This is a genomic window from Caulobacter sp. P4_E5 (assembly GCF_056401555.1).
The window spans coordinates 1-54,480 of the sequence record NZ_JBFUJD010000015.1 but is presented as its reverse complement, the minus strand read 5'-3'; the positions used below and the strand labels follow the sequence as shown (position 1 = coordinate 54,480).

General features: G+C 70.7%; 54 protein-coding genes and 11 pseudogenes (1 of these 65 only partly in view). 18 read left to right on the top strand and 47 right to left on the bottom strand.

The features are described 5' to 3' along the window. The 4 genes and pseudogenes from AC1DSO_RS07180 to AC1DSO_RS07165 all read left to right on the top strand — a co-directional run. Positions 1-808: the 3' portion of a dipeptidase gene (locus tag AC1DSO_RS07180; RefSeq protein ID WP_477068188.1), read on the top strand. The gene continues 428 nt to the left of window position 1, outside the view; only the last 808 of its 1,236 coding nucleotides appear in the window; the start codon falls outside the window, past its left edge; its stop codon occupies positions 806-808. Between the two features lie 28 nt (positions 809-836). After that, a pseudogene (locus AC1DSO_RS07175) lies at positions 837-917 on the top strand (hypothetical protein); the annotation flags it as partial. Positions 918-1,035: 118 nt separating this feature from the next. After that, positions 1,036-1,692, top strand: coding sequence for a lysozyme inhibitor LprI family protein (locus AC1DSO_RS07170; protein ID WP_477068187.1), 657 nt, complete (start codon positions 1,036-1,038; stop codon positions 1,690-1,692). Between the two features lie 3 nt (positions 1,693-1,695). Next, positions 1,696-2,394 (top strand): lysozyme inhibitor LprI family protein, encoded by a 699-nt coding sequence (locus tag AC1DSO_RS07165; protein WP_477068186.1) that lies wholly within the window; start codon positions 1,696-1,698, stop codon positions 2,392-2,394. Here the strand turns inward: AC1DSO_RS07165 and msrQ are convergent. From msrQ to AC1DSO_RS07125, 8 genes and pseudogenes are all read right to left on the bottom strand, one after another. Further along, the gene (gene msrQ, locus AC1DSO_RS07160; protein WP_477068185.1) at positions 2,391-3,017 is read right to left on the bottom strand and encodes a protein-methionine-sulfoxide reductase heme-binding subunit MsrQ; all 627 of its coding nucleotides are present in this window, start codon (positions 3,015-3,017) and stop codon (positions 2,391-2,393) included. The genes AC1DSO_RS07165 and msrQ overlap by 4 nt on opposite strands. Before the next feature lie 133 nt (positions 3,018-3,150). Beyond that, entirely contained in the window at positions 3,151-4,071 is a 921-nt protein-coding gene (gene msrP, locus AC1DSO_RS07155) for a protein-methionine-sulfoxide reductase catalytic subunit MsrP (RefSeq protein WP_477068184.1), read from the bottom strand. 67 nt (positions 4,072-4,138) lie between these two features. Continuing rightward, positions 4,139-4,786, bottom strand: coding sequence for a periplasmic heavy metal sensor (locus tag AC1DSO_RS07150; RefSeq protein WP_477068183.1), 648 nt, complete (start codon positions 4,784-4,786; stop codon positions 4,139-4,141). Then, on the bottom strand, positions 4,783-5,232 hold the full coding sequence (locus tag AC1DSO_RS07145; protein ID WP_477068182.1) for a hypothetical protein: 450 nt from the start codon (positions 5,230-5,232) through the stop codon (positions 4,783-4,785). The genes AC1DSO_RS07150 and AC1DSO_RS07145 overlap by 4 nt, the downstream gene beginning before the upstream one ends. 16 nt (positions 5,233-5,248) lie before the next feature. Then, a complete protein-coding gene (locus AC1DSO_RS07140) occupies positions 5,249-5,806 on the bottom strand; it encodes an RNA polymerase sigma factor (RefSeq protein ID WP_477068181.1) in 558 nt (185 codons plus the stop codon). Between the two features lie 26 nt (positions 5,807-5,832). Continuing rightward, positions 5,833-6,279: an EF-hand domain-containing protein gene (locus AC1DSO_RS07135; protein ID WP_477068213.1), complete on the bottom strand. Its 447-nt coding sequence runs from the start codon at positions 6,277-6,279 to the stop codon at positions 5,833-5,835. A gap of 99 nt (positions 6,280-6,378) precedes the next feature. Continuing rightward, positions 6,379-6,491, bottom strand: a pseudogene (locus tag AC1DSO_RS07130) (hypothetical protein); the annotation flags it as partial. A 33-nt stretch (positions 6,492-6,524) separates the two neighbouring features. Further along, complete coding sequence (locus AC1DSO_RS07125) at positions 6,525-9,425, bottom strand: bifunctional [glutamine synthetase] adenylyltransferase/[glutamine synthetase]-adenylyl-L-tyrosine phosphorylase (protein WP_477068180.1); 2,901 nt, start codon at positions 9,423-9,425, stop codon at positions 6,525-6,527. A gap of 108 nt (positions 9,426-9,533) precedes the next feature. Between AC1DSO_RS07125 and AC1DSO_RS07120 the strand changes: the two genes are divergently transcribed. Further along, the gene (locus AC1DSO_RS07120) at positions 9,534-10,424 is read left to right on the top strand and encodes a M56 family metallopeptidase (RefSeq protein ID WP_477068179.1); all 891 of its coding nucleotides are present in this window, start codon (positions 9,534-9,536) and stop codon (positions 10,422-10,424) included. Between the two features lie 127 nt (positions 10,425-10,551). On the opposite strand, the gene uczS is transcribed toward AC1DSO_RS07120, so the two are convergent. The 8 genes and pseudogenes from uczS to AC1DSO_RS07080 all read right to left on the bottom strand — a co-directional run bounded on the left by uczS (position 10,552) and on the right by AC1DSO_RS07080 (position 17,746). Then, positions 10,552-11,958, bottom strand: a complete 1,407-nt coding sequence (uczS, locus tag AC1DSO_RS07115) for a two-component system sensor histidine kinase UczS (protein WP_477068178.1) — start codon at positions 11,956-11,958, stop codon at positions 10,552-10,554. 6 nt (positions 11,959-11,964) lie between these two features. Next, the gene (locus tag AC1DSO_RS07110; RefSeq protein ID WP_477068177.1) at positions 11,965-12,279 is read right to left on the bottom strand and encodes a type II toxin-antitoxin system RelE/ParE family toxin; all 315 of its coding nucleotides are present in this window, start codon (positions 12,277-12,279) and stop codon (positions 11,965-11,967) included. Next, on the bottom strand, positions 12,279-12,506 hold the full coding sequence (locus tag AC1DSO_RS07105; RefSeq protein ID WP_477068176.1) for a hypothetical protein: 228 nt from the start codon (positions 12,504-12,506) through the stop codon (positions 12,279-12,281). The genes AC1DSO_RS07110 and AC1DSO_RS07105 overlap by 1 nt, the downstream gene beginning before the upstream one ends. Positions 12,507-12,538: 32 nt before the next feature. Continuing rightward, positions 12,539-13,210 (bottom strand): two-component system response regulator UczR, encoded by a 672-nt coding sequence (gene uczR / locus AC1DSO_RS07100; protein WP_477068175.1) that lies wholly within the window; start codon positions 13,208-13,210, stop codon positions 12,539-12,541. A 200-nt stretch (positions 13,211-13,410) separates the two neighbouring features. After that, positions 13,411-14,997 (bottom strand): Do family serine endopeptidase, encoded by a 1,587-nt coding sequence (locus tag AC1DSO_RS07095; RefSeq protein ID WP_477068174.1) that lies wholly within the window; start codon positions 14,995-14,997, stop codon positions 13,411-13,413. 176 nt (positions 14,998-15,173) lie between these two features. Then, on the bottom strand, positions 15,174-15,578 hold the full coding sequence (locus tag AC1DSO_RS07090) for a cytochrome c-type biogenesis protein (protein ID WP_477068212.1): 405 nt from the start codon (positions 15,576-15,578) through the stop codon (positions 15,174-15,176). 57 nt (positions 15,579-15,635) lie between these two features. Beyond that, positions 15,636-15,758: pseudogene (locus AC1DSO_RS07085) on the bottom strand (hypothetical protein); the annotation flags it as partial. 5 nt (positions 15,759-15,763) lie between these two features. After that, positions 15,764-17,746, bottom strand: coding sequence for a heme lyase CcmF/NrfE family subunit (locus AC1DSO_RS07080; protein WP_477068173.1), 1,983 nt, complete (start codon positions 17,744-17,746; stop codon positions 15,764-15,766). A gap of 3 nt (positions 17,747-17,749) precedes the next feature. On the opposite strand from AC1DSO_RS07080, the pseudogene AC1DSO_RS07075 reads away from it, so the two are divergent. Further along, positions 17,750-17,887 (top strand): annotated as a pseudogene (locus AC1DSO_RS07075) (hypothetical protein); the annotation flags it as partial. A gap of 13 nt (positions 17,888-17,900) precedes the next feature. Here AC1DSO_RS07075 and ccmE read toward each other — a convergent pair. Both ccmE and ccmI read right to left on the bottom strand, forming a co-directional pair. Further along, positions 17,901-18,389 carry a cytochrome c maturation protein CcmE gene (gene ccmE, locus AC1DSO_RS07070; RefSeq protein WP_477068172.1) on the bottom strand — a complete coding sequence of 163 codons (489 nt, stop codon included), beginning with the start codon at positions 18,387-18,389 and terminating at the stop codon, positions 17,901-17,903. After that, positions 18,386-19,492 carry a c-type cytochrome biogenesis protein CcmI gene (gene ccmI, locus AC1DSO_RS07065; protein ID WP_477068171.1) on the bottom strand — a complete coding sequence of 369 codons (1,107 nt, stop codon included), beginning with the start codon at positions 19,490-19,492 and terminating at the stop codon, positions 18,386-18,388. The genes ccmE and ccmI overlap by 4 nt, the downstream gene beginning before the upstream one ends. Before the next feature lie 101 nt (positions 19,493-19,593). Between ccmI and AC1DSO_RS07060 the strand changes: the two genes are divergently transcribed. Together AC1DSO_RS07060 and AC1DSO_RS07055 are read left to right on the top strand one after the other, a co-directional pair. Further along, positions 19,594-20,286 (top strand): alpha/beta fold hydrolase, encoded by a 693-nt coding sequence (locus AC1DSO_RS07060; protein WP_477068170.1) that lies wholly within the window; start codon positions 19,594-19,596, stop codon positions 20,284-20,286. A 326-nt stretch (positions 20,287-20,612) separates the two neighbouring features. Further along, positions 20,613-21,509 carry an alpha/beta hydrolase family protein gene (locus AC1DSO_RS07055; RefSeq protein WP_477068169.1) on the top strand — a complete coding sequence of 299 codons (897 nt, stop codon included), beginning with the start codon at positions 20,613-20,615 and terminating at the stop codon, positions 21,507-21,509. A gap of 184 nt (positions 21,510-21,693) precedes the next feature. Here the strand turns inward: AC1DSO_RS07055 and AC1DSO_RS07050 are convergent, their stop codons facing one another. From AC1DSO_RS07050 to AC1DSO_RS07010, 9 genes and pseudogenes are all read right to left on the bottom strand, one after another. Beyond that, positions 21,694-23,025, bottom strand: a complete 1,332-nt coding sequence (locus AC1DSO_RS07050) for a hypothetical protein (protein ID WP_477068168.1) — start codon at positions 23,023-23,025, stop codon at positions 21,694-21,696. Positions 23,026-23,225: 200 nt separating this feature from the next. Beyond that, on the bottom strand, positions 23,226-24,617 hold the full coding sequence (locus tag AC1DSO_RS07045; protein WP_477068167.1) for a sensor histidine kinase: 1,392 nt from the start codon (positions 24,615-24,617) through the stop codon (positions 23,226-23,228). Positions 24,618-24,621: 4 nt separating this feature from the next. After that, entirely contained in the window at positions 24,622-25,299 is a 678-nt protein-coding gene (locus tag AC1DSO_RS07040) for a response regulator transcription factor (RefSeq protein WP_477068166.1), read from the bottom strand. A 16-nt stretch (positions 25,300-25,315) separates the two neighbouring features. Beyond that, positions 25,316-25,636, bottom strand: a complete 321-nt coding sequence (locus AC1DSO_RS07035) for a PepSY domain-containing protein (protein ID WP_056046973.1) — start codon at positions 25,634-25,636, stop codon at positions 25,316-25,318. Between the two features lie 183 nt (positions 25,637-25,819). After that, positions 25,820-28,402, bottom strand: a complete 2,583-nt coding sequence (locus AC1DSO_RS07030; RefSeq protein ID WP_477068165.1) for a TonB-dependent receptor — start codon at positions 28,400-28,402, stop codon at positions 25,820-25,822. Between the two features lie 112 nt (positions 28,403-28,514). Next, positions 28,515-28,598: pseudogene (locus AC1DSO_RS07025) on the bottom strand (hypothetical protein); the annotation flags it as partial. A 6-nt stretch (positions 28,599-28,604) separates the two neighbouring features. Next, positions 28,605-29,537 (bottom strand): DnaJ C-terminal domain-containing protein, encoded by a 933-nt coding sequence (locus AC1DSO_RS07020; RefSeq protein ID WP_477068164.1) that lies wholly within the window; start codon positions 29,535-29,537, stop codon positions 28,605-28,607. Between the two features lie 91 nt (positions 29,538-29,628). Beyond that, a complete protein-coding gene (locus AC1DSO_RS07015) occupies positions 29,629-33,345 on the bottom strand; it encodes a baseplate multidomain protein megatron (RefSeq protein WP_477068163.1) in 3,717 nt (1,238 codons plus the stop codon). 12 nt (positions 33,346-33,357) lie between these two features. Beyond that, positions 33,358-33,753: pseudogene (locus AC1DSO_RS07010) on the bottom strand (NlpC/P60 family protein); the annotation flags it as partial. Between the two features lie 3 nt (positions 33,754-33,756). Here AC1DSO_RS07010 and AC1DSO_RS07005 point away from each other — a divergent pair. Next, a pseudogene (locus AC1DSO_RS07005) lies at positions 33,757-33,822 on the top strand (hypothetical protein); the annotation flags it as partial. A gap of 77 nt (positions 33,823-33,899) precedes the next feature. Here the strand turns inward: AC1DSO_RS07005 and AC1DSO_RS07000 are convergent. Both AC1DSO_RS07000 and AC1DSO_RS06995 read right to left on the bottom strand, forming a co-directional pair. Next, positions 33,900-34,532 carry a baseplate hub domain-containing protein gene (locus AC1DSO_RS07000; RefSeq protein ID WP_477068162.1) on the bottom strand — a complete coding sequence of 211 codons (633 nt, stop codon included), beginning with the start codon at positions 34,530-34,532 and terminating at the stop codon, positions 33,900-33,902. Then, positions 34,532-35,164, bottom strand: coding sequence for a phage distal tail protein, Rcc01695 family (locus AC1DSO_RS06995; RefSeq protein WP_477068161.1), 633 nt, complete (start codon positions 35,162-35,164; stop codon positions 34,532-34,534). The genes AC1DSO_RS07000 and AC1DSO_RS06995 overlap by 1 nt, the downstream gene beginning before the upstream one ends. Positions 35,165-35,313: 149 nt before the next feature. On the opposite strand from AC1DSO_RS06995, the gene AC1DSO_RS06990 reads away from it, so the two are divergent. Continuing rightward, positions 35,314-35,778, top strand: coding sequence for a DUF805 domain-containing protein (locus AC1DSO_RS06990; protein WP_477068160.1), 465 nt, complete (start codon positions 35,314-35,316; stop codon positions 35,776-35,778). A gap of 147 nt (positions 35,779-35,925) precedes the next feature. Here the strand turns inward: AC1DSO_RS06990 and AC1DSO_RS06985 are convergent, their stop codons facing one another. The 11 genes and pseudogenes from AC1DSO_RS06985 to AC1DSO_RS06935 form a co-directional block, all read right to left on the bottom strand. Continuing rightward, positions 35,926-36,444 carry a phage tail tape measure protein gene (locus tag AC1DSO_RS06985; RefSeq protein ID WP_477068159.1) on the bottom strand — a complete coding sequence of 173 codons (519 nt, stop codon included), beginning with the start codon at positions 36,442-36,444 and terminating at the stop codon, positions 35,926-35,928. Beyond that, positions 36,441-36,617, bottom strand: coding sequence for a phage tail assembly chaperone (locus tag AC1DSO_RS06980; protein WP_477068158.1), 177 nt, complete (start codon positions 36,615-36,617; stop codon positions 36,441-36,443). Before AC1DSO_RS06980 ends, AC1DSO_RS06985 begins: the two co-directional genes overlap by 4 nt. Further along, on the bottom strand, positions 36,614-36,898 hold the full coding sequence (locus tag AC1DSO_RS06975) for a GTA-gp10 family protein (RefSeq protein WP_477068157.1): 285 nt from the start codon (positions 36,896-36,898) through the stop codon (positions 36,614-36,616). Before AC1DSO_RS06975 ends, AC1DSO_RS06980 begins: the two co-directional genes overlap by 4 nt. A gap of 141 nt (positions 36,899-37,039) precedes the next feature. After that, the gene (locus AC1DSO_RS06970; protein ID WP_047407406.1) at positions 37,040-37,450 is read right to left on the bottom strand and encodes a phage major tail protein, TP901-1 family; all 411 of its coding nucleotides are present in this window, start codon (positions 37,448-37,450) and stop codon (positions 37,040-37,042) included. 15 nt (positions 37,451-37,465) lie between these two features. Then, positions 37,466-37,864 (bottom strand): DUF3168 domain-containing protein, encoded by a 399-nt coding sequence (locus AC1DSO_RS06965; RefSeq protein ID WP_477068156.1) that lies wholly within the window; start codon positions 37,862-37,864, stop codon positions 37,466-37,468. Then, positions 37,861-38,130 carry a head-tail connector protein gene (locus AC1DSO_RS06960; protein WP_477068155.1) on the bottom strand — a complete coding sequence of 90 codons (270 nt, stop codon included), beginning with the start codon at positions 38,128-38,130 and terminating at the stop codon, positions 37,861-37,863. Before AC1DSO_RS06960 ends, AC1DSO_RS06965 begins: the two co-directional genes overlap by 4 nt. A gap of 20 nt (positions 38,131-38,150) precedes the next feature. Next, positions 38,151-38,238: pseudogene (locus AC1DSO_RS06955) on the bottom strand (hypothetical protein); the annotation flags it as partial. A gap of 44 nt (positions 38,239-38,282) precedes the next feature. Then, entirely contained in the window at positions 38,283-39,506 is a 1,224-nt protein-coding gene (locus AC1DSO_RS06950) for a phage major capsid protein (RefSeq protein WP_477068154.1), read from the bottom strand. 145 nt (positions 39,507-39,651) lie between these two features. After that, entirely contained in the window at positions 39,652-40,056 is a 405-nt protein-coding gene (locus tag AC1DSO_RS06945) for an HK97 family phage prohead protease (RefSeq protein ID WP_477068153.1), read from the bottom strand. Next, positions 40,049-40,297 (bottom strand): hypothetical protein, encoded by a 249-nt coding sequence (locus tag AC1DSO_RS06940; protein WP_477068152.1) that lies wholly within the window; start codon positions 40,295-40,297, stop codon positions 40,049-40,051. Before AC1DSO_RS06940 ends, AC1DSO_RS06945 begins: the two co-directional genes overlap by 8 nt. A gap of 139 nt (positions 40,298-40,436) precedes the next feature. Further along, a pseudogene (locus AC1DSO_RS06935) lies at positions 40,437-41,744 on the bottom strand (phage portal protein). Here AC1DSO_RS06935 and AC1DSO_RS06930 point away from each other — a divergent pair. Continuing rightward, on the top strand, positions 41,716-42,183 hold the full coding sequence (locus tag AC1DSO_RS06930) for an endonuclease domain-containing protein (protein ID WP_477068151.1): 468 nt from the start codon (positions 41,716-41,718) through the stop codon (positions 42,181-42,183). The pseudogene AC1DSO_RS06935 and the gene AC1DSO_RS06930 overlap by 29 nt on opposite strands. On the opposite strand, the gene AC1DSO_RS06925 is transcribed toward AC1DSO_RS06930, so the two are convergent. Next, positions 42,180-43,463, bottom strand: coding sequence for a DNA-packaging protein (locus AC1DSO_RS06925; protein ID WP_477068150.1), 1,284 nt, complete (start codon positions 43,461-43,463; stop codon positions 42,180-42,182). The genes AC1DSO_RS06930 and AC1DSO_RS06925 overlap by 4 nt on opposite strands. Positions 43,464-43,473: 10 nt before the next feature. Between AC1DSO_RS06925 and AC1DSO_RS06920 the strand changes: the two genes are divergently transcribed. Beyond that, positions 43,474-43,845 carry a hypothetical protein gene (locus tag AC1DSO_RS06920; RefSeq protein WP_477068149.1) on the top strand — a complete coding sequence of 124 codons (372 nt, stop codon included), beginning with the start codon at positions 43,474-43,476 and terminating at the stop codon, positions 43,843-43,845. 121 nt (positions 43,846-43,966) lie between these two features. Continuing rightward, positions 43,967-44,725, top strand: coding sequence for an SDR family NAD(P)-dependent oxidoreductase (locus AC1DSO_RS06915; protein WP_477068148.1), 759 nt, complete (start codon positions 43,967-43,969; stop codon positions 44,723-44,725). A 10-nt stretch (positions 44,726-44,735) separates the two neighbouring features. Here AC1DSO_RS06915 and AC1DSO_RS06910 read toward each other — a convergent pair. Both AC1DSO_RS06910 and AC1DSO_RS06905 read right to left on the bottom strand, forming a co-directional pair. Continuing rightward, positions 44,736-44,824, bottom strand: a pseudogene (locus tag AC1DSO_RS06910) (hypothetical protein); the annotation flags it as partial. Between the two features lie 7 nt (positions 44,825-44,831). Then, complete coding sequence (locus AC1DSO_RS06905) at positions 44,832-45,731, bottom strand: oxygenase MpaB family protein (protein WP_477068147.1); 900 nt, start codon at positions 45,729-45,731, stop codon at positions 44,832-44,834. An 86-nt stretch (positions 45,732-45,817) separates the two neighbouring features. Here AC1DSO_RS06905 and AC1DSO_RS06900 point away from each other — a divergent pair, with 86 nt between their 5' ends. The 3 genes from AC1DSO_RS06900 (at position 45,818) to AC1DSO_RS06890 (ending at position 48,434) form a co-directional block, all read left to right on the top strand. Continuing rightward, complete coding sequence (locus tag AC1DSO_RS06900; RefSeq protein WP_477068211.1) at positions 45,818-47,434, top strand: aldehyde dehydrogenase (NADP(+)); 1,617 nt, start codon at positions 45,818-45,820, stop codon at positions 47,432-47,434. Between the two features lie 200 nt (positions 47,435-47,634). After that, positions 47,635-47,979, top strand: coding sequence for an ArsR/SmtB family transcription factor (locus AC1DSO_RS06895; protein WP_477068146.1), 345 nt, complete (start codon positions 47,635-47,637; stop codon positions 47,977-47,979). After that, positions 47,976-48,434 (top strand): SRPBCC family protein, encoded by a 459-nt coding sequence (locus tag AC1DSO_RS06890; protein ID WP_477068145.1) that lies wholly within the window; start codon positions 47,976-47,978, stop codon positions 48,432-48,434. Before AC1DSO_RS06895 ends, AC1DSO_RS06890 begins: the two co-directional genes overlap by 4 nt. Positions 48,435-48,707: 273 nt before the next feature. Here the strand turns inward: AC1DSO_RS06890 and AC1DSO_RS06885 are convergent, their stop codons facing one another. Beyond that, positions 48,708-49,124, bottom strand: coding sequence for a c-type cytochrome (locus tag AC1DSO_RS06885; protein ID WP_477068144.1), 417 nt, complete (start codon positions 49,122-49,124; stop codon positions 48,708-48,710). Positions 49,125-49,126: 2 nt separating this feature from the next. Beyond that, positions 49,127-50,722 carry a flavin monoamine oxidase family protein gene (locus AC1DSO_RS06880; protein ID WP_477068143.1) on the bottom strand — a complete coding sequence of 532 codons (1,596 nt, stop codon included), beginning with the start codon at positions 50,720-50,722 and terminating at the stop codon, positions 49,127-49,129. 152 nt (positions 50,723-50,874) lie between these two features. Between AC1DSO_RS06880 and AC1DSO_RS06875 the strand changes: the two are divergent. Beyond that, positions 50,875-51,022: pseudogene (locus tag AC1DSO_RS06875) on the top strand (hypothetical protein). A 25-nt stretch (positions 51,023-51,047) separates the two neighbouring features. Here the strand turns inward: AC1DSO_RS06875 and AC1DSO_RS06870 are convergent. Both AC1DSO_RS06870 and rutR read right to left on the bottom strand, forming a co-directional pair. Beyond that, on the bottom strand, positions 51,048-52,679 hold the full coding sequence (locus AC1DSO_RS06870; protein ID WP_477068142.1) for a sensor histidine kinase: 1,632 nt from the start codon (positions 52,677-52,679) through the stop codon (positions 51,048-51,050). A gap of 252 nt (positions 52,680-52,931) precedes the next feature. Then, positions 52,932-53,699 (bottom strand): HTH-type transcriptional regulator RutR, encoded by a 768-nt coding sequence (gene rutR / locus AC1DSO_RS06865; protein ID WP_477068141.1) that lies wholly within the window; start codon positions 53,697-53,699, stop codon positions 52,932-52,934. Positions 53,700-53,810: 111 nt separating this feature from the next. Between rutR and rutB the strand changes: the two genes are divergently transcribed. Continuing rightward, positions 53,811-54,480, top strand: a 670-nt coding sequence (rutB, locus tag AC1DSO_RS06860) for a pyrimidine utilization protein B (protein WP_477068140.1), incomplete at its 3' end; no start/stop codon positions are given.

Here is a 54,480-nt window from a genome sequence, read left to right as displayed (position 1 = left end):
CAACAAGGCTGGCAAGAGCTTCGTCTTCCAGAGCATCGAGAACTCCTGGCCGATCGGCGAGGACCTGACCTTGCTGCGGACCTTCTACCAGACCGGCGTGCGGATGGCCGGGCCGGTCCACTTCCGCAACAACCAGTTCGCCGACAGCTCGACCGACAAGCCGATCTGGCATGGCTATTCCCCGCTGGGCCTACGCTGGCTGGCCGAGGCCAACCGCCTGGGCATACTGGTGGACGTCAGCCACGCCAGCGACGACGTCGTCGACCAGTCGGTGCAGCTGTCCAAGGCTCCGATCGTCGCCTCGCACTCGGGCGCCCGGGCGATCTTCGACCATCCGCGCAACCTGAATGACGGCCTGATCAAGAAGATCGCCGACAGCGGCGGCGCGATCTGCATCAACTCGGTCTATCTGATCAACGGCGCGGCCAGCCCCGAACGCAAGGCGGCGATGGAGGCCCTGGGCCGTCCGCCCGAGGAGGGAACCGAGGCCGAGGTGAAGGCCTGGATGCTGAAGAAGGCCGCGGTCGACAAGCAGTATCCGCCGGTCCGGGCTAACTTCGACATCTTCATGGCCAGCATGCTGCACACCCTGAAGATCGCCGGGCCCAAGGGCGTCTGCGTGGGCGCCGACTGGGACGGTGGCGGCGGCGTCGAGGGCTTCGAGGACGTGGCCGACCTGCCCAAGATCACCGCCCGCCTGAAGGCCGAAGGCTACAGCGACGCCGACATCCAGGCCATCTGGAGCGGCAACGTGTTGCGCCTGGTGGCCGGGGCCCAGGCCTACGCCAAGAGCGTGGCCAAGCCGTAATCGTCAAAGACCGAACACCTAGACCATCGTGTCATCCCGGAAGCCTCGCGGAGGCTGTCCGGGACCCAGGGGCCAAGCGCATTGCGGCCGCCCCTGGGTCCCGGCCCTCCGCGCTACGCGCTACGGCCGGGATGACACATGAGGGGTTTCCGATGAGCGCCCTCCCGCATCTACCCGATAACGCCGTTCTCGGTTAGCTTCCCAAGCGTTGCCTGGGAGGTCTCGGTATGGGTCGCTTCACGCTCGTGCTCGCCGCGCTGTTCGCCTTGGCCAGTCTGGCGCCCGGCGCCCAGGCCGCCAGCTTCGACTGCGCCAAGGCCGGTACGGCCACCGAAAAGGCCATCTGCCGTGATCCGGCGCTGTCGAAGCAGGACGAGGCGGTGGCCGCCGCCTTCAAGGCCGCGCTCACCCTGTGGCCGACCGGGAACTGGCCGACCTATATCCGCACCRAGCAGCGCAACTGGCTGAAGGACCGCAACGGCATCTGCAAGGGCGACGTCGCCTGCCTGAAGCGCGACTACGAGTTGCGCCTGGGCTACCTGACACGGCCGAGCCTGAAGTGGACGGGCCGCTATGTCGCCGGCAATTGCCCCAAGGACGGCATCTTCTTCGACGTCTCGCCCCGCTATCCCGACGACGGGCTCTCGATCGACATCTATTATTGCCCCGACCCGAAGGGGAACATGCTGCAACAGGTCAGCGGCAAGCCCGACGCGGCGGGGCGGCTGGATTACAAGGAGGTGAGCGGCTGCACGCTCACCCTGATCTTCACTCAGGACACCGTCACCGTGCCCAGGGGCGGGACCGGCGCCTGCAAGCCCCTGTTCGACGAGCGGGTTTTTCGGCGCGATCCCGCCCGCTCCCCCTTCCTGATCGAGGACTAGCCGATGGCCCGCCTCGCCGCCGCCCTGCTGGGCCTGATGGTCCTCGTCTTCACATCCTCCTTGGCGGCCAGTCCGGCCGCCGCCGCCAGCTTCGACTGCGGCAAGGCCCGGACCAAGGTCGAGAAGCTGATCTGCGCCGATCCCCAGCTGTCGCGCCAGGACAGCGAACTGGCCGTCGCCTATGGCGAGGCGCTGAAGGTCTGGGACGGCAAGATCGCGGCCTATGTGAAGCTGACCCAGCGCGGCTGGGTCGGCAGCCGGGCCCTGTTGCCGCCGGACAAGGGCATGGGCGGCATCCTCTGCACCGACGACGAGACCCGCCTGCCGTGCCTGCGCCAGATTCACACCGACCGCATCGCGGTGCTGAAGAACCCCGGCTTCCGGCTGAGCGGCGTCTACGTGCGCGGCCAGGACTTCCTGCGGATCAACGGCGCGCCGACCGGCCTGAACTTCGCCTACGCCCTGGCCAACGCCGCGGCGACCCAGGGCTTCTCCGACGACACCAAGCCGATCCGGATCGCTCCGGGCCAGACGGCCGTGGCCTTCCCCCTGACGGGCGAGGGACCCGACGCCTGCCGGCTGGACGCGGTCTTCACCGCCGACGCCGTGGTCCTGACCCAGAAGGGTCCGTGCTCRGGGGCCAAGCTCACCGGGCGCTGGACGCGAGACCAGACCCGCGATCCCGAGGCGGAGCTCTTCTAGCGGGCGGTTCGGCGACTCCACGCCTCCCACACCCGCCACCCCATCAGCGCCAGGAACACCGCGCCGTAGATCAGCGGCGGCCGATGGTCGGCCTTGACCAGCAGGTAGTAGTGCACGACCCCCAGCGGGACGATCACATAGATCAGCCGGTGCAGCCGGCTCCACGCCGCCCGGCCCATCCGGATCACCCAGCCGTTGGTCGAGGTCACCGCCAGCGGGATCAGCAGGGTGAAGCCCAGCATCCCCAGGGTGATGAAGGGCCGCTTGAGGATGTCCTTCCACAGCTGGTTCCAGTCGAAGAACAGGTCGACGCCGATATAGCTGCACAGGTGCAGCACGATGTAACTGAAGGCGAACAAGCCGATGGTCCGCCGGAAGCGCACCAGTCTTGGCCTCTTCAGGATCCGGGCCGCAGGGGTGATCGCCAGGCCGACCAGCAGCAGCCGCAGCCCCCAGACGCCCAGTTCGCGGATCAGTTTCTCGATCGGATTGGCGCCCAGGTCGCCGTTGAACCCCTTCCAGGCCACCCAGACGAGCGGCGCGAAACAGGCCAGCCAGACGAGGGCGTAGATCAGGTTGTCGCGGAGCTTGGAGGGGCGTTTGCGGGGTGGGCTCACGACCAAGCTCCCGTGTCATCCCGGCCGTAGCGCGCAGCGCGCAGAGCCGGGACCCAGGGGCCACCGCACCGCGCTTGGCCCCTGGGTCCCGGATAGCCTCTGCGAGGCTTCCGGGATGACACCCTAAAAATGTCGTGCATCAATAGAACCGCTTCAGGTCCATGCCCCGGTACAGATCGGCCACGTACTCCCCATACCCGTTGAACGGCAACGTCTCCCGCCGCCGGAACTCGCCGATGCGGCGCTCGGTGGCCTGGGACCAGCGGGGGTGGTCGACGGCCGGATTGACGTTGGAATAGAAGCCGTATTCGCGCGGGGCCAGCTTGTTCCAGGCGGTGACCGGCTGGGTCTCGACCAGGCTGATGCGGACGATCGACTTGATCCCCTTGAAGCCGTACTTCCACGGAACGACCAGCCGCAGCGGCGCGCCGTTCTGGTTGGGCAGGACGTCGCCATACAGACCCACCGCCATCAGGGTCAGCGGGTGCATGGCCTCGTCGATCCGCAGGCCTTCGCGATAGGGCCAGTCCAGCGTGTTCCAGCCCTGGCCCGGCATTTCCGACGGCCGCATCACCGTCTCGAAGGCGACGAACTTGGCCTTCGACGTCGGCTTGACCGAGGCGATCAGGTCCTTCAGCGAAAAGCCCACCCACGGGATCACCATCGACCAGCCCTCGACGCAGCGCATCCGGTAGATGCGCTCCTCCAGCTTGTTCTTGCCGATCAGGTCCTCGATCCCGACCGTGCGCGGCGCCTCGCAGGCCCCGTCGATGCGCACGGTCCAGGGGCGTGGCTTGAACCTGTCGGACTTCTCGGCCGGATCGCCCTTGTCGACGCCGAATTCGTAGAAGTTGTTGTAGGTGGTGATGTCGTCCTTCGGGGTCGGCTTCTCGGTGGTCGAGAAGCCCTTGGTGAAGGCCAGCCCCGCCTGGGCCTGCCCCGCCGCCGCGCCGGCCAGCCCCACGCCCGCCAGCCCCGCCATCAGCGTTCGGCGCTTCATGTAGAGGCCGTGGTCGGTGACGTCGTTGTCGGTCAGGTCGGCGGCGTGGCGGATCAGCATGGGGACGCTCCGAAGGGGTACGTCACAGATACGTCGGCGCGCGCCGTTTGGTTACGGCCGCGCGCGATTATTCCGCGCCCTGACGCGAGTTTTGACGCAAGCCCTGGCGCGGGGCGTAGATCCGCGTCAGGCCCTGCGCCAGCACCGCCCGTTCCTGCGGCGACAGGGTCGCGGCATAGGCGGCCAGGGCGGCCTCGACATTGGCCCGCGCCTGGATGTCCAGCGTGCGGGCCGCGGTCAGGCGCTTGCCGACCTCGGCCGGGTCGAAGTTCGGATTGGTCAGGGCCGTCAGCGCCGCCTGGCGCTCGGCGCGGGCTTGGCGGCYGATCGGCTGGTTCTTCTGGTTGGCGGCGCGCAACGCCAGCCGCAGAGCCTTGCGGCTCTGGGGCGAGAGCTGGTCGCCGGCGGTCCACAGCGGCGGCCGGGCCAGGCGCTCGCCGTCTTGCGGCGGCGACGGTGCTGGGGATTGGGCTGGGGATTGGGCCGGACGGACGGCGGGCGCGGGACGCGACGGCGTGGCCGGATCGGCGGCGGGCGGCGGGGCCTGCCAGACCTGCGGGACATAGACCGGCGCGGCGGCGGGCTGCGGCGTCGGCGCGGCCGGCGGCGGACTGGACAGCCGCACATAGGCGACTCCGGCCACGCCGCCGATCAGGAACACGTTGAGGGCCGCCGAGACGATCAGGCCGACCAGCAGCGGGCGAGGCAGGCTCATAGCGCGGCGGGCTCCTCGAGGGCGTCCTGCAGATCGTTGGAGACGTCGACGGCGGTCTCGATCTTGCCGTTCGCCATTTGGGCGGTCGCGACCGGCGCGGCCACGGGCAGCGCCTGGCCGCCGACGGCGACCCCGGCCAGCACCCCGGCGAAGGCGGCGGCCGACAGGCCCAGGGCCGCGCCCAGGCCGGCGATCCAGCGGCCGGCGGTGTTCGGCGCTGGCGGCGCGGCGGCGATCAGCCGGCCCAGCAGGGCGGCGTCGACGCTCTGGGCCGGCGCCAGGTCGAGCAGGCGGTCCAGGTGCGCGGCGGCGTCCAGCACGGCCGAAAGGCGCTCGGGCTGAGCCGCCAGCAGGGCGCGCGCGGCCTCGCGCTCGGCCTCCGGCCAGCGCGCGATCTCGCCGCCATAGGTTTCGGTCAGGGTCTCGAACCTATCGAGCGACATCATGACCACGCCTCCTTGCTCATCCCGCCCCCCGCAGATCGGCCAGCGACGCCTTCAGCGCCCGACGCCCACGCGCCAGCAAGCTCTCCAGCGCCTCGACGCTGATCTCCATCAGTCCGGCGGCCTCGATATTGCCCAGCCCCTGGTGGTGACACAGCACGATCGCCTCGCGCTGACGAGCCGGCAGGGCCGCCAGCGCCGCCTCGACGCGCCGCGACAGGTCCGCGCCCAGCAGGCCGGCGTCGGGGGCCGGCCCGGTGTCCACCTGTTCGGGCGGCGTGTCGGTCGCGATCTCCCGGCGGCGGCGCAGGCGGTCGTAGCAGAGGTTCAGCGCCACGCGGTGCAGCCAGGTGTCGAACCGCGCCCCGCCCGGCTTCCAGGCCCGCGCCTGCTTCCAGGCGCGCAGGAAGGTCTCCTGGGCCACGTCCTCGGCCTCGCCGGGATCGTTCAGCATGCGCCGAGACAGGGCGAGGATGCGCGGCAGGCGTCGGTCCAGCAGCGTGCGGACGGCGGACGGGTCGCCCCGTCCCACCCCCGCCAGCAAGGCCTCGTCGGGATCGTTCCCGTCGGACGCCAACCGTCAACCTACCGCGCACGTCGCCATCAGACCCCGACCTTGGCCTTGCCCTTCTTGGCCTGCAACTCCTCGAGCGTCAGGATGCCATCGTTGTTCGCATCCATCCGCTTGTAGCGCCAGGCCAGCACCTTGTTGGCCTCGGCCCGCGACAGCGAGCCGTCCTTGTCGGCGTCGAAGCGCGAGAACAGCTTCTGGCCGCGCTTGCCGGCCTTGGTCGCCTGGGCGTCGACCTTGGCGTTGCCTTCGCGGAAGGCGGCGAACTCCTCGGGCGTGATCTTGCCGTCCTTGTTGGTGTCCAGCCGCGCGAACAGCTTGTCGCCGTTGGCGGCCTGGAACTGCTCCAGGGTCATGCCGGAGGGGGCTTGAGCTGAAGAGGATTGGCCCGAAGCGGAAGAGCCCGAGGCGGTTTGCGCCAGGGCCGGGCCCGCCAGAACCAGCACGACGCCCGCGGCGATCAGGGTGCGTATGATCATCAGTGTGAGGTCTCCAAAGGATGGATGGCTCGTCCCATTGATGATTGAACGCGCGGATGCGGGGATTCCGTCGTGGACCACTGGAGATATCTGCACTCCAAAACCGGTGTCATCCCGGAAGCCTCGCAGAGGCTGTCCGGGACCCAGGGGCCGGCGCAGTGCGGTCGCCCCTGGGTCCGGCTCTCCGCTTCGCTACGGCCGGGATGACACATGGAGAACGGGGCTGGGGAACGTGAAAAGAACCCCTACCCCGGCGCCTTGACGATCGCTTCGTAGGCCGCGCGCGCCTCGGCCTTGGCCTTGGCCAGCTTGGGCTTCAGCGTCCGGAATTGGCCGACATGTCCGGCCTTGGCCATCAGCGCCTTGAAGGCCTTGGGCTCGGCCTCGACGTCGTGACCGTCCTCCAGGGCGACCTTGATCAGCTGCGAGAGGTCCTGCTCCAGCCGCCAGGCGGCTTCCAGTCGGGCCAGCGCCCCGTCGTCGGCCAAGCCCGCCGCGCGCAGGGCGAAGAGGGCCTCGCCGGTGTTCTGGGCCAGCGGGCCGCCGGCGGCCGCGTGGGCCAGCTGCAGGAACTGGGCGGCGAATTCGATGTCCACCAGGCCGCCGGGATCCAGCTTCAGGTCCCAGTCGCCCTTGCCCGGCCGCTCACGCTCCATCAGTTCGCGCATCTCGACCACGTCGGCAGCGGTCTTGGCCCAGTCGCGCGGGCGGCGCAGGGCGGCCTCGATCGCCCCCTCGGCGCGGGCCTGGAACGCCGGCGAGCTGGCCCAGACCACCCGTGCGCGGGTCAAGGCCAGCAGCTCCCAGGTCTCGGCCTCACGCTCGTAATAGTCCTCGAACGCCGCGAAGCTGACCGCCACCGGCCCCTTGGCGCCAGACGGCCGCAGCTTCATGTCGACGGCGTACAGCGTCCCTTCGCCGGTCGGCGTCGACAGAGCCGAGATCAGGCGCTGGGTGAATCGGGCGTAGAACACGTCGGCGCTCCACTCCTTCACGGCGGACATGCCGCCGGGTTCGTCCGACGCGTAGAGCGTCATCAAGTCCAGATCCGACTTGGCGGTCATCTCGCGCGAGCCGGCCTTGCCCAGGGCCACCACCGCCACCTGGCCGGGGAAGGCGCCGCCCAGCCGCTCGGTCTCGGCCAGGGCCGCCGGGGCCAGGCCGCCGATGATCAGGTCGGCCAGCTCGGCGAAGGCCCGGCCGATGTCGCGGGCGTCGGCGCTGCCGCTCATCACCCGCACCCCGATCCTGAAGCTCTGGTCGCGGAACAGCCGCCGGGCGGCGTTCATCGCGCCCTCGAAGTCCTCGGGGTCCCAAGGCGCGACGGCGGGCGTCTCGATCGGGCCGAAGAAGGCCGGGTCCAGCAGGGCGTCCAGCGCCGTCGGCCGCCGGGCCAGGGTGGTGGCCAGGCGCGGGGCGAAGGCCATGACCTCGACGATCAGCTCGAACAGCCGCGGCTGGGCCAGGAACAGCGACTGGATCTGCACGCCCGACGACAGGCCGGCGAAGAAGTCGGCGAAGCGGTTGAAGGCCGGGTCCGGCGCCCCCGTGGCGTTGGCCGCGTCCAGCAGGCGCGGGGCCAGGCGGGTGAACAGCTCGCGGCCCCGCTCGGTGCGGGTGGCGGCGATGTGGCCGTGGTGCCAGCCGCGGATGGTGGCGGCCACCCGCTCCGGCGACGAAAAGCCCATCCGTTTCAGGGTGGCCAGGGTCTCCGGATCGTCCTCGACCCCGGTGAAGACCAGGCTGCCGAACCGCGACGACAGTTCCTCCTCGCCGGCGAACAGGCGGCCGTAGCGCAGGTTGACGCCCTTGAGGATCTTGCCGACGACGGCGTCGAAGCCGCGCAGGTTGTCGTGCCCCCACAGGGCGGCGACCTTCTTGCGCTCGGCGTCGGACTCCGGGAGCTTGTGGGTCTGGTCGTCGGCGATCATCTGGGCGCGATGCTCCAGCGCCCGCAGGTCCTTGTAGGCCCCCGTCAGCCAGGCGGCGTCCTCCGGGGTGACGTGGCCGGCTTCGGCCAGGGCGGCCAGGGCGTCCAGGGTGCGCGGGCTGCGCAGATCAGGTTGGCGGCCGCCCAGGATCAGCTGCTGGGTCTGGACGAAGAACTCGATCTCACGGATGCCGCCCCGCCCCAGCTTCAGGTCCGCGCCCTTGGCGGTCAGGCGGTCGTCGACCTTGTAGGTGTGGATCTGGCGCTTGATCGAATGGATGTCGGCGATGGCCGCGAAGTCCAGGTTCCGCCGCCAGATGAACGGCTGCAAGCCCTCGAGGAAGGCCGCGCCCTCGGCCAGATCGCCGGCCGCGATCCGCGCCTTGATGTGGGCCGCCCGCTCCCAGTTCTGGCCGACGCTCTCGTAGTAGTCCATGGCCGCATCGACCGGCATGGCCGGCGGGGTCGAGGAGGGGTCGGGCCGCAGGCGCAGGTCGATGCGGAAGACATAGCCGTCGCCGGTCCGCTCCTGCAGCACCCGGCCCAGGTGGTTGGCGATCCGCACCGCCACGGCCTGGGGTTCGTGTCCCTCGGCGACCGGCAACTTGTCGGGCGCGTAGAAGATCGAGAAGTCGATGTCGCTGGAATAGTTCAGCTCGAAGGCGCCGTGCTTGCCCATGGCGATGCAGAACAGACCTGGCGCGGGGCCGGTCTCGCCATCCCCCACGTGACGCAGGGCGCCGCGATCGACCTCCTGGCGGGCGGCCTGGGCCAGGGCGGCGCGCAAGGCGGCGTCGGCAAAGCGGGTCAGCGCGCCGGTCACCTGGTCCAGATCCCAGACGCCGCCAAGGTCGCACAGGGCGGTCAGCAGGTGCAGATCGGCCTTCAGCTCGCGCAGGAGCCGGCGGGCGGTCTCGAAGTCCGGCTCGGCGGCCACGGCCTCGGCGGCGGCCAGAACCTGCACCAGGGCCTGGTCGGGATCGCCCTCCAGGATCCTGGGCAAGCGTCGGCCGTCGCGTCGCGCCAGGCCGGCCAGATAGGGCGAGGCGGCGAAGACCGGGGCTAGCGCCGCCCAGGCCGCGTCGACGCCGCCCATGGCCTCGCCCGCCCGCTTGGCGATCGCCTCATGGGCCCGCTCGGCCGCCTTGGCGTCCAGGACGGGGCCGCAYGGGGCGAGGCGGGGGCCGAGAGAGGGGCCGGAGAGCGGTCGAGTCATGCCGGCACGGTGGCCCGACTGGCGCCGGGGGACAAGACTCGCGCTTGACGTGGGAATTTACAGTTGTAACCATGCCATCCGAGGAAACGGCAGGAACCGCATCCGACGATGATCGAGCTCTTCGCCCTCGCCCTGATCCGGGCCCAGATCGCCGCCGCCGCCGCGGTGCTGCTGGTGGTGTTGTTGCGGCCGTCGGCGCGCCAGCTGTTCGGCCCGCGCCGCGCCTATGGCCTGTGGGCCATCGTGCCAGCCGCCGCGGCCGCCGCCTTCTTCCCCAGCCTGGCCGAGACCATGGACATCGGCTCGCCAGCCCAGCCGTTGGGCGTCTGGGCGTCCAAGCTCGTTTTGCTGTGGCTGGTCGGCTGCGCGATCGCCACGGCGGTCCTGGCCCTGCGCGAGCATCTGTTCCGCCGCCGCGTCCGCCAGGGCGTGGCCGGTCCCGCCGTCATGGGCGCCCTGTGGCCCCGCATCGTGCTGCCGTCCGACTTCGCCGAGCGCTTCGACGAACGCGAGCGGTCGATGATCCAGCTGCACGAGCGCACCCACATCAATCGCGGCGACCCGATCGCCAACCTGGTCATCGCCGCCATGGGGGTGCTGGGTTGGTGCAACCCGATGATCGCCCTGGCCTCGCACCTGGTCCGCATCGACCAGGAGCTGGCCTGCGACGCCACCGTCGTGGCCTTGCGCAGCGATATCCGCGCCGACTACGCCAAGGCCCTGATGAAAGCCCAGCTGAGCGTCTCGGTGTCGCCCCTGGCCTGCGGCTGGGCCACCCATCCGCTGATCCTGCGCGTCTCGCTGCTGAACCGCCGCGAGCCCAGTCTGGCTCGCGACATCACCGGCTTTCTGACCATGACCTTCCTGGCCGTGGCGACGATGGCGCTGGTCTGGAGCATCGCTCCGCGCGGCCCCGACGCCAACGATCTGCGCCCTGGCCTGGCCGCGCAGATGGACCCCTATACGGGCGCGATCGTCTGGGTGCAGGCGGACCGGTAAGCCGATCCTTCTTCCCCCTCCGGGGGAGGAGAGCCGAAGGCCCGAAGGGGGCGAGTATCGGACCCCCCACCTCACTTGCCCCCACCTGACCGCTGCGCGGTCGTCCGCCCCCGGGAAGGAGACACCCCTACTCCACCCGCGGCAGCACCAGCGCCACCCGCAGGCCCGGGCCCATGCCGTTGAATTCGCCGGGCCCCTCGGCCAGCTCCAGCCGGCCGCCGTGCGAGACGGCGACGGCCTGGACCAGCGACAGGCCAAGGCCCGCGCCGGGCTCGCTGCGGCTGTTCTCCAGCCGCACGAAGCGCTGGACGACGCGGGGGCGGTCGGCCTCTGGCACGCCCGGGCCGGTGTCGGTGACCGAGAACTCCAGCTCGCCGGACGAGGTGCGACGGGCCCGCAGCATGATGGCCCCGCCCTCGGGCGTGTACTTGATGGCGTTGTCGAGGATGTTGGCCAGGGCCTGGGCCAGGAACTCGCGATTGCCCTTGATCGGCAGGGCCGGAACGATCTCGGCCTTGAAGTCCAGGCCCTTGTCCTCGCACGACAGCTCGTAGAGCTCGGCCATGTCGGTGGCCAGTTCCGAGGCGTCGAACGTGCGCTGGTCCGGGGCCGAGCCGGCTGCCTGCAGGCGGGCGATGGCCAGCACCGCATTGAAGGTCTTCAGCACCCCGTCGGCGTCCATCAGCGCCGTCTCCAGCGCGGCCACCGGATCGCCCTTGCCGTTCTCCGCGTCGATCAGGGCCACCTCCATGCGCGCGCGCAGGCGGGTCAGGGGCGAGCGCAGGTCGTGGGCGATGGCGTCGCCGGCGTGGCGCAGGCCGCCCATCAGCCGCTCGATCCGGTCGAGCATGTCGTTCAGGCCCTCGGCCAGCTCGTCGTACTCGTCGCGCGTGCCACGCACCCGGGCCCGGGCGTGCAGATCGCCGGCCCGCACGTCGTTGACCACGTCGACCAGCCCCTGCATCGAGCGGCTGACATTGCGGCTGATCAAGATCCCGCCGGCCAAGCCCAGCAGGATGACCAGCGCCCCGGCGCCCCAAAGGGCCCGGACGATCTTGCGGACATAGGCTTCGGAGGCGTCGACGTCGGCCCCGACGAACAGGATCTCGCCATGCTCCAGCCGCTGCTGCACGCCCTTGGCGGCCGCCTTGACCTCGGCCCCGTCCAGGTCGGTCTCGGTGACCTTGAAGCTGGCCCATTCGGGGCCGTCGCCCTCGAAATTGGCGACCGGCGACTCTTCGATCGAGCCGGAAATGCGCTTGCCGCTGCGATCGGCCAGGAAATACAGGAACGGCCGCTCGCCCGTCGCCCGCTCGACGATGGTCTGGTTCAGGGCGTCGACGCCGCCCTGGCGGTAGGTGGCCTCCAGGCTCTCGAACTCGCGGCTGATCTCGGCCTGGGCGCGGCGGTTCACCTCGCCGGCCGTGGCTACGTAGATATAGCCCAGGAAGGCGCTGGCGGCCGCCGCGAACAGGGCCAGAAACAGCAGGGTCAGCCGGAACGGCGTGGTGCGGAGAAGGCGCGGCAGACGCATGGGGCTCTAGGATTTCTTGCCAAGCAGCGCCGATACATCTTGGCGGCTGTCGAGGATACGGAGAACGAGGATGCCGGCGCCATCGGGTAGAGGCCGGTAGATGATGATCCAAGGTCGGACGCTGAAACCGCGGAGGATCCCTGGCGCATCGGAGCGCGACGGACCCAGCAGAGGCCTTCTGGCCAATCGCTCGGCCGCCTTGTCCAAGCGCCTCAGAATGGCTTCAGCGGGCTGGTGGCCCCCATCCTGCGCGACCCAGGCGTAGACGCGCCGGAAGTCACGTTTCGCGGCCGCGGATTTAACGACCGTCGGCGCGCCCATCAGCCCTTCTGGTTCTTCTCGAACTCGGCGCGAGCGTCGGCTAGCATTTCCTCAAAATTCCAAGGCGTAGGCGGCTCAGCTTCCGCGAGCGCCTCCGCGACCAGCTCGTTAATGGCTTCGCGGTTTCGCTCGAACCAAGCGTCCTCTTCGGCCTGCGTCAGCGGCGGGCCATACAGGTCCGACAGATCGTCGACGTCGTCAGCCTCGGGTTTGGCAGGCTTGTTCATGATCTGATCCTACCACGCCGCCCGCGGATCGCCTACGGATCGAGCCGGTAGCCGGCGCCGCGGACGGTCTGCAGCATGGCCCGATCGAAGCCCTTGTCGATCTTCGAACGCAGGCGCGAGATGTGTACGTCGATGACGTTGGTCTGCGGATCGAAGTGATACTCCCAGACCTTCTCCAGCAGCATGGTGCGGGTCACCGACTGGCCGGCGTGGCGCATCATGAACTCCAGCAGCTGGAATTCGCGCGGCTGCAGGTCGATCTCCTTGCCCTGGCGATGGACCGTCCGGTTGATCAGGTTCATCTCCAGCTCGCCCACCTTCAGGGTGGTGGCGACCGCGCCGGTTTCGCGGCGGCGCGACAGGGCCTCGACCCGGGCCATCAGCTCGGGGAAGGCATACGGCTTGACCAGGTAGTCGTCGGCGCCGGCCTTCAGGCCGGTGACGCGGTCGCCCACCTCGCCCAGGGCCGACAGGAACAGCACCGGCGTCTGGTCGCCCTCGCGGCGCAGGGTCTCGACCACTTGAACGCCGTCCATCTTGGGCATCATGCGGTCGACGATCAGCACGTCGTAGCCGCCCTTCTGAGCCTCGCCGAGCCCCGCCTCGCCGTCGGGCGCGTGCTGGACGTCGTAGCCGGCTTCCTTGAGGCCGTGCGCCATGGCGGCGGCGGCCTCCAGATCGTCCTCGATAATCAGAATACGCATCAGTGAGCCCCTCATGCGCGAACACAGCGGTGGAACGATCGACGTTCTCCCGATTCTGGTCGATCGCGCGATAGTTGCTCCTCGAATACCGGTTTCGGAGAGCGGCGTAACTTAAACCTTCGACAGATACGAAAAAGCCCCGCTCCGGCGGACCGGAGCGGGGCTGGATCGTTCGACCCGGTTCGCTTATGGGGATCGCCTTACGGGGCGATCTTCAGCGGCACGAAGACCGGGCGGTTCTGGCGGATGATCTTGACCAGAACGCTGGTGCGGCCGGCCTTCTTGGCGTTGGCCACCGCGGCGTTGACCTCTGCCACGCTGGAGACCGCCGCGCCGTTGATGTTGGACAGGACGTCGCCCTTGGCCAGGCCCTTCTCGCCCGCGTCGCTGTCGCCCTTCACGCCGGTGACCAGCAGGCCCTTGATCTCGCTGTCGATCTTATAGGTCTGGCGCGAGGCCGGATCGATCGCGCCCAGGGTCAGACCCAGGGAGTCGACTCGCTGGCTGGCGGGCTTGTCCGGGGTCGGCGTCGTACCGCCGTCCTGATCCTGATCGTCGTCGTTCAGGCCCAGGGCGTTCTCGGCCGGACGCGTGCCCGACTTGACGTCGACCGTGCGCGGCTTGCCATCGCGGATGACCGTCATCCGGATCGTCTCGCCCGGACGGGCCTTGGCCACTTCGCGGGTCAGTTCCGAGCGATTGGCGACGGTCACGCCGTTGACGGCGGTCAGGATGTCGTCCGGCAGCAGGCCCGACTTGGCGGCGGGACCGCCCGGAACCAGCTCGGCGACGATCGCGCCCTTCACGTCCTTCAGGCCCAGAGCCTCGGCCGACTCGGCGCTGAAGTCCTGGATGGTGACGCCGATATAGCCGCGCACGACCTTGCCGCTCGAGATCAGCTGCTTGGCGGTCGCCTCGGCGATGTCGGCCGGAATGGCGAAGCCGATGCCGACCGAGCCGCCCGACGGCGAGTAGATGGCGCTGTTGACGCCGATCACCCGGCCGTAGATGTCGAAGCTGGGACCACCCGAATTGCCCCGATTGATCGGCGCGTCGATCTGGATGTAGTTCACGAACGACGACGTGACGTCCTGCAGGTCGCGGTTATAGGCCGAGATGATGCCGGCGGTCGCCGTGCCGCCCAGGCCGAACGGGTTGCCGATCGTGATCACCCAGTCGCCGACCCGCGGCTTGGCCTGGTTCTCGAAGTTCACATACGGAAAGTCGGCGCCCTTGGCTTTCGGGTCGACGACCTTGATCACCGCCAGGTCCGTGCCTTCGTCGCGTCCGACCAGCGTGGCCTTCAGTTCGCGGCCGTCCTTCATCACCACCTGGATGTCGTCGGCGTCGGCCACGACGTGGTTGTTGGTGACGATGTAGCCGTCGGCCGAGATGAAGAAGCCCGAGCCGGCCGACTGCTGCTTCGGCGTGGCGGGCGTGTCGCCGTCGTCGTCCTGGCCCTGGCCCGGAACCGGCTTGCCCTTCTGGCCGCGTGGCACGATGTCGAAGCCTTCCAGGCCCGGGATGCGCAGCGCCTGGGGCGAGGCCTTGGACGTCACGTTGATCTGGACGACCGCGGGGGAAACCTTCTCGAAGATGTCGGCGAACGACAGCGGCGCGCCCGGCGGCGGGGCGAAGGACGGCGCGCCGGCCACCGCGGCACGGATCGCCGGAGCCTCGGCGGCGCCCGCCGTACCCATACGCATGCCGACCCCGGCCAGAGCCGCGCAGGCCACGCCCGCGCCAGCGACGGCGCCCACAATGAATCCCGACTTCCTAGCGGTCATTCGTCTTTCCTCATCCGCGCGGTCCGCGCGGCTCCTTCGCATCACCCGCGCGCCCGGCGCGCGGTTCACAGTCGATCTGAGAACCTAGTCCCGACAATAAAAGGTGCAATGGTTCTCGAATTATCTTTCCGTCATCCGGAAGGCGWTTCTTGCGGCCCCTTTTCGGCGCAATCGTGTCAATCGTCTTCCAGCAAACGCCTCAGACGGTCTTCCTCGTCCTGCGAAAGCTCTGTCTGCTCCGTTTCGCGGCGCCGCAGAAGCCCGAACATCAGTCCGCCCCCAAGCAACAGCACGCCGGCCGGAGCCAGCCACAGCACGGCGTTGCCGGCCGAGAACCTTGGCTTCAGCAGCACGAACTCGCCGTAGCGCTGCACCAGGAACGCGCGGATCTCGCGATCGTCACGGCCCTGTTTGACCTGTTCGCGAACAATCCGCCGCAGGTCTCCGGCCAGCTGGGCCTCGGAATCGTCGATCGACTCGTTCTGGCAGACCAGGCAGCGGACTTCCTTGAAGAGCTCGCGGGCGCGGGCTTCCTGGGCCGGATCGGACAATCGCTCGGACGGCTCCGAGGCGCTGCCCATCAGGGCGACGGCGGCCAGGGCGATGGCGAGGGCGCGGACACGTCCTTCTTCCCCCTTTGGGGGAGGATGGCCGAAGGCCCGGAGGGGGCGAGTGATCCAACGGAGCAGGGTTCGAAGAGCCCCCTCCACCGCCGTTCGGCGGTTCCCCTCCCCCAGAGGGGGAAGAAGGAGAGATCTCAGCCCCCTCACGACACCACCGCCTCGCCCCGGCGTCCGAAGCCGAGGCGGGCGCGGCGGTCGGACAGCGACACGACGCCGCCCAGGGCCATGATCAGCGGGCCCAGGAAGATCAGCCGCACCCAGGGGTTCACATAGGCGCGGACCAGCCAGGCCGGCTTGCCGCCCTCGCCCGCCCGGCGCTCGCCCAGCACGACATAGATGTCGTCCAGAAAACGGGGGCAGATGGCGACTTCCGAGGTGGTCTGGGCCCCGGTCGGGTAAAAGCGGCGCTCGGGTTCGGCGTGGCAGACCTCGGTCCCGGCCTTGTTGGTCACCTTCACCACGCCGCGCTCGGCCAGGTAGTTGGGGCCCTCGACCGTGCCGACGTCGCTGAGCGTCAGGGTGTAGGCGCCGAGCGCATGGCTCTCGTTCAGGCTCAGGGCCTGGGCCGCCTCGACCCGCCAGGCGGTCTCGAACGAGGCCCCCAGCACGAAGATCCCAAGGCCGGCGTGGGCCAGGGTCGTGCCCCAGGCGCCGCGCGGCAGGCCGCGCGACCGGCGCAGGCTTTCGGTGGCGGGGACGCGGAACAGCTTCAGGCGATCGGCCATCTCCAGCAGCGCTCCGCCGATCAGCCAGAAGCCGACGACGAGACCGCCGCTGGCCAGGGCCTTGCGCGGCTGGACGACGCCATAGGCGATCAGGCCCAGGACGGCGGCGACGGCTAGCACGACCCACAGCCGGCGCGCCACGCCCCGCGCGTCGCCGCGCTTCCAGGCCAGCAGCGGCCCGGCCGGCAGGATGGCGAACGCCAGGATCATCAGCGGGACGAAGGTCATGTTGAAGAACGGCGCGCCGACCGAGACGGCCTCGCCGTCCAGGGCCTCGCGGATCAGCGGATACAGGGTGCCCAGCAGCACCACCGCCGTCGCCGTCGACAGCAGGATGTTGTTGAGCACGATGGCGCTCTCGCGGCTGATGGTGCGGAACTGGCCGCCCGGGTTCAGGCTCGGGGCGCGCAGGGCGAACAGCAGGAAGCCGGTCCCCGCCGCCAGACCCATCATGATCAGCAGCAGCACGCCGCGCGTCGGGTCGACGGCGAAGGCGTGGACGCTGGTCAGCACGCCCGAGCGCACCAGGAAGGCGCCCAGCATCGAGAAGGTGAAGGCCGCCAGGGCCAGGAAGGCGGTCCAGCCGGGCAAGGCGCCGCGCTTCTCGGTGACGATGGCCGAGTGCAGCAGGGCCGCACCAATCAGCCAGGGCATGAAGCTGGCGTTCTCGACCGGATCCCAGAACCACCAGCCGCCCCAGCCCAGCTCGTAATAGGCCCAGAAGGCGCCCAGCGTGATGCCGATGGTCAGCAGGCTCCAGGCCGCCAGGGTCCACGGCCRCACCCAGCGGGCCCAGGCCGCGTCGATCCGGCCCTCGATCAGGGCCGCCATCGACAGCGAATAGACCACCGAGAAGCCGACATAGCCGCTGTAGAGGAACGGCGGGTGGACCGCGAGCGCCCAGTCCTGCAGCAGCGGATTGAGCGAACGGCCCTCCACCGGAACGTCCAGCAACCGCGCCATCGGGTTCGAGGCGAAGACGGTATAGGCCAGGAACAGCACGCCCAGCGCGCCTTGCACGGCCAGGGCGTAGGCCCGCAGGCGCGGCGGCAGGCTGTCGCCGAACACCGCCATGGCCGCGCCATAGCCGGTCAGCACCAGGCACCACAGCAGCATCGAGCCCTCGTGGCTGCCCCAGGCGCCGGCCACCTTGAACAGCAGCGGCTTGGCCGTGTGCGAGTTGGCCGCGACATTGGCGACCGAGAAGTCCGAGACCACGAAGGCGTAAACTAGGGCCGCGAACGCGACCAGGACGGCGACGAAGGTGGCGATGGCCGCGCCCTGGCCGGCCCCGGCCAGCACCGGCGAGCGCCGCGCGCCGCCGACGGCCGACAGCCCGGTCTGGGCGACCGACAGCATCAGCGACAGGATCAGGGCGAAGGCGCCGAGTTCGACGATCATCGCATCCCCCCCCTTCTCCCCTTGCGGGAGAAGGTGTCGCGCAGCGACGGATGAGGGGTCGCGCAGGCCTTTCCGGACAGGGCTTTCAACCCCTCATCCGACCCGCCGCGCGGGCCACCTTCTCCCGCAAGGGGAGAAGGAAGTTGGTGCGAGGTCATCGCTTGTAGCCCTCATACGCCGGCGCACCCGCCCCCTCGCCGCGCCATTCGCCCTGCTTCTTCAACGCCTTGGCGACGTCGCGGGGCATGTAGCGTTCGTCGTGCTTGGCCAGCACCTGCTTGGCGACGAAGGTTCCGTTCGCGTCGAAGGTCCCGTCGGCGACGATCCCTTGGCCCTCGCGAAACAGGTCGGGCAGGTCGCCGTGATAGACCACCTTGGCCGTGGCCCTCTGGTCGGCGACCACGAACTCGACGTCGCCGCCCGGGTGCTTGACCACGCTGCCATGCTGGACCAGGCCGCCCAGCTGGACCTTACGGCCAGGAGCGACGTGGGCCTCCTGGGCCTGGGCCGGGGTGTAGAACAGCGAGATGCTGTCGCGCAGGCCATACAGGGCCAGGCCGACGGCCAGGGCCAGCACCGGCGCGATGGCCAGCAGGATGGTCAGGCGGCGGCGCGCCTTGCGGGATTTGGGCCAGAAACTCATGGCGCGGTCGTCTTTTGAGCGGGCGTGTCGGCGGCCTGGCGCAGGGCCGACAGCACCTTGGGCTGATCCTTGAAGCGGGCCGTCGCGCTCGCCAGCGCCGCATCGCGCTTGGCGGTCTCGCCCAGCACGGCGTAGGCGCGGACCAGGCGGACCCAGCCGCCGGGATCGTCGGGCGACTGGGCCAGGCGCGCGGCCAGGCCCTCGACCATGCCGGCGATCATGCCCTGGACCTGTGGATTGGCGTCGGCGGCGGGCTCGGCGCTGGGCAGGCCGCCAGAGGCCTCGACCCGGGCGATCTCCTGGGTCAGGGCCGCGCGGCCGGGATCGGCGGCGGGCAGGCCGGCCGCCAGGGCGCGCCAGTCGGAGAGGCCGCCCGTCACGTCGCCGTCGGCGATCTTGCCGCGCGCCAGGTAGTAGCGAGCGCGCAGGTCGTTCGGATCGACCTTCACCGCCTCGCCGAACGCCAGCTTGGCGTCGGCGCCGACATCGCCTTTCGCCTCCATGACGAAGGTCTCGCCCAGCAGGCTCCAGACGTCGGCGCGCTTGGGGGCCAAACGGACGGCCTTGCGCAGCGCCGCTTCGGCGCCGGACAGGTCGCCCGCGGCGGCGCGGGCCTTGGCCAGGAACAGCAACGGCTCGGGGTCCTTGGGCCGCTCGGCGGCGACGCCCTCCAGAACGGCGGCGATCTTCTCGGGCTCAAGGGTGGCCGGGTCGGCGGCCTTCCATTCGGCCACGCGCTTGGCGTAGGGCTGGTCGGGCAGCTCGGGACGGCCCAGCACGACATAGAGGCCGGCGGTGGCGACGCAGGCCGCGCCGATGGCCGCGACCACGGCCTTGCGTGGACCGACGCCGTCGCGGGACCAGCTCTCGGCCTGGTCAGCGGCGGCCAGCAGGCCACGGCCCGCCTCGGCGCGGGCGGCCTTCAGCTCGGTTTCGGCCAGCAGGCCGTCGATGGCCAGGCGCTCGACCTCGGCCAGGCGGCGGCGATGCGGCTCCAGCCGGGTCTGGGCGTCGTCGACGGGCCGGGCCCGCGCCGCGCCGCGCAGCACCAGCCCCGCCGTCGCGGCCGACAGCCCCGCCGCGGCGATCCAGAAAGCGATCATGGCCGCGTGGTAGCGTGTTCCCGCGCCGGCCGTTAGCGGAAAAAGCGCTTAAGTGGGGTGGATATCCGCGTCATGCTCGACGCGACGCCGACGGAGACCTCATGACGCCGATTCTGCTGATCCCAGGCCTGCTGTGCTCGGAAGAGATCTTCGCGCCGCAACTGCCCGCCCTGTGGCCCTACGGCCCCGTGACGATCGCCCAGACCCTGGCCGGCGACACCCTCGCCGACATGGCCGCGCGGATCCTGGCGCACGCCCCGCCGCGCTTCGCCTTGGTCGGCGTCTCGATGGGCGGCTACCTGGCGTTCGAGATCCTGCGCCAAGCGCCCGAACGGGTCGCGAAGCTGGCCCTGATCTGCACCTCGGCTCGTCCCGACACGCCCGAACAGACCGCTGGCCGCCGCAAGATGGTCGAGCAGGCTCGCGCCGTCGGTTTCGAGCGGTTCTGCGCCCTGGGCGCCGACGCCCTGACCCATCCCAGCCGCAAGGGCGAGCCGGAACTCAACGCCATCAGTCTGCGCATGGGCCGCGCGGTGGGCCTGGAGGCCTTCGCCCGCCAGACCGAGGCGGTGATCGGCCGCGCCGACAGCCGGCCGCTGCTGGCCTCGATCAAGGTCCCGACCGTGATCGTGGTGGGCGATACCGACCCGCTGACCCCGGCGGCGCTGTCGGAGGAGATGGCCGCGGCGATCCCCGGCGCGAAACTGGTCATCGCGCCGACCTGCGGCCACGTGATCACGCTGGAACGGCCCGAGGTGGTCAACGCGGCGTTGGTGGCTTGGCTGGGAACTTAACCCAGCCGTCTTCCAGGCGAGGAACTTGGCGCGTCGTCCATTTAACCCGCCTCCCTGGGCCTTGTGCCCAGGGCCCATCGTTCAGCGAGCAACGCGCCAGACGAGCGCTCGCAACGCCACCGAGATCAGCCAGCGACGGTTCAAGCGCATCATTCGCCTCCTGGATGGGAGATCGCGTCTTCGGCGGCATTATAGCGCCTGCAACGCTAAACTGTCGTGCCGAGCTCCAGACCAAGACAGCGACCTAATTGCGGGCCGAACGGGTGCGTTAGCCGGTAGCGCGTTCCGTGCTATCTTCGCTCTCTTTCCTTTGTGCGGGGGCTGTAATGAATCGGGCAGTAATCGCGTCGATACTGCTGTTCTTTGCCTTCGCCGCCCTCCCGGCTTACGGCCAAGCACAAGATGTCCAGCGAGCGATCGCGATGGATCCAGTTCGCGATCCCGCCTTTCCCCCAAGGAAGGAGGTCATTCATGTACCGAGCGGCGGGACGATCATCAACGGCGTCGTCTACACGGCATCCGGACCGGGGCCGCATCCTACCTTCGTGTTCTTCCATGGCTTGCCTGGCACTGAGCGCAATCTCGATCTAGCGCAGGCGGTGCGCAGAGCGGGCTGGAACGCGGTCACCGTCAATTATCGCGGTTCGTGGGGAAGCGGCGGCTCATTCCGGTTCGCGAACACCCTTKAAGATGCGAAGGCAACCCTCGCCTTCATTCGCGATCCGGCGAATGCGAAGAAGCTCGGCATAGACACCAGCCGCATCGCCATCGGTGGCCATAGCATGGGCGGCTGGGTGACGGCGCACACGCTGGCCGATGATCCTGCCCTGCTCGGCGGTGTCATCTTTTCAGCGGGCGACTTTGGAAAGGTAGGGCTGAATGCGCGTGCCGATCATGCCGCGATCTCCGCCCGCATGAATGACGTCCGCGAAACCCTGGTCGATGTGACCGGCGACAGCATGGCGGATGAACTGGCTGCAAATGCCGACGCCTGGTCCTTCACCAACCTGGCGCCTCGCCTGGCCGGCCGGCGACTGCTCATTCTCTACAGCGAGGACTTCGCGAAGCCCTATTCGCTGACGCTTATCGAAGCCATGAAGAAAGTCCCGGGCTCCCTGGCTGTATCCGCCTATACGCCGACCGACCATGACTGGTCCGATGCGCGCATCTCGCTAGAAACGCAGGTCCTGACCTGGCTGGCGAGCTTGCCCGCGGGCCGGTAGCGACTGCGGATGCATTGGAATGCAGCCGTCCGTTTATATGTCTATGTGGGACTAGTCAGTCGACCGGAAGCGTTCGAATGGTTTGGTCCGACGGCCGCTATCGTAGGGATATGGCGTAAGCGTAGTGCCCATCATCATCGGGCGAGGAAGGCGGGTTATTTGTGGGCGTTGTGGTGAGTAATCCCTAAGCCGCGATCGCCGCCGCCGCCCGGCGGCGCACGATCTCGGCGGTCTTGTCGTCGCGGGTGTAGGCGATGAAGCCGGCCGCCACGTCCAGATATTTGACCGCCAGGCCGGCGTCGCCGCCCTCGCCGGTGCGGGCCACGTGCAGGACGTCCTCGATATAGGGGTCGAGGCGGCCGTTCAGCTTTTCCAGGATCTTGTTGCGCGAGGTGCCGTAACCGGCCTTGTCGGCGCAGGTGCGCAGCTCGGCCACGAAGGCCAGCGCGCCCTGGGCGCGGCGGATCAGCGCCTCGTCCGGCTCGTCGACCAGCTTGGCGACGCCGCGGGCGCCCTTCTTGGCCATCATCGAGATGGGCCGGGTCGGCAGGGCCTGCTCCAGCGCCTTGTCGGACTGGTCCATGCGGATCTCGCAGGCCTTGGCCATGGTCTGCTTGAAGCGCGCCAGGCGCTTGCCCCAGGGGCCGTCCTTGTTGATGTCGACCGACTGCTGGAACTCGACGATCTGCAGGTGGACCTTGTGCGCGCCCTGGGCGGCCTGGCGGCCCGCCTTCTCGCCGCCGGCGAAATCGAACTCCTCGACCCGGCGGACCGAGGCCTCGATGTCGGCCAGGATGCGTTCGCCGAACGCCTTGACCTCCGACGAGGCCAGGTAGCGGTCGGAGGGACGGTCCATCACGGCCGAGATCACCCGCATGATCCGCCAGTCGTCGGGCAGGTGGGCGGACAGGATGTCCAGCAGCAGGGGCCCGGCGTCGTCGCTGATCCGGCTGGCGTCGCGATAGGCCAGCTTGGCGGCGGTGGCGCGATCCTCGGACATGCGGCTGACCCATTCCGACAGCTTGGGCAGACACGAGCGGGCGATGGAGGACAGCTGCAGGCACAGGGCCAGGTGCTCGGGATCGCACAGCGAGCGCACGCTGTCGAAGGCGGCGTTCTCGGGGTCGCGCAGGCCGGCGGCGGCGCTCTTGCACAGCTCGTCGAAGACTTCGGGGACGCCGTTCTCGAGGTCCCAGGGATTGCACTTGGCCGCGGCTTCCTCGACGCGGCTGGGCGCGATGACCTTCAGCGCCTTCCACAGGCGCGACAGCACCGGCGCGGGAAACGAGACGCAGCCCTCGCCGCGCGCGGCGCACAGCGGCACGATCGGGGCCAGGATGTTGTTGCGGACGAATCGGTTGGCGGTCTCGTCCTCGACCAGATTGCGCACGGCGGCCAGCGATCCGGTCGCGCCGGCGCTCGACAGCGCCAGCTCAAGGCTGCGCAAAGCCGCGTCCGGAGCGGTTTCCACCAGCGTCCGGATGATCTGCAGTTTGTGCGCGGCGATGGCGGCCATGGTCCCCCGTGTCGGAGCAGCGGATTCCGACAGGCGTCAACCATGTTCGGAACGAGGTTAAGGATTTCCGAAACCCGAGGAAATTCATAGCCCCCGTAGCGAGATGTCGCGGCCAGAAAGCCCTGACCTACTATAGGTTTAGCCAACCAGGGCGAGGGCGCGCGAAAGGCCCGTCCGCGACGAAACGTCACAACCATAGGTCATGTTTCGGCGCGCGGCAGATCCAGGCTGACGCGCAATCCGCCCAGTGGTGATTCACCAAGCTTGACCGACCCGCCGTAGGCGCGGGCCAGTTCGTCGACGATCGACAGGCCAAGGCCCGAGCCCGGCGCGTTCTCGTCCAGCCTTTGGCCGCGCTTCAGCGCCTGGGCGCGCTCGTCGGGCGGCAGACCGGGGCCGTCGTCGTCGACGGTCAGCAGCATCCGGCCCTCGCCCGCCGGGGCGGCCTCGACCCGGATCTTGCCCCGGCACCACTTGCCGGCGTTTTCCATGACGTTGCCGGCCAGTTCCAAGAGGTCCTGCTTCTCGCCCTGGAAGGCCAGATCCTCGGGACAGCGCCAGTCGATCTCGACGCCCCGCCCTTCCGCCTTGTCCTGGAAGATGCGCTCCAGGGTCACGGCCAGCTCGTCCAGGATCGGCTCGACCGGCGTGCGCTCGCCGCTAGTCTGGGAGCGGGCGGCGGCGCGGGCCCGGCGCAGGTGGTGGTCGACCTGCTCGCGCATGGTCTGAGCCTGGCGCTCGACCACCTCGGCCAGCTGGCCCGGCTGCTGGCTGGCCTCGGTCAGCATCACCGACAGCGGCGTCTTCAGGGCGTGGGCCAGGTTGCCGACGTGGGTGCGCTGGCGCTCGACGACTTCCTGGTTGTGGGCCAGCAGGGCGTTCAGCTCGCCGGCCAGCGGCGCCAGCTCCTCGGGATAGATCCCGTCCACCCGTTCGGCCTTGCCCCGGCGCACGGCGGCCACCTCGCGGCGCAGGCGGAACAGCGGCTGCAGGCCGAAGCGAACCTGCACCACCACCGCCAGGATCAGGCCGCCGCCCAGGATCAGCAGGGCGATGGCGGTGATGCCGGCGAAGCGGTCGGCGTCGGCGTCGATCGGCGAGCGGTCCTCGGCGGCCAGGAACACCACCGGATTGGCGTAGCCCGGCAGCCGCGTCAGGATGGCGGCCGCCCGCAGCGGCTTGTCCTGCGGCCCGCGCATGTCGAAATACTGGGTCTTGCCCGGGGCGCCGTCCAGCTGGTCGATCTGGGCCGAGGCCAGCATCAGGTCGCTGTCGAACAGCGAGCGCGAGCGCACGATCGGCCGCATCGATCCGTCCGCCAGCCGGTCCAGGATCACCCAGTAGCGGCCGGAATAGGCGCGCGTCGCCCGGATGTCGGTCAGCACCGGCGCGCGCAGCTGGCCATCCTCGACCGTCGAGCCGGCATAGAGGTCGTCGGTCAGCACGGCCAGCGACTGGTCGAACCGGCGGATGGCCGCGCCGCGGAACTGGGCGGTCAGGAAGACGCCGGTGATCACCATGACCAGCAGCGTCCAGATCCCGGCGATCAGGACCAGGCGGCGGACCAGCGAACGGCGGCGCAGGTCCAGCACTGGGTTAGGCTGCGCTCTCGCCTTCCAGCGGGGTCAGGCGATAGCCCAGGCCGCGGACGGTCTCGATGCGGTCGGCGCCCAGCTTCTTGCGCAGGCGGCCGATGAACACCTCGATGGTGTTGGAGTCGCGGTCGAAGTCCTGGTCGTACAGGTGCTCGACCAGCTCGGTGCGGCCGATCACCCGGCCCTGGTGCATCATCATGTAGTGCAGCAGGCGGTATTCCAGCGAGGTCAGGCGCAGCGGCTCGCCGTTGACGCTGGCGCGGGCCGCGCGCGGGTCCAGGCGCAGGGCGCCGCATGACAGCGACGGCGCGGCGTGGCCGGCCGAGCGGCGCAGCAGGGCGCGCAGGCGGGCCAACAGCTCTTCGGTGTGAAACGGCTTGGCCAGGTAGTCGTCAGCCCCGGCGTCGAACCCGGCGACCTTGTCGCTCCAGGCGCCGCGCGCGGTCAGGATCAGCACGGGCGTGGCGACATTGCCGCGCCGCCAGCGCTCCAGCACCGACACGCCGTCCACCTTGGGCAGGCCAAGATCCAGGATCACCGCGTCATAGGGTTCGGTCTCGCCCAGGAACTGGGCTTCCTCGCCGTCCGGGGCGTGGTCGACGGCATAGCCGGCGTCGCCCAGGGCCAGCTTCAACTGACGCGACAGGTCGGGATCGTCCTCGACGAGCAGGATACGCATGCGTTTAGAAAGCTCCTTAGCCCCCGCTGAGGATTTGACCCGTGCGGGCGTCGACGATGAAGTCGATACGACGGCCGTCGGCCGCGGCCCAACGGACACGATAGGTGGAGCCCTCGAGGCCCGCGTCCAGCACCCGGCCCGGCACGCGGCGGCCGATCATCTCGATCACCCGCGACAACGGCACCAGCTGGCCCGACTGCACGCCGCCCCGCGCCTGGTCCGACTGGGCGCGCCAATCGGCGCCCAGCGAGTCAGGGCCACGACGCTGCGCGGACGCCATGCCCGGAAGGGCGGCGGCCAGCGCGGCGGCGACGAGAATGACGCGGATCGTTTTCATGCTCTCCGGTCTAACGGACCCCGGCTGAATGGAGACTGAACGCAGGGGTTATGAACGGGCTGCGTCCTTCTGTCACGGATAGACACGCTTCCAACGCGCCGGACGGCCCAGATCCGTCGCGGGCGGTCACGAGGCGGTCAGGGTTCGCGCCAAAACCCCTCTCTCAGAGAGAGGGAATTTCGGTCACATCGCGATCAGGCTCTTCCGGAAGGTCAGCCGCACCGTGCGCCCCAGCGGGTCCAGGTAGTCGGCCTGATAGGCCTGGGGCGTGGCGCCCTTGGCGTCCTTCACGATCGGGCGGCTGTAGAACAGGTTGTCGGCCGCCAGGGTGATCCGGGTCCCGGCCAGCCACCTGGACGCCTTGCCCGCCTTCACGTCGCGCGGGACCTCGTAGAAGGCCGACAGGTTGATCGTGGCCTGGTCGTCGAAGCGCAGGGCCCCACCGTTGGTCGGGCCGGCGTCGATGACGCTGCCGCCGCGCCAGTTTCCGTTCAAGTTGAAGCCGACGCCCTGCTTGAAGGCGTTGAGGCGGAAGCTCAGCTCGCGTTTGGGCTGGCCCCGGCGGCTGGTGCTGGCGCCGTTCAGCAGGTCCAGCGGGGCCAGGCCCCGGCGCAAGGTGGTCTCGTCGCGCAGCCGCCAGGTGTAGTTGACCGACAGCTGCACCTGGCCAGCCTGCTTGCGGTCCTTCTTGACCGCGCCCTTCTTGTCGGCGGTCTGGCCCAGGAACCGCGTCAGGTTGATCCCGCCGCGCAGCTCCTCGCGGTCGATGGCCTCGAAGTTCAGCGGACGGCTGTCGATCGCCGTCAGGGCGCCGTCGGCGTTGCGGGTGAAGCGCTCGGGGAAGGCCGCCTCCAGGGCCGGGGTGATCAGCGGGAAGGACGAGATCGGATCCTCGATCCGGGTGCGCACATAGTTGGCGTTCAGGGTCAGCCGCGTCGGGCCGCCCTCGCGCCCCATCGGGCGCAGGTTGACCCCGGCCCGCAGCACCTTGCGGCGGTCGTTCATCAGGCCGGTGTTGCCGCCTTCGAGCCGGCTGACCGTGACGCTCTGGCCGGTGGCGAAGTCGAACACCGTGACGCTGGGGGTCAGCACCACCGGGTCGGCGATCTGGTTGGCGTTGGGCGCGGTCTCTTCCTGGCTGACGCTGAGATTGAAGGTCAGCAGCTTGTCCGGCGACCAGTGCAGGCCCGCGCCGAACGCCAGGCGGTCCTTGTAGGTCTGGACGTCGTAGCCGGCGTTCAGGCTGGCGGTCAGCTCGCCCAGCGCCGGCAGCACCTCGTGCGAGCGACTGGCCAGCGGCACGTCGATGTCGCCCTGCACCGAGACCACGCGGCGGTCATAGGCGCTGTGGGTCGGCACATTGGCGCGGACGGCGTCGGAGGTCTGCTTGACCCGCTCGCCGCCGACCTTGACCGTCGAGGAGATGCGGCCGGCCGGGATCTCGGCGACGTCGCCGTTCAAGACCAGCTCGGCCTTGGCGGCGTTGGACTTCGACTTGGCGCGGTCGCGCGGGTTGGCCTTGAGCAGGGCGCGGGGGACTGGACCGAACGGATTGACCGCCGGATCGCGGGCGGCGATGGCGGTCTTCCAGGCGCTGGAGTCGACGCCGCGACCGGTCACCGTCTCGCTGGTGTTGCGGTCGTAGTTGCCGGTCAGCGACCAGCGCCAGTCGCCGACATAGCCGTTGGCGGCCATGGCCAGTTGCCCCTTGAAGGCGTCGACCTCGCGCCGTTGCGACCAGGGCGCGTCGAGATAGCGATAGACGGTGACGTCCCGCGCGAACGGCGAGAACGGGCTGCCCGCCGGCAGCTTCACCGAGGTGGCGGGCAGGCCCAGATAGCTGGTGCGCTGGGCGTCCTCGAGATTGACGCTCAGGGTGACGCTGACCTTGCGGGCCAGGTCGCGGGTGATGGCGGCCTTGAAGGTCCCCTGCTCCAGCGACGGCAGCAGGCTGCGGTTGGCGGTGACGCCGGTCAGTTCGGGATTGCCCGCGCCCGCCGCGAAGGCCGACAGCGGGACGGACCCGTCCGCCGCCGCCTCTGGAGCGCGGACCAAGGTGACGCGGCCGCCGGCCAGAGCCGACAGGGCCGGGTCGATCTCGCTGCCGAATGGCGAACCGGCGACGTTGCCCACGAGGCCGTAGGGCGAGGTCGCCGAAGGAGCGCGGACGATGTCGCGCTCGGCCTCGAATAGGGTCGATTCCCGGCGCCAGTCGAAGCCCGCCGTGGTCCGCTCGTCGCCGGCCAGGCGGAACAGGTCGCCGTTCAGATGCTCGGCGTGGCGGCCGCCGGCCGTGGCGCCCGTCTCCTCGGCCTCGACGGCGACCGAGGCGAAGCGCTTGCGCAGGATGAAGTTCACGACCCGCTGGTTGGGCCGATAGCCGTAGGACAGGGCCGCGGCCGGCGACAGCACGTCCATGCGCTGGATGGCCTGGGCCGGCAGGCCGCTGATCTCCTGGAAGCCCGAGATGCGCCGGCCATTGGCCAGGTAGATCGGCGGCGGGGCGTCGGGCTCGCCGGTCGAGATCTCGGCCCCCAGTAGCGCGATCAGCTCCTGCACGGTGCTGGCCCCCGTGCCCTCGATCTCGGCGGCGTCCAGGGTCAGGTCGGGCTGGACGGGGCCTTCGGTCTTGCCGCGCGGCGCGGCCTTGATCACCAGACTGTCGACGAGACCGGTCTGCTCGCTCTCGGGCGGCGGCGGGGTAACCGGTGTCTCCTGAACGGGCGCGGCGATCTGCAGGAGCGCCAGGACGCTGACCAGAACCATCAAAGCCGCCCCGACGCCGAACCTGAACCCAGGAATTCCCTAGGATGGGCGCGGGCGAGAGGCAAGGGGCGGAAAGCGCCCCCTCCGGCCCTCCGGGCCACCTCCCCCGCTGCGCAGGGGAGGAGGGTTTCCTCCTCACCCGTGAAACGGGGGAGGTGGCGCGATGCGGATACGCATCGTGACGGAGGGGGCGCTCCGCCCCCTACTTCCGCTTCGGCGTGTAGGGCTTCTGCTCCCGCCAGGCCTGGGCGAACTTCTCCAGATCCTGGTCGACCGTCTCCGGCAGGGTCACCACCAGGCGGGCCAGCAGGTCGCCGCGCTTGCCCTTGGCGTCGGGCATGCCGCGGCCTTTCAAGCGAAGCGTCTGGCCGCTGTTGCTGGCCTTGGGCACGGCCAGCATGACATTGCCGTCGGGGGTCGGGGCCTCGACCTTGCCGCCCAGCACCGCGTCGGGGATCGAGATCGGCAGGTCCATGACCAGCTGGTCGCCCTCGCGGCGATAGATCGGGTGCGGCTTGATCACCAGTTCGATCAGGGCGTCGCCGGCCCCGCCGCGCCCCTGGCCGCCCTGGCCCTTCAGGCGCAGGGTTTGGCCTTCCTGGGCCCCGACCGGGATGGTGACGTCGATCGTGCGGCCGTCCGAGAAGGCCACGCGCTTCTTGCCGCCCTTGATCGCCTCTTCCAGGTCGATGTCGAGCCGCGCCTTGACGTCCGCCCCCTTGCTGGCGAAGCCGCCGGCCTGGCCGCCGCCGCCGAACGGACCGCGTCCGCCGCCCTGGTTGAACATGCCGCCGAACAGTTCGGAGAGGTCGATCTCCGGCCCCTCCTCGCGGTGGAAGCCGCCACGACCGAAGCCGCCGGCGTTGAACGGGCCGTTGCCGGGCTGGCCGCCGAAGCCGCGCATGGTCTCGCGCCCGTCGGCGTCGATCTGGCCCAGGTCGAACTTCTTGCGCTTCTCGGCGTCGCCCAGGATGTCGAAGGCGGCGCTGACCTGTTTGAACTTGTCCTCGGCCTTCTTGTCCCCCGGATTGGCGTCCGGATGGTGGGCCTTGGCGAGCTTGCGGAACGCCTTGCGGATCTCGTCCGCGGTCGCGGTGCGGGAAACGCCGAGTTCCAGATAGGGGTCGCGCGCCAAGGTAGGGATCTCTCCGGTGAAGGGCAGTGTGGGTATCGCCCTCCATCTAGAACGTCCAGAGCGGCGCGCAAGCCTCCCTGTGGCTTTCGGATCACAGACCTGTCGTCCCCAAGCCTAAAACGAGGGGAGCGCCCCAGCCGTAAAGCGCTCCGCCCTGGACGACTTCCAGCCGCGTGGCGGCCGATGGCGCGTCGGCGGCTCGCATGGCGGCGGTGTAGAGGAAGGCGGGCGTTTCGACCTCCGCCATGCGTAGCACGGCGGTCCCGTCCAAGACCCGCACGCGGTAACGCTCGGCGCCCTCGCCTAAGGGGACCTCGCCCTCCCAGACATCGCCGCCGACCCGGGCGCGGCGGATCCACGAGAACGCCAGGTCGCCGCCGACCAGCCGCTGGCGCAGGTGGGCCGGGGCCAGCGGCCGCAGGGCGCGGCCGATCCAGACGGTGGAAACCTCGCTCATCGCCGGCCCCGACGGCGGCCCGCCCGCCGGCGCGGCGCGGACCACGAGCGGCGCCCCGCGCTCGAAGGCCGCGACCATCATCGGGACCACCGCCTCGTCCAGCAACACCACCGGCGCGCCGGTCGGGATCAGGGCCTCGGTCGCCGCGCCATCGCGTTGGCCACGCAGCAGGCCGGTGAGCCGCCAGACGTCGGACGCGACCAGTTCGGCGGCCTGGAAGGCGATCACCTCCCAGTCGCCCGACGGCGCGCGGATCGCCACGGCGTTCTCCCCGGCCAGCACGGCCGCCAAGGGCGCGGAGGCCAGGCTCGTCCCCTCCATCCGCACGGTCAGGCTCGCCGACCGATCCAGGCGATGCGGCGAGGCGGGCGGTAGGTCGGTCAGGGTCTGGCCCAGCGTCGCCGGGCCGGCCAGGCGGGCGCGGACCGTCAGGGTCTCGACGCTGGAACCGGCATGGACCTCCAGCGGCCGCCACGGCTCGCCGGCCGCCGCGACCAGGGGCCGAGCGTCGTCGGCAAGCGCCCCGTCCGAGGGTAGGTCCAGCACGTGCAGCACCGGCGGCGCGGGCGGCTCGCGCGGCGGGGCCGGGCTCCAGTCGACGCCATCGCCGACGCCATGGCCGGCCAACACGGGGACCAAGGTGGCGCGCGGGCGTTCGTCGATGTCCAGGCGCAGCACCCGCCAGGTCGCGCCGTCCAGGGCCAGGCGGTCGCCGGCCTCGAAGCGCAGGGCGGCCGAGGGCGACAGCCGCACGATCCGCGAGCGCCGCGCCGCTTCGTCGGCGGCCAGCATGCGCCGGGCCACGGCCTCGGCCTCGGACGCGGCCAGCACGATCGGCGCGTCGGCGTCGCGGGTCCCCTGCCCCGTCTCGCGGCGCACGACCAGCGCCCCGACCTGATAGTCGCGGGCGGCGTCGATGAAGCGCAGGCGCAGGGCCTCGGCGGCGGGATCGAGGGCGCGGGTCTGCGTCTCGGCCGGCCCGTCGTCGGGCAGGACAAGGTCGTCGTCGGCCAAGGCCGCCACGGGCCGCCCCGAACGGCTCAACATCTTCACGTGGTCGCTGCGTTCGACCGGATCCAGGGCGAAGGCCTCGGTCAGGGGCGACAGCGCATCCCGCAGCCGCATCGGCCGGTCGAGCACGTAGCCGCCCACCGCCCCGCCCGCCTCGCCGGGATCGATGGTGACACCCGCCCGCGCGCCCAGGGCCTGGATCAGCTCGGGCAGCGGCGCGATCCCGGCCCGGCCGGTCAGCCAGTGGCCCAGCACCCAGTTGCCGCCGTCGCTCCAGACGTCGGACCGGGCCGGAAAGTCGGGGAACGGCCGGGCGTCCCAGCACCAGGCGCTGGCCGCCTCGACCATCGGCCCGCCATAGCTGGGCGAGACCGGATTGGCGGCCGGGTCGGCCAGCCAGGCCAGCACCGCCTCCAGATAGCGCCGCTGGCCGAAGTCGTCGCGCTCGCCCGTCGAATAGGGCGGCAGGACGCTCTCGGAGCTCTTGGGATCGACGAACAGGTTGGGCGAATTGGCTCCCTTGTCGACGGCCGGGCAGCCGAACTCGGTCAGGCGGATCGGCTTCGATTTCGGGACCCAGGCGGTCGGCGTGGCCGAGCGCACACCGGCGGGCCGGTCGTGGTGTGGATTGCTCCACCAGGCCTTCAGGTCCTTGGCGCGGAACATCCAGGCCTCGCCGTGGGCGCCGTCGGTGATCGGGCTACGGGCTTGGCCGTCACGCGCGGCCTGGCTGGCGTAGTACCAGTCGAAGTTTTCGCCGCCCGCCAGGCCGGCGCGCAGATAGGCCGGATCGTGCGGCCCTTCGAAGCCGGCGGCGGCGTCCAGGTGGGTCTCGCCCTCGCGCCAGTCGGTGACCGGCGGGTACCAGTCGACGCCGACGAAATCGATGTTCGGATCGGCCCACAGCGGGTCGAGGTGGAACACGGCATGGCCGCCACCGGGCTGATGGCCGAAGTATTCCGACCAGTCGGCGGCGTAGCCCAGCTTGGTCGCCGGACCGACGACGGCCCGGACCTCGGCGGCCAGGCTCTTCAGCTTGGCGACGGCCGGATAGCTCCCGCCCGCGCCGCGCGTGGTGGTCAGGCCGCGCAGCTCCGAAGCCAGCACGAAGCCGTCCACCCCGCCCGCCTGGGCCGCCAGGCTGGCCTGGTGCAGCACCATCCGGCGCAGACCCCAGGTCCCGTCGAAGAAGGCGTTGACCTGGGTCGTCGCCGCGGCGGTCCCGTCGGCGCCGACCTCGCAGCTGACCCGGCCGCGCCACGGATAGGCCGGCTGGCCGGCCGGCGGGTCCATCAGGATGAACGGATAGAGGGTGACCTTCAGCCCGCGCCGCTTCAGCTCGGCGATGGCCTGCAGCACCACCGCGTCGGCCGGCGTGCCGCCATAGGCCGGGGCGCCGTCCTTCAGCGACACCAGGTGAGCGCCGGCGCGATCGACCCCCGCCACGCTCCAGGCGATCGGCAGCGTGTCCTTGGCCGCCTGCTCGACGCCGGGCCTGATCTGGCACTGGCCGCAGCGCAGGTCGGTCCCGAACCAGGCGACCACCAAGGTCACGTGGTCGACGTTGGGCAGCTGGGTCTGAAGCTGGTCAAGCGCCACGACCAGATCGGGCCGGCCTTCGCCGTTGTGCACGCTCTCGGACGCGGTGCGGGTCAGGCCCTCGCGGCGCAGCACGGCCTGCGTGGCGTAGACGAACTCGCCCGCGCCGGGGATCAGGCAGACGCCCTTCAAGCGCTCCTCCAGGCCCGGCGGCGCGTCGGGCGCGCGCGGCCGGCGGAAGACCTCGAACGACAGCTGCGGCGGGCGGTTTCCGTAAGGTTCGAGCGGCAGGTCCTCGAACACCACATAGGCCACGCCGCGATAGGCCGGCGCGACGCCTTCGATGGCGGCGATCAGCGGGTCCGGGGCCTGATCCTCGGCCCCGCGGTGGACGCGCATCGTCGCGCCGGACAGGTCCATGACCTTGCCGTCGGCCCAGACCCGGCCGATCCCGTCGATCGGACCCTCGGCCACGGCGACGGCGAACGACAGGCTGTAGGCGTAGGCGGTGGTCTTCTGGCCCTTGGAGCCGCCGACCCGGCCCTCGACCCGGCGCTCGCGGAACCGCGCGGCCCAGATCACCTGCCCCCCGACGCGCGCGCGTCCATAGACACAAGGCAGCGCCGCGCCCTCGGCCGCCCCGGTCAGGCGCAGCTCGGGAATGCGCGGCCCGATCTGGCGGGCGGGGGTCAGGGCGCTGAGCGCCGCCTGGTCGACCATCGCGCCCAAGGCCGCGCCGGCGACGGCCCCGAACGGCCCGCCGATCGCCGCGCCGACGCTGGAAAGGATCATCTGGGCCATGCGGCCTCCTGGTCAGAAGGGAAATCTGAACGCCGCCACCAGCCGCTCGCGCCACCAGCGGCCCAGGGCGCCCTCGACGCAGGCCCGGCCCCAATAGGCGTGGATCATGCGGTCGGGAGCCGACTGGATCGCGCAGTGCTTGGCGATGGCGCCGGCGGCCATGCGGAAGACGAGGACGTCGCCCGGGCGGGCGTCCGCCAGCGGAATGGGGATCAGCCAGCGGCCGAACGCCTCCAGCAGCAGCTCGCGCCCGCCGGTCTCGGCCCAGTCGGGACGATAGGGCGGCGGGGCTTCGGGCTCGACGCCGTGGATGGCGCGCCAGACGCCCCGCACCAGGCCCAGGCAGTCGCAGCCGGCGCCCAGGGCCGAGGCCTGGTGACGATAGGGGGTGCCGAGCCAGGGCCGGGTTTCGTGGAGGATGCGGCAGGCCCCCTCCACCGCCGTTCGGCGGTCCCCCTCCCCCGATGGGGGAGGAAGGATCTCCTTCCGCCCGCCTTTGGGGGCGGACGACCTGCGCAGCAGGTCAGGTGGGGGGAGCCCGGCTAGGTCGGGCCTCACCGCCTCCCCCCGTCATTCCGCTCACCCTCCACCGGGTACAGCGTCAGGAAGTCCTCGCCGGGACTGGTCGGGAAACCTCGGAAGTTCACGCCATTGGCGAAGACGCCCACACACGTCGCCCAGCGCTTGTCACACGTCGCGCCCGGATGGGCCGCCAGATCCACGCCGCACCGCCCATCCCCCAGCCGCGCGTCGCACAACCGGGTGAAGGTCCGGCCGGCCACCCGTTCCAGCCCGGCCAGCGGCCCGGTCAGGGTCGCGGTGAACGCCTCGCCTTCGCGGGTCGCCGCCGCGATGGTCGCGGTCCACAGGCGCACCACGCGCGAGGGCGCGCTCCAGTCGACCCGCAGCAGGGCGACCTTGGCCCCGTCATAGAGGCCGGCGGCGAGGTCGGCCTCGGCGATCCCGGCGTCGTCCAGCACGCCCAGGGCCGCGCCCTGGCCCGGCGCGTAGCCGGCGGCGCTGTCGCGGGTTCCAGGGCTCCAGCCGCCGCCGGCCCGGCAGGTCACCCCGTCAACGACGAGGTCGCGGTCGTGGTCGGTGAAGCCCAGGGTCACGCCGTCGCTCCGCGTGACGATCCAGGCCTGGCACAGGCGGGCGGTGTCCAGCCCTTCCGGCAGCGCGCGCATCAGACCCGCACCTCGACCAGGGCGCAGGCGGCCACCCGGCCGGCGGCGAAGCCCTCCAGGGTCACGTCCAGCCTATCGAGGTCGAACCGCACCGGCGTGTCGAACTCGAACCCCGCCGTCACCGCCGCCCCGGCCGCCGGGGCCACGTTGAGGGTGACCAGGCCCGTCGTCGGATCGACCGAAAAAGCCCCGGCCGCCAGGGCCGCGCCAGCCACGGCCACCTTCACCGTCCCGGCCACCGGCTTGGCGATCGGACGGACCACGGCCTCGGGGCCGGTCCCGTAGGTCTTGGTCAGCGGGAAGACCTTGCGCGTCCCGTCGCCGGTCCCGATCGCCTGGTCGCTCGCCGCCGGCTGGGCCGAGGGAGCGCCCGACTTGAAGTCGGCCGGGTCGCGGAAGCGAAAACCCGTCAGCCGCCCCCGCCGGGCCTCGAAGAAGGACACCAGCTCGGCGACCTCGTCCAGCGGCCGGGTCGCGGTGGCGACCAGGTAGCGGCGGCGGCTCGAGGCCAGGGGGCTGGTCCGCCGCTCGAAGCCCGAGGACAGGGTGACGATCTCGGTACGCCGCTCGACGCCGCCGGTGCAGCCGAACGCCAGGCGCGCCGGCAGGCGCACCTCATGGAACTCGCTCATGGCGATCCTCACAGAAACGTTTTGCGGAAAGTGCGACTCCAAGCGGAGCTGTTGGCGGTCGAACGCCATTAAGTCTGCGTCATGACCCGCTTTTCACTTCATTGGCGGGTCGCCGGGCCCTACCTATGGGTCCGAGATTGGAGATCGAGATGGATTGGAAGACCCTGTTCCTGTCGCCGGAAGGCCGCATCGGCCGCCAGGCGTTCTGGATCGGCTGGCTCTGCCTGTTGGGCGCGAGCGCGGTGCTGAACGCCATCCCGGTGATCGGCCACCTGCTGATGCTGGTGGTGATCTATGCCAGCGTCTGCATCCATACCAAGCGCCTGCACGACATGGGTCAAACCGGCTGGTGGCAGGTGCTGCCGGTGGTCTTCGGTCCGGTCCTGGTGACGGGCGCGGCCCTGTCGATCGGCGTGCTGCCGGCCATCGCGGCCCTGACCAACGGCGAGCCCGAGATCTCGGCCCTGGCGGCCCTGGGCGGTTTCTTCGCCTCGTGCTTCATCGCCTTCGCCATCTGGCTGGCCTTCACCCTGTGGGTGGGCTGCAGCAGCGGCCAGGTCGGCGACAACAAGTACGGCGCGCCCCCGACCGACACGGCGGCGGTGGCGCTGTAGGGCGGAGAAGCGCCCCCTCCGTCACGATGCTGCGCATCGCGCCACCTCCCCCGTTTCACGGGTGAGGAGGAAACCCTCCTCCCCTGCGCAGCGGGGGAGGTGGATCGGCGCGAATACGCGACGAGACGGAGGGGGCGCTCTCCACTTTCAAAGACGCCGCGCGCCCAGGCTCACAGCCCGCGCCAGCGCCTGGGCCAGCTGGGCGTCGGAGCGGACCAGGCCGCCGACCTCRCCACCCTGGACGTTGACCGTCACCGACACCCCGCCGCCAGCGCCGACCGGCTCGATGCTGCCCGCGCCCATGGGACGGAACACCTCCGGCCCGCGCTCGCCGACCAGATAGGTCCCGCCCGGCAGCACCGGGCCGCCGTCGGCCCGGGTCCCTGCAAAGCCGCCGCCGAAGCCCTTGCCCAGCGCCTCGCCGAGGCCGCCCTTCAGGGCCGACCCCGCCGCGCCCAGCACCGCGCGGGCCAGCTCGCCCAGCGACACCTGGCCGTCCGAGGCGGCGCGGGCCAGCGACCTCGCCAGGGAGGCCCCGGCGCGTGCGAAGGCGTCGTCGATCGAGCGCGCGGCGCGTTCGGCGGGGGCCTTCAGGGCGTCCAGGGCCGCGGCCGCCTCGGCGGCGCGGGCGGGGACGGCGGAGAGGCCGTCGGGTTCAAAGCTCATGGGAACTCCTCGTCGGGATAGCGGGCGATCAGGGCGGACAGGCCCGGGCGGGTCAGCACCGGGGCCGCCGGCGTCTCGGTCAGCGCCCGCCACTCCTTCAGCGACAGGCGCCAGAAGGCCTCGGGCGGGACACCCAGCCGGACGGCCAGGCGCAGTGGCTCGGACCAGCTCACGCGCAGGCCGCGAGCGCGGCGGCCAGGGCGCTGGCGGCCTCGGGGACCGTTGCCCGGCCGGCGATGTCGGCGGACTCGCCGCCGCCGTCCAGCAGGGCGGCGAGCACGGCGGTCAGGTCCTGGGCGCTGAGGGTGGCGATGCGGTCGGGCAGTTGCGACCAGTCGGACAGGCCCAGGGCGGCCTCGATCCGGGCCAGGGCGCCCAGCGTCAGGCACAGCCGCCGCGGCGCGCCGGCCAGGGTGACGAGGACTTCGCCGCGGGCGGGGTTGGGAGGGAGCATGGGAGTTTCCTTTTTTACTTGCCCCCTCCGGGCCTGCGGCCCTCCTCCCCCGGAGGGGGAAGAAGGATCACGCGCGCCTTCCGCCCCCTCCCGGGGGCGGACGACCTGCGCAGCAGGTCAGGTGGGGGCAAGTGACCCGATCTAAATCGCCGTGAACGTCACCGCCCCGGCCGACGCCAAACTCAGCGCGAACGCGGCTTCGCCGTCGTGTTCGCCGGCGTATTCCAGAGCCGCGACGATGAACGCCCCCTCCAGCTGGCCGAAGTCCGGCACGATCAGTCGCCAGGTGCGGGCCGACTGGTCGAAGAAGCTCTGGCGCACCTGGGCGTCGGAGGCGGCGTCGCGAAAGACGCCCGAGCCCGACACGGCCACCGAGCGCACCCCGGCCCCGGCCAGCAGCTCGCGCCAGCGGCCGGCGCTGTCGCTGTCGGTGGCGTCGATGGTCTTGGCGTTGAGGCTGATGGTGCGGGCGCGCAGGCCCGCGACGGTGACGAAGCTGGACGCCCCGTCGCTGATCTTCAGCAGGATGTCCTTGCCGGCTTGGGCGGCCATGGGCGGTGTCCTTTCCTAGGGGGCTTCGGTCACCGCCCGCACGCGGACGATGCCCAGGGTGGTCTCGCGGTCGGCGCCGGCGAAGACGTCGGCATAGGGGACGCGCAGATTGACCAGCCGCCGGCCGGCCAGGCCGGGTTTGGCGTCGTGCAGGGCCGCGCGGACGGCGGCGACCAGGGCGCGGGCCTCTTCCGGACCGCCGAACCGGCTGGCGCAGGTCAGGGTCAGCAGATGCTCGATGCCCTCCCCATCGACGCCGCCGACTGGTCGACCCTCCGACCGACTGACCACGACGCAGGGATAGGTCGGCAGGCGCGGGGCCATGGCGTGGATCCGCTGGCCGACCACGGCGGTGACGGCGGGCGCGGCCTTCAAAGTCGCGACCAGGGCGTCGATCAAGGGCTTGTCGGTCACAGCCGGGCCTTTCGGTAAGGGGTCAGCCACGGCTCGACGAGGGACAGCGAGGGCTCTCCGGCATCACGGTGCTCGTAGGCGTGGGCGACCAGGGTCAGGACCGACAGACGCAGCGGGGCGGGGCTGGCCGGGGTCAGGGCGACGCCGGCGGCGGCGGCGACGCGGGCCTCGGCGGCGTCGATCAGGAGGGTGAGGATCGCGTCTTCCGAAGCATCGGGCGCGCGCAGGAACGCCCGGGCCTCGGCCAGGGTGAGAGATTGGGGCATGGGGGTTTCCAGAGATGGGGTCACTTGCCCCCTCCGCGCCTACGGCGCTCCTCCCCCGGAGGGGGAAGAAGGACGGCGCGTAACCTTCCGCCCCCTCCGGGGGCGGACGACCGCGTAGCGGTCAGGTGGGGGCAAGTGACCGGGCTAGACCTCTAGCTCGCCGCGAACTTCAGCAGCTTCACGGCGTCGAAGTTCTGCACGCCGCCGCCGACGCGCTTGGTGGTGTAGAACAGCACGTGCGGCTTGGCCGAGTACGGGTCGCGCAGCACCCGCACGCCGGCGCGGTCGACGATCAGGTAGCCCTTCTCGAAGTCGCCGAACGCCACCGGGCAGGTGTTGGCGGCGACGTCGGGCATGGCCTCGATCTCGGTGACCGGGAAGCCGAGCAAGGACGCCGACTGGCCCGGCTGCAGGGCCGCGTTCCAGATGTAGTTGCCTTGCGCGTCCTTGAACTTGCGCACGGCGCTGACCGAGCGGCGGTTCATCACGAAGCGGCCGTTCTGGCGGTACTGGGTCTTGGCCGCGTAGATCAGGTCGATCAGCTTGTCGGTCGGGTTGGTCGCCGGCCAGCCGCCCGCGACGCCGGTGGCCAGATAGCCGACCTGGCCCCACGTGTACGAGGCGTCCGGCGCGGCGGTGTAGGCCAGCAGGCCCTTGGGCTTGTTGACCCCGTCGCCGGTCACGAAGGCCGAGGTCTCCTGGGCGGCGAAGGCGTCCTGCACCTCCTCGGCCAGCCACTCGTCGATGCTGACATAGGCGTCGTCCAGCAGGGCCTGGGTGGCGGCCGGGCTGGCGTAGAGCTCGCCGGCCGGGAAGTCGATCACGTCCAGGGTAGGCGCGGTCGTCTCGGGCCGGGCGGCGGTCTCGGCCACCCAGGCGGCGGCCAGGCCGGTCGGCGACACCGGCTTGCGGAAACTGCCCGAGCCGATGGTGCGGACCTGGCAGATCTCGCGCATCGGGCTGGTGGCCGCCAGGCGACGCAGGATCAGCCGCTCCAGCTCCGGCGGGGCGACATAGCCGCCGGCCGTGGCGGTTCCTTCCGACAAACCCTTGGCCTCGAGCAGAGCCGCCGCCGTCTCGCCGGTCTTCACATAGTGGTCGAAGGCGGCCTTGCGCTCGTCCACACGCGCCAGCGGCGCGTCAGCGGCGAGCGAAGGCCTGCGCAGGTCGGCCATCAGCCGGTCCAGGCGGTCCTGGGCGCGGCCGACCGCCTCGTCGATGCGGCCGACCTTCTCCTCCAGCAGGACGTCGGCCCGCTTGGTCTCGATGGCGGCCAGCCGCGTATCGTTGGCGGCCTTGAAGCTCTCGAACGCGGTGAGCACGTCCGTCAGCGCCGCGCGGGCCTCGGGCGAGGCCGCGTGTTTGGTTTCCTTCATGGGGATCTCCGGTTTGGGGAAACGGATGCTCCCCCGCGATGCGGGGGAGCTGTCGCGGAGCGACTGAGGGGGCTAGCTGAACGTTGGCCGAGCTGGCCCCCTCCGGCCCTTCGGGCCACCTCCCCCGCGACGCGGGGGAGGATCTTCACGCCACGGTCAGCCGCGCGCCGGGCAGCATCGGGAAGGTCACGATCGACACCTCCCAGAGGTCGACGCGGGACAGCACGCGCAGGCGGTCCTTCGTCCGCGCCTTGACCTGCCGGAAGCCGATCGACAGGCCGTCCAGGGCCCCGGCCTCGACCAGCGCCGCGACCAGCCGACCACGCGGCGTCGATCGCAGGATCCGGCCCCGGACGAACAGGCCCTTGGCGTCCTCGACCACCGCGTCCCAGACCCCGACCGGCTCGGCCTCGTCATGCTGGTGCAGCATCTTCACGGGCGCGCCGGCCGCCAGACTGTCGGCGAAGGCGCCGGCGGCGGTGACGTCGTCATTGAGGTCGCGGGTCCAGAACAGCGAGGCGTAGCCTTCGATCTTCAGCGCGTCAGTCATGAGCGCGCTCCAGTCGGGCTTCGATGCGGGCCAGGCTCTGGCGACTGGCGTCGGCCTGCGCCTCCAGCCGCGCCAGGCGTTCGGCGACCGGGGCCTGGGCCTCGAGCCGGCGCTGCACCTCGTCGATCCGCGCCGAGGCCTTGCCGGCCCACAGCAGGGCGGCGGCGGCTTGCAGCGCCACGGCGACCAGCACGGCGGCCGAGATCTGGCGGTCCAGCCGCCAGCGGTTGGGAGTGGTCATGCGGATCCTTTCGAGACTTGCCCCCTCCGCGCCTTCGGCGCTCCTCCCCCGGAGGGGGAAGAAGGACGGCGCCTTCCGCCCCCCTCGGGGGCGGACGACCTGCGCAGCAGGTCAGGTGGGGGCCTGCGGCGGTGGCCGGTTAGTGCTCCAGCCCCGCCAGCCGCCGGCGCTCGGCGTCCGTGAGGAAGGACGCCGCCTGCAACCGGCCCCACAGGGCGTCGCGTTCGGCCGACAGGGCCGGGACGGCGTCGAGGTCGGGGGCGATGCGGGCGCCGGGGACCTTGGCGGCCAGCCAGCCTGTCAGGGCCCGCGCCGCCCGCTCGGCCAGCGGGACCACCGTCCCGCGCCAGAAGGCGGCGTTGGCCTCGCGATAGTTGGCGTAGGTATTGTCGCCGGGGATGCCCAGCAGCTGCGGCGGCACGCCGAACGCCAGGGCGATCTCGCGGGCGGCGGCGTGTTTGCCGTCGGTGAAGTCCATCTCGGCCGGGGTCAGCGACATCGCCCGCCAGTCGAGGCCGCCCTCCAGCAGCAGCGGCCGGCCGGCGTTGGCGGTCCCCGACTGGGCGGTGGCCAGCTCGGTCTTCAGCCGGTCGAACTGCTCGTCGGTCAGCCGGTCGCCGGCGTCCTTGCTGGAATACACCAGCGCCCCCGACGGCCGGGCGGAGTTGTCCAGCAGCGCCTTGTTCCAGGCGCTGGAGGCGTTGTGCACGTCGATCGCGAACGCCGCGGCCTCCAGCGGCGAGAAGCCGTAGTGGTCGTTGGTGGGGTTGAACAGTTTCAGGTGCAGCACCGGCAGCCAGCCGTCGGCGTCGCGGGCGAGGCGGACCGTGCGTCCGGCGGCCTGGTAGTCATAGGCCAGCGGCCAGCCGCGCGGGCCGGGGACCACGGTCATTCGGTCGGGGCGCAGGGCGTAGAGCTCGCTGGGCGGCCCCTCCCCCGCCGCCTCCAGATAGGCGTTGCCGGCCACCTGCAAGCTCCCGAAGAACGCCTCCATCAGGTCGGGCCCGCCCTGTTCGGGATTGGGGCGGTCCAGCAGGCGCTTGAGCGGATGATCATCGGCCCGGCGGCCGTCGACGAACACCGCCAGCGGCGTGGACGCGGCGGCCTCGGCGATCATCCGCACGCAGCGATAGGCGACGGGGTTCTTGGCGAAACCTTCGCTGGCCAGCGCCGCATAGTCGCGCGGCGTCCACTGCGGCCGGCCGCCGGTGGTCAGGGCGATCAGGCGGGCGGCGCGGGAGTCTTTGACCTCCCGAGGATCATTGGGCGGGCGGGGTTTGAAGAGGGGCATGGTGAGGGGCTCCGGGTTCGGAGTTGAGAACGAATGGGGAACAATTTATGGTGGCGTCCTTCCCCCTTCTTCCCCCTCCGGGGGAGGAGGGCCGCAGGCCCGGAGGGGGCAAGTCAGGGAGTTCGCGATGCCAGCGCCCAAGACGACCGTCGCCAATGCGCGGCGCCTCAGGAAGGAAATGTCGAAACCAGAGATGAACCTCTGGCAGGGTTTGAGACGCGGCGGTCTGGATGGTCACAAGTTCCGAAGGCAGCATCCAATGGGGCCGTATGTGCTCGACTTCTATTGCTCGGCGCTGCGCTTGGCTGTGGAGGTGGACGGTTACGCGCACTGCATCGGATCACRCCCAAGACGGGATCTGGCTCGCGATCAATGGCTGCTGGCGGTCGGCGTACGGACGCTCCGAATTCCGGCGCACGAGGTGATGCGGTCGGTGGATGACACGCTGTCGACGATCCGAGAGCATGTGGCTCACTTGCCCCCTCCGGATGCTGCGCATCCTCCTCCCCCTGAGGGGGAAGAAGGATCACCTTCCGCCCCCTCAGGGGGCGGACGACCCGCGCAGCGGGTCAGGTGGGGGCCCCGCGGCGGTTAGAGGCTCCGCAACCTCGGCGTCTGCCGTCCCCCCAGCATCAGCTCGCTGACCGCCCAGACCAGCGCATCCGCCCGGTCCGGGCTGTGCTCGAGATCCCCCGAGCCCAGGGCCATCAGCTCCTCCTCCAGCGCCACGAAGGCGCCGCAGTGGAGCACCCGGCCCTGCTCGTACAGCGCCGCGACCGGCTCGGCCCGCGCCCGTTTGCCGATCGAGGCGCGGACCAGCTTCACCCGGCACGGCGGGTCGGCTTGCGCCAGGACCGAGCGGACCATGTCGCCGCCCTGGTTGGCCTCGGCCACCAGGGCGTCGGCGGTCCAGGCTTTCGCGGCGGCCACGGCCCGCTTGGCCCAGCCGGCGGGGGACAGGCCCCGCGCGGTCTCGTCGGCCAGGACGAAGGCGCGGTCGTCACGTCTTCCCACGACCACGATGCCGCAGGCGTCGCCGGTCGCGGTGGCCGGCGGGTCCACGGCCACCGCGACGCGGTCGAACCGGGCCGGCCTCGCGGCCTTGCACCGCGCCAGGTCCTCGGCGCGGAACAGGCCGCCGTCGGTCTCTACGATGATCCCGTCCAGCTCCTGGGCGGCCAGGCGGGTGCCGCCATAGAGGCTCTCCAGGGTCCGCAGGAAGGCGGGCGCCAGGTTGCCGGCGTTGGCGGCGGTGCCGGCGCGGGTCACGTGGACGCCGGACTCGGCCATCAGGGCCTTCAGCGCCCGGATCGGCCKGGGCGTCGAGGTGACGGCCAGGCGCGGATCCTGGCCCAGCCGCAGGCCGAAGCGCAGCATGGCCAGGGTCTCGGACGGCTTTGGCCAGGCGCAGAACTCGTCCGCCCAGGCGGCGTGGAACTGCGGCCCGCGCAGGCTGTCGGGATCCTCGGCCGAGAAGGCGTAGGCGGTCGCGCCGTTGGGCCAGACCAGGCGCCGGCGCGAGGCTTCCCAGCGGGGGCGGAAATCAGGTGACGAGAGCGCGCGAACGCCCGAGGGGCCATCGATCATCACCTCGCGCACGTCGTGGAAGGTGGGCCCGACCAGGGCCAGCCGTCCGCCCGCTTCGGCCTGCTCGATCATCCAGGCTGCGCCGGCGAAGGTCTTGCCCGCGCCGCGACCGCCCAGGAACAGCCAGGTCGACCAGCCGTCAGGGGGCGGAAGCTGGTGATCCTCCCGAAGTCGCAGGGTCGGCAGGCGGCGCTCCAGCAGATCCGCCAGATCCGGCCGCTTGAGCGAGACCTCGCTCAGAAAGGTATTTAAGTTCTCGGGATCCAGCAAACCTATCCAATCGCTCACGCACCTTGGCATGAAGCTCGGCGATCCGTTCTGGAGTCCATCGGGCGTCGTCATTCATCGCGGTCTCCTTGGGGTCCGAGGAACCGCCGTGGCCGCTCAAGGCGGTGATCGCCTTCAGTGCGCGCGCGCCAGCGCCTCGAAACAGTTTGACGGCCCGTCCGGCCTTCGCGACCGCGGCGGTCACTTCGAGACGGTCGTCGGCGGATTTGCCCTCGGCCTCCTCGAACTTGGCGAGCCCGGCGGCCGTATATTCGGCGGCCACCAGGTCTTCCATGCTGAGCAGCAGGGCTTCGATTGCTTCGCTTCTTCCGGGCATGACACAAAGATACGGCGCCAGCGGGCGCGGATCATTCAGGTCGCTGTAAAAGTGACAAGTCTTTGATTTCGCGGCGTTCGATCTTGCGAACGCCGGGGATTGAGCGGCCTCAATCCCCGTGGTCGGGGCCCGGAACGGCTCGACAGGCCCGTCCCGCCTCGCCACCCTGGCGGAAAAGGGAGCGACCATGACCGACCAGACCCTCGCCGGCCGCACAGTGCTGATCACCGGCGCCTCGTCCGGCATCGGCGCGCACCTGGCCCGCCGGGCCGCCGCCGCCGGGGCCAAGGTCGCCCTGGCCGCCCGCCGCGCCGACCGGCTGGACGCCCTGGTCGCCGAGATCGGCCCGACCGCCGCCGCCTTCGCCATGGACGTCGAGGACGAGGCCTCGGTCATCGCCGCCTACGACGCCGTCGAAGCCCGGCTGGGCGTCCCCGACGCGGTGATCGCCAATGCTGGCATCAGCATCCAGGGCATGGCTTTGGACATCGCCGTCGACGACTTCGACAAGGTGATGGGCGTCAACACCCGGGGCGTGTTCCTGACCGCCCGCGAAGGGGCGCGACGGATGATCCGGGCGGGCTCGGAGGCGAGTGGTCGCGGCCGGATCGTGCTGGTCGCCTCGATCGGGGCGCATAAGGTGCTGCCCGGCCTGACCGCCTACTGCACGTCCAAGGCCGCCGCGGCCATGCTGGGCAAGAGCCTGGCCCGCGAATGGATCCGCAAGGGGATCAACGTCAACGTCCTGTGCCCCGGCTACATCAAGACCGAGCTGAACGGCGACTGGTTCGACAGCGAGGGCGGCCAGCGACTGCTGGCGACCTTCCCCCGCAAGCGCCTGATGGACGAGGACGACCTGACGGCGACGGCGCTGTACCTGTGCTCGGACGCGGCGCGGGCGGTGACGGGGAGCGTGTTTACGGTGGATGACGGGCAGTCGCTGTAGGGGTCACTTGCCCCCTCCGCGCTGCGCGCTCCTCCCCCGGAGGGGGAAGAAGGGCCGCGCGTGAACCTTCCGCCCCCTCCGGGGGCGGACGACCTGCGTGAGCAGGTCAGGTGGGGGCCCGCGGCGTCCGCCGATAAAGCCACTCCCCCGGCAACCCCATCCGCAGGCTGGCCTCATACGGCGGAGCCCCCGGGATCGGCGTGCGGTCGGCCAGCCTCGCCGCCGCGCGGATCATCRGCAGTTCCAGCGGCCTGGGCAGCCACGCCCGCCCCAGGCCCAGCACGTCCCGCACCTCGGCGGGCACAAGCCCCACCGCCGCCCGGATCAGCGGATGCTGCAAGCGGCTGAGCGGTCCGGCGATCCGCACGCCGCGCATCAGGGTCAGGAACTCCAGCACGATCGCCGACCGCTCCAGCCTCGGCAGCATGGCCGCCAGCTGGGCTTCCCACGCGGCCTCGGAGGTCGGCGCGCCGAGCGCCCCGTACAGCCGCGCGGCCGGGGCGGCCTCGGCGTAGAGGCGGTCGCGGTCTTCGCGGGGCAGCGGCCGGACCAGCGCGTGATAGGCGGTCAGGAAGCCGAAGCTGGCCGTGGCCTGCACCCAGTCCAGCAGTTCGACGTCGTCGGCGCGGTAGGCGGTCCCGCCCGGCGTCACGCCCTCGATCCGGGCGTGCTGGCGGCCGACCCCGGCGATCATCGCCTCTGACACCGAACGCGCGCCATAGACCGTGACCATGGCCGCCAGGCCGGTGCGCTTCAGGCGGGTCAGGGGATCGTCGCGAAAGCTGGAATGCTCCCAGACCCCGGTGCGGACGCGCGGCTCGGCCAGTTCCAGGATCACCGCCGTCACGCCGCCGACGAACAGCGCCACCGGGTTCTTGAAGATCCGCCACGATACCGAATCCGGCGCGGCCAGCGCCGCCTCGCCGGGCGGTTGGCTGAAATCGACGCGCGGGCCGCCCCGAATCTCGAACAAGGCCTTGGCGGCGTCGGCGAAACGGGCTTTCAAGGGCGCCTCCGGCGAAGGGATTCCTCAGACAATAACGCCCTGATGTCGGAGAGCGCGCATGGACATGTCATGTAGCGCCCCCATCTATCCGGCCACCACCTTCCAACTCTTGCGGGACGACCAAAGTGCATCTGACGGGCGAGCTTCTGATCGGCGGCGAAAGCCGCCTTGGGACCAACGGCGAGATCAAGGGGGTCAACCCCGCGACCGGCGATACCCTGGAGCCCGCGTTCGGCGGCGCGACCAAGGCCGATGTCGACCAGGCCGCCGCCCTGGCGGCCGAGGCGTTCGGCCCCTACCGGTCGCTGCCCTACAAGACCCGCGCCACCTTCCTGGAGGCCATCGCCGAGCACATCGAGGCGATCGGCGATGACCTGATCGTCCGGGTGATGGCCGAGACCGGCCTGCCTCGCGCCCGACTCGAAGGCGAGCGGGGTCGCACCACCGGCCAGCTGCGCCTGTTCGCCAGCGTGCTGCGTGACGGCGGCTTCCTGGAAGCCCGCATCGACCCGGCCCTGCCCGACCGCAAGCCGCTGCCGCGTCCCGACCTGCGCCTGCGCAACGTGCCGCTGGGTCCGGTGGCGGTGTTCGGGGCCAGCAACTTCCCGCTGGCCTTCTCGGTGGCCGGCGGTGACACCGCCAGCGCCCTGGCGGCCGGCTGCCCGGTCATCGTCAAGGCCCACCCGGCCCATCCGGGGACCTCGGAGCTGGTCGGCCGCGCCATCCAGGCCGCCGTCGCCTCGGTCGGCCTGCATCCGGGCGTGTTCTCGATGATCCACGACAGCGGCTACGAGGTCAGCCAGGCCCTGGTCGCCGATCCGCGCGTCAAGGCCGCCGGCTTCACCGGCTCGCGCCGCGGGGGCCTGGCCCTGGCCGCCATCGCCCAGGGCCGGCCCGAGCCGATCCCGTTCTACGCCGAGATGAGCAGCATCAATCCGGTGATCCTGCTGCCCGCCGCCCTGAAGGCCCGGGCCGAGAAGATCGCCCCGGACTTCGTGGCCGCCCTGACCCTGGGCGCGGGCCAGTTCTGCACCAATCCCGGCCTGATCCTGGCCATCGACGGGCCGGAGCTGGATGCGTTCGTCACCGCCGCCGGCCAGGCCGTCGCCGCCGCCCCGGCCTCGGTCATGCTGACGCCGGGCATCTGCAAGGCCTTCGCCCACGGCGTCGCGGCGCTGTCGGAGGATCCGCAGGTCACCACGGTGGCGCGCGGCCAGACGGGTCAGGGCCATACCGGCCAGGCGGGTCTGTTCAGCGTCTCGGCGAGCGCCTTCCTGGCCAATCCGCACCTGCACGAGGAGGTGTTCGGGGCCGCCTCGCTGGTCGTGCGCTGCGCCGACCAGGCCGAGCTCGCGGCCGTCATCGACGCCCTGGAAGGCCAGCTGACCATCGCCCTGCACCTGGAAGAGGCCGACCACGCCATCGTCGGCGCCCTGCTGCCCGCCCTGGAGCTGAAGGCCGGCCGCATCCTGGTCAACGGCTTCGGCACCGGCGTCGAGGTCGCCCACGCCATGGTCCACGGCGGCCCGTTCCCCGCCACCTCGGACGCCAAGGCGACCTCGGTCGGGACCTTGGCCATCGCCCGGTTCCTGCGGCCGGTCAGCTACCAGAACCTGCCGGAGGCGCTGCTGCCGGCCGAGCTGCGGACCGAGAACCCGTTGGGGATCGCCCGGCGGGTCGACGGGAAGGTGAAGCTGGGCTGACGGAGCATCCTTCCGCCCCCTCCCGGGGGCGGACGACCGCGCATCGCGCGGTCAGGTGGGGGCAAGTAAGCCGCGCGGGTTCAACACTTGCCCCCTCCGCGCCTTTGGCGCTCCTCCCCCGGAGGGGGAAGAAGGGGCGCGTGCGCCCAAACACTTAAGCAATCACTTGACTATCTTCCCGCCCCGCGATACTTAACCCCATGCCTAACCAACCCGCCTCGCTCGACCTCATGTTCCAGGCCCTCGCGGACCCCGCGCGGCGGAGCATGGTCGAGCGGCTCAGCCGGGGTCCGGCCTCGGTGAGCGAACTGGCCCGGCCGCTGGCCATGTCGCTGCCGGCGGTCATGCAGCACCTGGCCATGCTGGAGGCGGGCGGGATCGTGTCGTCGGCGAAGATCGGCCGGGTGCGCACCTGCCAGATCCGTCCCGAGGCGCTCAGTCTCGCCGAACAATGGATCAACCAGAGGCGCACCCAGTGGGAGCGGCGCCTCGACCGCCTCGGCGATTTTCTCGCCGACACGGCCGACGAAGAGGATCTGAAATGACCAAGCGTAACGCCGTCCACGCCACCTTCTGCGTCGAGCGGGCCTATGCCGCCTCGCCCGCCCGGGTGTTCTCAGCCTTCGCCGACCCGGCCAAGAAGGCCCAGTGGTTCAAGGGTCCCGACGAGTGGGGCCCGGCCGACCAGAAGTACGACTTCCGGGTCGGCGGCGAGGAGCACAGCATCGGCGGCCCGCCCGGCGAACCGCCGCACCGGTTCTACAACCGCTATCTCGAGATCATCCCGAACGAGCGGATCGTCTACGCCTACTGGATGCACCACGGCGACCCGCTGGCCTCGGCCTCGATCGCGACGATCGAGTTCCGGCCGCAGGGCGACAAGACCCGCGTGGTGATGACCGAGGTCGGAACTTTCCTGGACGGCTACTACTCGGCCGAGGGCCGCGAGGAAGGCACCCAGTGGCTGCTGGAGAAGATCGCGCCGCTGGTGGAGGGGTAGAGATCACCTTCCGCCCCCTCCGGGGGCGGACGACCGCGCAGCGGTCAGGTGGGGGCAAGTGAGGCGAGTGTTCTGGACACTGGCCCCCTCCGCGCCTTTGGCGCTCCTCCCCCGGAGGGGGAAGAAGGACGACGCGCCAACCTTCCGCCCCCTCCGGGGGCGGACGACCGCGCATCGCGCGGTCAGGTGGGGGCAAGTAGGCCGCGCTAGCTCCCCACTTGCCCCCTCCGCGCCTGCGGCGCTCCTCCCCCGGAGGGGGAAGAAGGGTCCCGCTCAGTGCCCCCCGGCCGCCGGCGGCTTTGCGAGCTTCGCCACATCCGCCTCCGTCACCGGCTTGGCATACGCGTTCCCGAAATGCGTCCGGACATAGGTGATCGCCTCGGCCATCTGGGCGTTGGACAGCGTCCCGACGAACCCCGGCATCGCGCCCTTGCCGCCGGTCACCACCATGATCGGATAGGCCGCGCCGGCCAGCTTGGGATTGCTGGCCAGGGCCGGAATGGTCCCCGCTCCGGTCGCGCCCTTGGCGTCGGCCATGTGGCAGGCCTGGCAGACCGCGCCATAGACCTGCTCGCCGGTCACCGGCTTGGGAACCCGGGTGATGCCGCCGCCGGTGTCGCCGCCGGCCGGCGACTGGGCCGCCGCCGGAAAGGCCAGCAGGGCGGCCGTCAGTACGATGATCTTCCGCATGATCAGGCCTCCAGCGCGCGCTTGTGCAGACGGGTGATGGCGTCGATGGAGGACAGCAGCGCCCCCTCCATCCAGCAGCCGATATAGCTGGCGTGCTCGCCGGCCAGGACGATGCGGCGGTCCATGCCGACCAGGGTCTGGTAGTGCTCCTTGCGGGCGTCGTCGCTCCAGCGGGCGCAGCAGCCCAGGGTCCAGGGCACCCGGCTCCAGGCCACCGAGGCCCCGCTGGCGAACTCCTTGCGGTAGCTGGTGGGATGCAGCACCGAACCCTGGGCCAGGGCGACCTCGATCCGCTGCTCGGGCGTCATGCCAGCCAGGCGATAGGCCCCCATCTCGCGGGCGAAGGCGCCCAGCAGCACCGCCGGCCCGTCCTTGAACATGTTGTTGTTCGGATAGGAGATCAGGGCGATCTCCTGGTCGGTGAAGCTGTGGCCGCCATAGATGAAGTCGTCCTCCTCCCAGAAGCGGCGCTTCATCTCCAGGCCGATCTTGACCTGGCCGGAGTACGGCACCGCCTTGATCGCGGCCATCATCTCGTCGGTCACCTGCAGGTCCATCTGGCCCAGGATGCCCAATGGAATGGTGCAGACGCACCAGTCGCCCTTCAGGTCGGTGACCTTGCCCGTGGCGACGTCGGCATAGGTGACCGTGACGCCCTTGTCGTCCTGGGCGATCTTGCTGACCTTGGCCCCGTAGCTAATCATTCCTTCGACTTGCTTGGCGAAGGCCTTGCCGATCATGTCCATGCCGCCCACCGGCTGGAACATGGTGGTCTGCATCTCGTGGTTCATGAAGAAGCCCATCGAGGTCCAGACCTGCGGGTCCAGCACGTCGTGCAGGCCGTAGAGGTCCTTGGACGGGATCGGCGCGCCGTTGACCCCGCCGCCGCCCGGCCGCTCGAAGCCCCGGTGCGAGGCGGCGCGCAGGGAGGCCGAGTACTTGTAGTCGTTGTCCAGCATGCCCCAGCCCTTCAGGGCCTCCAGCAGCTTGTCGCGGTCCTCCTGGGTGACGGTGTCGTCCAGCGCCTTGGCGTTGACCGACTTGGCCAAGAGCTCGGCGATATTGCCCTCGAAGTCGGCCGCGGCGGTGTTGAAGCGCACCGGCTTGCCGCCGAAGGCCTGGGACGAGTGGACCCAGCCGCTGTGGTTGAACTGGATGAACGGCTCCAGGGCGACGCCGAACTGCTTGCAATAGTGCAGCAGGGTTCGGTGGTGGTGCGGGATCCGCCAGGGGCCGGGGTTCAGGTAGTTGCCTGGCGAGAAGGCCACCTTCTGGGTCGCCCCGCCTAGCTCGGTATAGGTATCGCCGCCGCGCAGCGACCAGTTGCGGCCGCCGGCCCGGTTCTGGAACTCCAGGATCTTGACCTTGTAGCCGGCCTTGGTCAGCTCGAAGGCGGCCAGCATGCCCGCGAGGCCCGCGCCCAGCACGATCACCGTGGACCCGGGCCGCGCGCCTTGCAGGTTGGGCGGGCCGTGGAACTGGGTCTCGGCCGCGTGGCCCAGCGTGGTCATCGCCTGATACAGCGCCGCCGTGCCGCCGACCTTGGCGATGGCCGAAAGAAGCTGACGCCGCGTCGGCGCCCTGACCCCGGATTCCATGAAGCCCGTCCCCTACTGAACCGCCGGCTTGGGCGGTGCGCCCTAGGGCTAGCAGGGGTGGAGGCGGCGGCGAGGGGTGGCGAGGGCGTGGGGCGACGATGCCGGCGGACGCCCCGATTTATCGGCGCCCGGAGGGTGGGGATGCGTGCGAAGTGTGCAGGCTCTCAAACCCTACCAAATTAGTGTGTCATCCCGGCCGCAGCGCAGCGGAGAGCCGGGACCCAGGGGTCACCGCATTGCGCTTGGCTCCTGGGTCCCGGACAGCCCCTGCGGGGCTTCCGGGATGACACGGGAGGATGAACCGTAATGGAGCGCTAGCGCGCCCCTACCGCACCACCCGCAGGGCCGGGCGTTCGGCGACCGCCACCCGCGTCAGCGACACGGTGAAGCGGAAGCTGGAGCCCAGGCCCGGCGAGCTGTCGACGCCGATGGTCCCGCCCATCAGCTCGACCAGCTCGCGGCAGATCGACAGGCCCAGGCCGGCCCCGTCGTGGGCGCGGGTCAGCGAGGTGTCGACCTGGGAGAAGGTCTTGAACAGGTCGGGCACGTCCTGGTCGGCGATGCCCATGCCGGTGTCCTCGACCTCGAACCGCAGGCCGCCCTTGCCCGAGGGCCGGACGCGGACGGTGACGCCGCCCTCGTCGGTGAACTTGACGGCGTTGGCCACCAGGTTGCCCAGCACCTGGCGCAGGCGCATCGGGTCGCCGGTCCAGCGGCCGCGCAGCTCGGGCGCGATGTCGACGGACAGGTCCAGACCCTTGGACGCCGCCGCGCCGGAGAAGGCCGCGCAGCTGGCCTCGACCAGGGCGGCCAGGTCGAAGGCCTCGGCCCGCAGCCGCACGGCGCGGGTCTCCAGCCGCGCGATGTCGAGGATGTCGTTCAGCAGGGCCAGCAGGGCCTGGCCGGACTCTTCGATGATGCGCAGGCGGCGGGCCTGGGGCTCGGACAGGGCGTCGGCGCCCATGACCTGGGCCATGCCCAGCACCCCGTTCAGCGGCGTGCGGATCTCGTGGCTCATATTGGCCAGGAAGCGGGTCTTGGCGGCGTTGGCGGCCTCGGCCTCCTCCTTGGCCGCGATCAGGGCCAGGCGGCTGGCCTCCAGCTTGCGCAGGGCCTCGACCACCCGCCGCACCAGCACCGCGCCGGCGGCGGCCAGCACCAGGAAACCGCCCAGCAGCCAGGGCGCGATGCCCTTCAGCAGCGAAAGGCCCGGATTCTGCGCCGCCCAGGCCAGGGCGCCGACCGGGCGGCCGTTGATGTCCAGCAGCGAAACCTGGGGCTGCTCGTCGCCAGGATGGTTCAGGAACACCAGCTTGTTCAGGCCCAGATCGTCGGCGAACTGGCGCAGGAACGGCGCGTCGATCTTCCGCGCCGTGACCACCACCGTCGGCGGGCCGTCATAGGCGGCCGCGCCGGCCGGGGTTTCCGGCGTGACGGCGGCGAAGGCGGTCAGATAGGTCGCCCCGTCCACGCGCATCAGACCCGTGCGCGTCACCTCGGCGGCCGAGCTGATCCGACCGGCCTTGCGGGCGATCCGGGCGTCGATGGCGACCTCGGCGGCAATGGGCTCGGCGGCGGCGGGGAAGCTCCCCAGCGCCTGGGTCGTTGTCCGCAGGCCCGTCTTCGACGCGTAGATCACCTGGCCCGAGCGCACCACGAAGGTCAGGTCGTGCTTGAACTGGTCGTGATAGTAGGTGGCGAAGTCGGTGTCGGCCCAGCCCGCGTCGATCTTCCAGCCCATGGCCTTGTAGGCCTGATCCCAGACCGTGGCCGAGGTCAGCTCGCGCTCCATGCGGTCCAGGGTGCGCGAAACGGTGCGGCGGGCCAGGGCGATCTCGTCGGCGGCCGCGGTGCGGTCCACCGAGCGCGCGGCTAGCATCATCAGGGCCAGACCGCCCAGGATCGAGACGATCACCAGCACCGCCGCCGCGCCGACGATCCCGTGGATCAGTCGCATCGGCCGCGTTTCGGGTCCCTGTGATGTCGGTTCCGGGCGGGTCATGTCTAAGCGGTAGCTTCCGCTTGGATGACGAAGAGTAAAACGCGGCCCTTGGCCGCAGGGGGCTTGGGGGGACGGAATCTGCTCCCCCGCGCTGCGGGGGAGCTGTCGCGGAGCGACTGAGGGGGCTAATGCGGCATAGGCCGAGCTTGCCCCCTCCGGCCCTTCGGGCCACCTCCCCCGCATCGCGGGGGAGGAGAAACAGCCCCCCTACCGCCGTCTCACCCCGTCCAGCACCAGCGCCGTCAACGCCGCCCGGGTCTCGTCCATGAAGGCCTTGTCCGACAGCGACTTGCCCGACAGCGCCCGCACCTGGACGGCGAAGTCGGCATAGTGCTGGGTCAGGGCCCAGATGGCGAAGATCAGGTGCGGCGGGTCGACCGGCCCCAGCTTGCCCGCCGCGACCCAGGCCTCGACCACCGCCACCTTGGCGTCGAACACCGCCTTCAGCGGCCCGGCCAGCACCGGCTTCAGCAGCGGCGCGCCGCGCAGCATCTCCAGGGCGAACAGCCGCGAGACCTCGGGGTGGTCGCGGCTCATGGCCAGCTTGGCGCCGATCAGGGCGGCGATGGCCTGGGCCGGGTCGTCGGCCTCGGTGAAGCGGCTCAGCGGCGCCAGCCACAGGGCCAGGCCCTGCTCCAGCACCGCCAGGTACAGGGCGTCCTTGGACGGGTGGTAGTAGAGCAGGTTGGCCTTGGAGATCCCCGCCGCCTGGGCGATGGCCTCGACGCTGGCCCCGTCCAGCCCCTGGCGGGCGAAGACGCCGAGGGCGGCCTTAAGGATCGCGGCCTTGCGGGCCTCGCCGGCCTTGGCCCGGCGGCCCAACGGCGCTGACGGTGGAAAGTTATCCACAGGCTCGCCGTCGCTCACGAACTGGGCGGCCTTGACCAGCTTGCGGGCGCCCGACGCCGCCGGACCGCCCGATCGGGGCCCGATCCTGCGCGGCGGCTTGACGGTCTTGGCTTCGGAGCCGGTCATCGCGTCTCGAACTTGGACCATTTGGTCAAACATGGACCGAACGGTTCGGATTGCAACGTTACGCCGGATGGTATTCCATGCCTCTCGCGAATAACAAGGGAGCCGACGTCGATGACGTCCACGATCACCCCGCTCAGTCCAGACGCGGTCATGCTGCCGGCGCGGCCCGAGCCGATCCCCGTGGATCCCAAGACCACGGCGGTGATCGTCATCGACATGCAGAACGCCTACGCCTCGCCGGGCGGATACCTGGACCTGGCCGGCTTCGACATCTCGGGCGCGGCCGCCTGCATCCAGCAGATCAAGGGCGTGCTGGAGGTGGCCCGCGGGGCCGGCATGCAGGTGGTCTATTTCCAGAACGGCTGGGACGACCAGTATGTCGAGGCCGGCGGCCCCGGCTCGCCCAACTGGTGGAAGTCCAACGCCCTGAAGACCATGCGCGCCAAGCCCGAGCTGCAGGGCAAGCTCTTGGCGCGCGGCCAGTGGGACTATGAGCTGGTCGACGAGCTGACGCCGCAGCCGGGCGACATCCGGCTGCACAAGACCCGCTATTCCGGCTTCTTCAACAGCCAGCTCGACAGCGTGCTGCGGGCGCGCGGCATCCGCCATCTCGTCTTCGTCGGCATCGCCACCAATGTCTGCGTGGAGTCGACGCTGCGCGACGGCTTCATGCTGGAATATTTCGGCACGGTGCTGGAGGACGCGACGCATCAGGCGGGTCCGGAGTTCTTGCAGAAGGCGGCGCTGTTCAACATCGAGACCTTCTTCGGCTGGGTGTCGA

Coding starts and splice junctions, on each gene's coding strand:
- AC1DSO_RS07015 (WP_477068163.1), bottom strand. CDS start 33,345: ATGGCCCAGATGATCCTTTCCAGCGTCGGCGCGGCGATCGGCGGGCCG.
- AC1DSO_RS06975 (WP_477068157.1), bottom strand. CDS start 36,898: ATGCTCCCTCCCAACCCCGCCCGCGGCGAAGTCCTCGTCACCCTGGCC.
- AC1DSO_RS07060 (WP_477068170.1), top strand. CDS start 19,594: ATGACGCCGATTCTGCTGATCCCAGGCCTGCTGTGCTCGGAAGAGATC.
- ccmE (WP_477068172.1), bottom strand. CDS start 18,389: ATGAGTTTCTGGCCCAAATCCCGCAAGGCGCGCCGCCGCCTGACCATC.
- AC1DSO_RS06945 (WP_477068153.1), bottom strand. CDS start 40,056: ATGACTGACGCGCTGAAGATCGAAGGCTACGCCTCGCTGTTCTGGACC.
- AC1DSO_RS07050 (WP_477068168.1), bottom strand. CDS start 23,025: ATGGCCGCCATCGCCGCGCACAAACTGCAGATCATCCGGACGCTGGTG.
- AC1DSO_RS06940 (WP_477068152.1), bottom strand. CDS start 40,297: ATGACCACTCCCAACCGCTGGCGGCTGGACCGCCAGATCTCGGCCGCC.
- AC1DSO_RS06950 (WP_477068154.1), bottom strand. CDS start 39,506: ATGAAGGAAACCAAACACGCGGCCTCGCCCGAGGCCCGCGCGGCGCTG.
- AC1DSO_RS07120 (WP_477068179.1), top strand. CDS start 9,534: ATGATCGAGCTCTTCGCCCTCGCCCTGATCCGGGCCCAGATCGCCGCC.
- AC1DSO_RS06880 (WP_477068143.1), bottom strand. CDS start 50,722: ATGGAATCCGGGGTCAGGGCGCCGACGCGGCGTCAGCTTCTTTCGGCC.
- AC1DSO_RS07135 (WP_477068213.1), bottom strand. CDS start 6,279: ATGATCATACGCACCCTGATCGCCGCGGGCGTCGTGCTGGTTCTGGCG.
- AC1DSO_RS06890 (WP_477068145.1), top strand. CDS start 47,976: ATGACCAAGCGTAACGCCGTCCACGCCACCTTCTGCGTCGAGCGGGCC.
- AC1DSO_RS06920 (WP_477068149.1), top strand. CDS start 43,474: ATGAAGCTCGGCGATCCGTTCTGGAGTCCATCGGGCGTCGTCATTCAT.
- AC1DSO_RS06885 (WP_477068144.1), bottom strand. CDS start 49,124: ATGCGGAAGATCATCGTACTGACGGCCGCCCTGCTGGCCTTTCCGGCG.
- AC1DSO_RS07110 (WP_477068177.1), bottom strand. CDS start 12,279: ATGGGCGCGCCGACGGTCGTTAAATCCGCGGCCGCGAAACGTGACTTC.
- uczR (WP_477068175.1), bottom strand. CDS start 13,210: ATGCGTATTCTGATTATCGAGGACGATCTGGAGGCCGCCGCCGCCATG.
- uczS (WP_477068178.1), bottom strand. CDS start 11,958: ATGCGTCTGCCGCGCCTTCTCCGCACCACGCCGTTCCGGCTGACCCTG.
- AC1DSO_RS07000 (WP_477068162.1), bottom strand. CDS start 34,532: ATGCGCGCGCTGCCGGAAGGGCTGGACACCGCCCGCCTGTGCCAGGCC.
- AC1DSO_RS07090 (WP_477068212.1), bottom strand. CDS start 15,578: ATGGGCAGCGCCTCGGAGCCGTCCGAGCGATTGTCCGATCCGGCCCAG.
- AC1DSO_RS06895 (WP_477068146.1), top strand. CDS start 47,635: ATGCCTAACCAACCCGCCTCGCTCGACCTCATGTTCCAGGCCCTCGCG.
- AC1DSO_RS06995 (WP_477068161.1), bottom strand. CDS start 35,164: ATGAGCGAGTTCCATGAGGTGCGCCTGCCGGCGCGCCTGGCGTTCGGC.
- AC1DSO_RS06990 (WP_477068160.1), top strand. CDS start 35,314: ATGGATTGGAAGACCCTGTTCCTGTCGCCGGAAGGCCGCATCGGCCGC.
- AC1DSO_RS07035 (WP_056046973.1), bottom strand. CDS start 25,636: ATGAAAACGATCCGCGTCATTCTCGTCGCCGCCGCGCTGGCCGCCGCC.
- ccmI (WP_477068171.1), bottom strand. CDS start 19,492: ATGATCGCTTTCTGGATCGCCGCGGCGGGGCTGTCGGCCGCGACGGCG.
- rutR (WP_477068141.1), bottom strand. CDS start 53,699: ATGACCGGCTCCGAAGCCAAGACCGTCAAGCCGCCGCGCAGGATCGGG.
- AC1DSO_RS07105 (WP_477068176.1), bottom strand. CDS start 12,506: ATGAACAAGCCTGCCAAACCCGAGGCTGACGACGTCGACGATCTGTCG.
- AC1DSO_RS07040 (WP_477068166.1), bottom strand. CDS start 25,299: ATGCGTATCCTGCTCGTCGAGGACGATCCCGACCTGTCGCGTCAGTTG.
- AC1DSO_RS07145 (WP_477068182.1), bottom strand. CDS start 5,232: ATGATGTCGCTCGATAGGTTCGAGACCCTGACCGAAACCTATGGCGGC.
- AC1DSO_RS07095 (WP_477068174.1), bottom strand. CDS start 14,997: ATGACCGCTAGGAAGTCGGGATTCATTGTGGGCGCCGTCGCTGGCGCG.
- AC1DSO_RS06870 (WP_477068142.1), bottom strand. CDS start 52,679: ATGCGACTGATCCACGGGATCGTCGGCGCGGCGGCGGTGCTGGTGATC.
- AC1DSO_RS06915 (WP_477068148.1), top strand. CDS start 43,967: ATGACCGACCAGACCCTCGCCGGCCGCACAGTGCTGATCACCGGCGCC.
- AC1DSO_RS07030 (WP_477068165.1), bottom strand. CDS start 28,402: ATGGTTCTGGTCAGCGTCCTGGCGCTCCTGCAGATCGCCGCGCCCGTT.
- AC1DSO_RS06970 (WP_047407406.1), bottom strand. CDS start 37,450: ATGGCCGCCCAAGCCGGCAAGGACATCCTGCTGAAGATCAGCGACGGG.
- AC1DSO_RS06960 (WP_477068155.1), bottom strand. CDS start 38,130: ATGCCCCAATCTCTCACCCTGGCCGAGGCCCGGGCGTTCCTGCGCGCG.
- msrP (WP_477068184.1), bottom strand. CDS start 4,071: ATGCTGATCCGCCACGCCGCCGACCTGACCGACAACGACGTCACCGAC.